Source organism: Psychrobacter vallis, from assembly GCF_904846715.1.
Lineage (GTDB): Bacteria > Pseudomonadota > Gammaproteobacteria > Pseudomonadales > Moraxellaceae > Psychrobacter > Psychrobacter vallis.
In genome coordinates, this window is sequence record NZ_CAJHBU010000018.1 from 1 (window position 1) to 57,671 (window position 57,671).

The following is a 57,671-nucleotide window of genomic DNA, read 5'->3' on the forward strand; positions in this document are numbered from 1 at the left end:
AAAATAATATAAAAGAGTAAGAATAAATAGAATAATAAGAAATATTAAATAATAAAAACTATAAAAATTATTAGACAAAAAAATAAATATAATGATTGTCAAATATGAATATAACTAAAAGAAGTAATATTTTCTATACATAATAATTATAAATAAAAAATAATCAGAAGAATTAACCCATTTACTAATAATTCATTAATAGAAGAAGATATATTATGAAAACGATCGCTTTTTTATTACACAATAACTTTGAACAAGCAGAATATGAAGACGTTAATAACCAGTTAAAAGAGAAAGGTTATAAGACTATTCTCATCACTACCAATAAAGAAAAAGAAGTTCAGGCAATGAAGCAAGATGTAGATAAAGGCGATACCTTTACTGCTGATATCTTTGCAACAGAGGCCAATGTTAATAGTTATGACGCGTTAGTATTACCGGGTGGCACTGTCAATGCTGATACAATTCGCGGTAATGAGCAGGCACATAATATTGTTAAGGCTATTTACGAAGCAGGCAAACCACTGGCTGCGATATGCCATGCGCCTTGGATACTTATCAATACGGGAATTGCCAAAGACAAAACATTGACTGCCTATAACTCTCTCCAAACTGATTTAGAAAACGCTGGGGCAAATTTTGTGGATAAGACTGTACAAGTTGATGGTAATTTAATTACTTCACGTAATCCAGACGATATCAAAAACTTCGTTGAAGCTATCGACAAAGCTTTATCGTAAATTTTTAATATTTTTCAACCAATAAATTAGCATATCAACGCAATTTATTTATAACTAAAACTAAGGACAATATCATGGCAAACTCTAATCCAAACGATACCAAAATTGAACAACAGCGTTCTGAGTCAGCAAAAGCTGCACTGAAGAGTCAAACTGAAAACAATCACACAGAAGATTCTGATGCAGCAGCAGATCGCCTTGCTGATAATCTAGAAAATGCAAAAAAAGATAAGTAACGTATTTTGTGAAAGAGTAGTTTTAACTCTTTATTAGTGTGGTTTTCTATCAAGGCCACACATTTATATTGGTTATATAAATAGTAGTAACCAATATGAGAATTAAATAAAAATAGGAATTACTATGAGCAATGTATCGAACAATAAAGACGAACAAGAACAAAAGATCGAGACACTTGTAGAAGATATCAATCCTAGTGAGGATGCCACTCCTGATAGTCTGGCTGAAGCAACGACAGCCCCTCTTGCTGACGATGCGCTTGGTGGTAATGCCAATGAAGATAATGTCAAAAAATAAATCATTATGTGTGGCATTGAAATTAAAATCTTTGATAAGCGCTGATGACATCTATAAAACTATTACGAAAAACTGCTGCTAGTTCAGCAGTTTTTTGTTATAATGCCGTCACCTTTAAATTGGATTTTAGATTAAGCGTTTTAGTTAATTTCATGGCATCAATCAGATGAGTTAATAGATATTTCGCGTGTCTCTGTCCTATTTTTAAGTAATTGTTTTTTAAATGATTGTTACAACAACTGATTAAGCTTGGCGTACACTAGGTCAACTCTAGTAATGCAGGGTTGTCCTGAATGACGTCTAAGTTACTCTATTTATTATTCTACTGTTTTTAAGGCTACTCATTTGGGTATCCCTTAGAGCTTTTAGCATTGCCGGAGATATTTATGCTAACTAATACCGATCGTGAACAAATCATTTCTCAATACCAGCGCGGCGAGAACGACACTGGTTCTCCAGAAGTTCAAGTGGCTCTATTGAGTGCTCGTATCAATGATTTGCAGAACCATTTTAAAGCGCACAAAGCGGATCATCATAGCCGTCGCGGTCTTATCCGTATGGTTAACACCCGTCGTAAATTGCTTGATTACCTAAAAGGTAAAGACCTTGGTCGTTATACCACTCTTATTAGCCAGTTAGGTCTACGTCGTTAATTTAGCGGCAATAGTGCGAGTGGTTGTTGAAACAAAAAATGCCATCATATGGCATTATCTCGGAGTTTTTGCTAGACCACTTGGAACTTGCTTGCTGATATTGAGAAAATAGATTTCTTCTAAAAACGGTGTGGAATAGTTTCACGCCGTTTTTTTATGCTTATTAATATTGACGCTGATTTCCCTAAAACCAAATGCTAGGGGTTGATATAGCAGTGATTGGTAATTCATTGGTCAACGCTTGCAAATCACTGTAAAATAATATCTCGTGATTTTTACAGCAAGGTCATTGTTTAGATAATGATTAACTATGAAGTGGTAGTGATAAATACCACTATTTTTAGACGTCAGAGACACCGTATATTTATGACTTTCCCCATCTGATAGATGTATAGTAAAGCCGATATTGAGCGATTAAGTACATACAATAGATAGTAAGATACTTTTTATAGAGAAAAAGCTACAGAGAAAAAGATAAATCATAAGATTGATCGTAATTGACATGATTTTTAGCAGAAAGCGTATCGATTCGCGATTATATACAAAGAATTTTAATGACAGATATCAGCTTTTTTTGATGCTGATATTACTTTTGTCAGTCAACATTAGGAATATTATATGACAATGTTTAATACCATCAAGCGTGAATTTCAATATGGCAATCAGCAGGTTGTTATCGAAACAGGCCGTATCGCTCGTCAAGCCAATTCTATTTTAGTACATATGGGCGGTGTAACGGTGCTAGTAGCGGCTGTTGTAAAATCAGACGCCAAAGAAGGCCAAAATTTTTTTCCGCTAACCGTAAACTATCAAGAAAAAATGTACGCTGCTGGTAAAATTCCAGGTGCCTATGGCAAACGTGAAGGCCGTGCGAGTGAGTTTGAAACTTTGACCTCACGCTTGATTGACCGTCCGATTCGTCCGCTGTTTCCTGAAGGCTATGTTAATGAAATCCAAATTACTGCGACAGTTGTGTCATCAGACAAGACTCAGTCTGCAGATATCGCGGCACTCATTGGTGCCTCAGCAGCATTGGCTATCTCTGATGCGCCATTCAATGGTCCAGTCGCAGCTGCCCGTGTTGGCTTCCTCAATGGCGAGTACGTCCTGAACCCAACGATTGAGCAGCTTAAAGAGAGTGACCTTGACTTGGTTGTGGCTGGTACTAAGTCTGCCGTACTAATGGTTGAATCTGAAGCGGCAGAGCTATCAGAAGATCAAATGCTAGGTGCCGTACTATATGGTCATCAGCAACAGCAAATCGTTATTGATAACATTGCTTCGATGGCAGCAGAAATCGGTACCGCTAAGCAGCAGTATAATGCCCCTGAGCGTGATCAAGCGCTTACCAGCAGCATGAAAGAGCAGTTCGGTGCGCAAGTGGCTGATGCTTATACTACTACCAATAAGCAAGAACGCTACACTAAGCTTGACGAGATTAAGCAATCAATTATCGATGCGCTTGCTGGTGATGCAGAGGCAGAAAATTATGCTGATACCGTATCTGAGCTTAAAGAAATCTATAACGACCTTAAATATCGTACCGTTCGTGACAATATCTTGTCAGGTAAGCCGCGTATTGATGGACGTGATCTTGAGACCGTTCGTGCCCTTGATGTACAAGTTGGTGTATTGCCATATACGCATGGTTCAGCATTGTTCACACGCGGTGAGACGCAAGCATTGGTTACGACCACGCTTGGTAACAGCCGCGACGTCAACATGATTGACTCACTAGGTGGCACTATCCGTGACCATTTCATGCTGCATTATAACTTCCCGCATTTCTCAGTTGGCGAAACAGGTCGTGAAGGTATTCCAAAACGTCGTGAAATCGGCCATGGTCGTCTAGCACGCCGCGGTGTACAAGCGATGCTACCGGATAGCGAACGCTTCCCGTATGTCATCCGTGTGGTATCAGAGATTACTGAATCAAATGGTTCATCTTCTATGGCGTCTGTTTGTGGTGCAAGCTTGGCATTGATGGATGCTGGTGTACCATTAAAAGCACCAGTTGCTGGTATCGCGATGGGTCTGGTTAAAGAAGGCGAGCGTTTTGCGGTATTGTCAGATATCTTGGGTGATGAAGATCATCTTGGCGATATGGACTTTAAAGTTGCTGGTTCTAAAGACGGTATTACTGCGCTGCAGATGGACATCAAAATCGAAGGCATTACGCCTGATATCATGGAGCAAGCGCTTAAGCAAGCCCATGCTGGCCGTATCCATATCTTAGATGCGATGAACAAAGTATTGCCATCAAGCCGTACTGAAATTAATGCCCATGCTCCTAACTATGCCGTTATCGAAATCAATCCGGACAAAATCCGTGACGTAATCGGTAAAGGCGGTGCAATGATTCGCCAGCTAACAGAAGAAACTGGTGCGGTTATCGATATCGATGATGGTGGCACGATTCGTATCTTTGGTGAAAACAAAGCGGCGACTAAAGCGGCTATTGGCAGAATCGAAGCATTAACGGCGGAAGTTGAAGTCGGCAAAACTTATGAAGGTACCGTCGCTCGTATCGTAGACTTCGGCGCTTTTGTTAACGTTTTACCGAACACTGATGGCCTAGTACATATTTCACAAATCGCAGAAGAGCGCGTAGAAAATGTATCAGACTATCTAAAAGAAGGTCAGATCGTGAAAGTATTCGTTCAAGACGTCGACAACCGTGGTCGCATTAAGTTGACTATGAAAGGTATCGAGCAAAACTAATTTTTATCTATTAGTTTGGTCTAGATATGAAAAAACCGCTTTGAGACGCTCATTATGAGTGCTCAAGGCGGTTTTTTTATGCACTAAAAAAAGTCGAAATAAGCGCTTGGTTTATATAGTTAGGTCAATATAAAACAGAGTCAGCGAAACTGGGATAAATTTTGCTTGCTTGCTGTGCCTACGTAGCTCGATGCTACAAATTTATCCCAGTCTCACATTATAATGTCGTGTATCTATTTTATTTAGTATCGACTATATATTGATGTCTTTAGGAAGGTGAATATCGATATGAAGCTTGGGTACGTCTTGTAGCTGCTGTGTCAACAAAGGTAAGACGTCAACATACCAATCTAAAGGAACCAATTTTGCTGTTGTATTGGCAGTATCGTTGGCATTGTTTTGCGCATTATGCAAAATAAGTGGGCGCGCGAGTAGGGCGGCTCTGCGGATACCTTGATAGCGAATGAGTGGGACAAGTTGTTGTTGCAAATCCATTAAAGCGCTACTAAGCCCGCGTAATCGTACTGGATGATAAGGATGATCTGAGACAACAAGATTGGCAATATAAATTGGTTGGTTGCCATTACCACTGATACCAAGGCCTGCTCGTTCAAGCGCGCGTTTATGCAATAAACAACTGCCCACGTTTAGACTGCCATCACGACAAGCGCGATAATAACGTTGATAATTATCAGGAAATAAAGTCTTAGCGCGTATCAGCACAGCATCTAGAACCACGCCTGCGGTATTAACTGGTAGGATAAGCAGCTGTGCGCTACTATTTAATATAGGGGTGTGTGTTAGTTGCAGAGTTGCCATCACTAGCCCCTTTATAAAAAATGATACGTTTATTCTACGGAAGTCTCGTCAGTATTATTCGTTTCTAGTTGTGCAATTTGTTTTTCGAGTAAGGCAATTTGTTCGGCCTTCATATTAGTCAATTCTTTATTCATAGCCAATTGTTCAGCCGCCAATTTTTCTTGTTCGGCCAAGCGCTTACGCTCATCTTCTAAGCGATCAATTTCTTCTTTAGCTAGGCTGTCTGTTTCTGGCAAAGGAGCATTTAGGATGGCCTTAGGATCTAGTGTCTGAGTGCTTGAAGCAGTCAAAGGATCTGTGCCCTCGTTTAATGCATTTTCATTTAACGCGCTTTGATTGAATGCCGCATCATTTGTCTCATTATTTAATGGCACCGAAGCAGATGGTTCGGCAGTGATTGGTTCTGTTATCGTTGCTGGGTTTTCGGTAGCACGAGTCTCCGTGTCAGGGGAGATACTTCTCCAAACCAAGTAACCAATCAATATCGCTGCCAAAATAACAGCTAACCACCATTTTTGGTGGAATTTCGCAGACTGCTTTTTTGATGATTTGGTGGATAAAGGACGCATTTTTTTACGATTCATACGAGGGTCAATTTATGTCAGAAATATAAGTAGACATACTATAACAAACTCAAAATAAAAAGCCTATCTATTGATAGATAGGCTTTCTTTTGGATAAGTGACATTACTGCATTTTAGGGTTTGAATTTTACGGTACCACTGGTGCCAGTAATCATCGCGTCACGAATCAGTTCATCCTCAAGATGGTTTTTTGCACTGATTGCATCAGGGTCAGGGCGATGCTCTGTATGTCCACACTGGGTACATTTTATATATTCATCAGGCGCTGGCGTGGCAATATTCACTTGCACTACTGCATCCATCGTTTGACATTTGGGGCAGCGAACCCCTGCTAAGAATTGCCGCTTGGGACGTGACGACTGATAACGCATTTAAATCACCTCATGCGTCGTTTGCGCATTTGCTGCATCGATCTTTTTAGTATTAGCAAAACCACTGTGGCGCAATAGGGCATCGATACTGGCACTACGACCACGGAAGTTCTCAAAGTTGGTTTTGGCTGGGAAGCTACCACCAACTGAGAGAATAGTGTCACGGAACGCTTTACCCGTTACTGGATTAAAAATACCGTCTTCTTCAAACTTACTAAAGGCGTCTGCCGAGAGCAGCTCTGCCCATTTATAAGAGTAATAACCTGCGGCATAACCACCGGCAAAGATATGGCTAAAACCATTGGCAAAGCGGTTATAGTCGGGCGTCTGCATAATGGCGATGTCGCTACGTACTGTGTTTAAGGTCGCTAAAATACCTTCGTAATCAAGTGCTGGCGTATGCGCGTGAATTAATAAATCAAACAATGCGAGCTCGATTTGACGCAGCGTTTGCATGCCACTTTGGAAATTTTTCACTGCCAATAGTGCATCGAGCTTGTCTTTAGGCAATGCCTCACCAGTTTCGACATGACTGCTGATAAGCGCAATACCTTCGGCATCCCACGCCCAGTTTTCCATAAATTGACTCGGTAACTCGACCGCATCCCACTCAACACCATTGACACCAGCGACATCACCGACGGTCACTTGCGTCAGTAAATGATGCAGACCGTGACCAAATTCATGGAACAAGGTCAGCACTTCATCATGGGTTAATAAGCTGGGTTTGCCATCCAGTGCTGGCGTAAAGTTGCCAACCATAAAGCAAACAGGCAGTTGCTGATGCGCTTGTTCGTCATAACTATAACGCGACTGAAAGCCATTCATCCATGCGCCGCCCCGTTTACCACTACGGGCAAATAAATCAAAGTAAAAACCACCGAGCAGGTTGTCGTCAGCATCAAATAATTGATAAAAGCGTACGTCGTCATGCCAGCGCGATAGCTCTCTATCATCGTTGGTTTGTTCTTTCACCTTGATATCGTATAGACGCTCTACAATCGCAAACAAGCCATTAATGACTGTTGGCAAGGGAAAGTAAGGACGGATTTCTTCTTGCGACAAGTTAAATTTACTTTGCTTTACTTTTTCAGCGATATAAGCGCTATCCCACGGTTGTAATTCATCGATGCCGTAAGCATCCGCATACTGTTTCAGTTGCGCCAAATCTTGCTCAGCTGTGGGCGTTGCTTGCGCTGCTAAATCACGCAAAAAGGTTTCAACCTCTGCCACGCTATCTGCCATTTTTTTCGAGAGTGATACGGCTGCATAAGCAGTAAAACCTAATAGCTTGGCTTTTTGCTCACGCAATTGCAGGATTTTGCTCATGATATTGGCGTTGTTTAATGACTCACCTTTGGCATTGGTATGCGTATCGAACTCAGAAGCACGGGTGACATAGGCTCGGTACAGTGTCTCACGCAGATTGCGATCGTCTGCATAGGTCATGATAGCCAAATAAACAGGGATATTTAAACTGGCGACATAATAAGGAGTCGATAATGCATCAATGTCTTCTTGCGTGAGTGTGCCGCTGGCAAGCATGCGCGCTTTGTATTGTGCGCCTGCATCTGCTAAGAGCGCCAGACCACTTTCTGTCAAACCTGCCAGTTGTTCATCTTTCAGCGGTAACGCATAGGCTTGGGTGGCATCCAAAATATGATCAGAAAAAGTCGCTGATAAGGTAGACAGCTCGCTTTGAATCGCTGCAAATTTTTCTTGTTCAGTTTTGGCTAATGCCACGCCCGACAGCTCAAAGCTTCGTAGCGCAAGCTCAATAGCACGTGCCCGCGCAGGTTCGAGTGCGGCAAAAAATGCCTCATCATTTACGACAGCTTGGTACCGACTAAAAAGCGGCTGATATTGTCCCACTCGCGTGCCATAAGCGGAGAGCTTAGGCAGCAGTTCATGATGGACATGACGAATCTCATCGTTGCTCGTTACGCTATTTAAATGCGACAAAACACCCCAGCTACGATCCAGTGCCAAGTTCATATGGTCAAACGCCATGACATCTGCCAAGGCTTGTTCGGCGCTCATGTCAACAGAATGATCATCCTTGTTTGTCGTTCTGGTCATGTCATCCAAAAATGCATTGGCAGTATTGATAGCGTTCAGAACTTCGTTCTGTAAGGTGCTTGGCGATGCACTGGCAAAGTCAATAAGGTGTAAGTCTGGAGAAATAGAGGTCATAAAGATATCCAATTTGAATGAATGATGGGTGGGCAAGTGAGGCGATCTACAGAGCACTAGCGTGCCGCTGAAACAGACGATTTAGGGTAATGTTAATGTTTTAAGTATTTTATGGTTTATATGGGATATCTAAAAGATGGGTTCATTTGGTAAAAATGCAACCTGATTTATGACTATCTGGTGATAGAGTGATTGTTCTAGTAAACTCAGAAAAGATAAAACGACTTTTTAGCAATATAAAGTGTTTTACTTACAAAGCGCTATCATTTGCTTGCAAATTAACCCTACAGCAGGTTAGGTTCAACTGATAGCATCATTGTAATGGAATAGAGAAATTTTTCTGTAAATCGACAGTTTCTCTAGTATTAAATCCATAATTAACTTGCTGATGCTAAAAATAAAAAAGATAACAGGGGTTAGTTTTTTTAATAAACCAATTAATTAGCAAATGCCAAATTAATAGTGAATGATAATAAAACAAGGAGCAATCTATGAAAGCGACTCTCAAAAGTTTACGCCAAACCAAAGCCAATCCTGCGGTCAGTATTTTTGTTAAAACACATCGTGCGCATCCCGCTAACGATCAAGATCCCATTGCCCTAAAAAACCAATTAAAAGTAGCCGAAGAACGCTTAACCAATGAATATGATAAGCGTACCGCGACCACTATTTTGGACAATATTCACGCCAAGACCAATGAGCTTAATCATAATTATAATCTTGATACCTTAGCGATATTTGCTAGTACTGACGACGTACAGATCATTCGTATGCCAATTGATACGACCGAACGTGTGGTTATCTCAACAAGCTTTGCGACTCGTGATTTGGTTCGTGATATGGCAAGTGCGGTGCATTATTATACGGTAGTGCTTACCCGTGAGAACGCTCGTTTGATCGAAGCTTCTAATGATCGTGTCATCAAAGAATTCGATAAAGATGATGATGGCCAAAACAATATGGACAATATTCCTTTCCCTATCGAAAATAACGGTCTGTATATGACTGGTGATGGTGGTTCGGATCGTTCATCGAACAATGAAAGCAGTTATCTAAACGAGTTCTTTAACCAAGTAGACAAAAGTGTCCAAGAGCTGTGGGGTGAGCATAAAATGCCTCTGGTTATCGTGGGTGATGCTAAAAATATTGGCTACTACAAAGAAGTCTGTGATCGTCCAGATAACATCATTGCGACAGTCTCAAATGCGACCAATCTAGAAGATGGTAGTGCCCAGCATATTATTGATAGTGTTCAAGAGGCGGTAGAAGAGTATCGCACGTCGCTACATAAAGCAGCCATGGGTGAGATTGATAAAGCGCGCGGTGCCAATATGTTGCAGACCGATTTACAAGAAGTCTATCGCAGTGCCTTCCAAGGTGCAGGTGAAACGCTTTATGTCCGCCGTGGATATATCCAATCTGCCAAGATTGATGAAAAAGCGCAGACATTGAGTCTTGCGGATGATGCTGCCGTAGAAGGAGTCACCGATGACGCCATTGGCGAAATCATTGAGCATGTGATTCATAATGGCGGTGAAGCGGTATTTATGCCACAAGACATCATGGGCGAAGATCAGCCGATTGCTTTGGTGACTCGCTACTGATTGATGAATGCTGTCTGTTGATCATAGTCATTTACAGACGAGGCATTAATAGAAAATAGTGAGACATACTGTAAAAGCATTGATTCGATAAGAATCAATGCTTTTTTTTGGTTATTCATATTTGGTTATAAAAATATGATGCACAGTTAGCAATATTGAGTGGTTTAGAATAGGGCAGTATTTATCATTGTGGTGCATGGTGTTCTACGATAGTGCGCGTGCCAATTCGATTAATCGCCACTTCAGAAGTTACTTGTATGGCTGTGACATGCCCTAGCGGTAGTCGGTGTTAAGAGAGATACTGGTTTTATTGAAAGTCACTACAGCCTATGCCTATCGGTAGATGTAGTGAATGATGCAATTATCTTTTATAAAGAACTAAACGACTACTATCATTGCCACTTTTACGGGCAGATTTTATTTTTAGCGAAGCGTAGGCCATAAATTGATCGTAATAATTTTTGGCTGGCATAAGGCTTGCACAATGATTAGTACACGGTTAACTACCGTCATATTACTAATCTAAGAGCTAAAAAATGCCGTCTAGGGTTCCGATATAGTAAGGGAATAATACTTTCCAACACTATATGACTGGTCCGAGAGATGGCGGTTCGAAAGAACTACACGGAGGGATAAAAGCCCGGGAGACTCTAAGTGACACTGCTCACTTAAGCTCATAACTGTGGAGTTTTTTTATGTCATCATTTCCAATCACTACATCAGACAGCTCGTCTTCAGCCCATTTCAGCATACCTTTATCCGGTGGTCACCATTGGTGCGGTCGAATCAACAAACATCATGTGCTAACCCTCAAGTCACTCGCCGCCAATGCCAATGCTAGTCTATATGTGGTCAATGCTGATGAGAAGCTTGAACGCTTCAACATGCCAGACAGCCTAAAAGCGCAACACACATTATACCTGTCCAAAGGTCACGTGCTCTATTCCGATATGGGCCGAGTATTGGCTTCTATCATCAGTGATGACCATGGCTGGAATGATGCCATTTGTGGCCCTAGTAATGCTGCTATGATCAGCAGTCAGTACGGCAAAAAAACCTTTCAAGATGCTCGCAATGATCGCTATCAAAACGGTCTTGATGGGTTACTCACCGAAATGTCGAAGTTTGCTCTAAATACGAGTGATCTGACCGCAACCCTGAATCTATTCTCTAAAGTCACCCCTGATGTCCAAGGACAGCTGTCTTATGTGACTGCCGACAATACCGACCAATCTGTTTCCTTACGCTTTGAGATGAATTGCTTAGTGTTCATTTGCAATGCGCCGCATCCGCTTGACCCATCAGACGTTTATGATCCGGCTGACATTGAGCTAACCGTTCAGGCTGCAGCGCCGATGGTGCCAAAGACTGAGTTTGATGTCTGCCGCGATTCTTGTGAGCAAAACCAGCGCGGCTTTGAGAACAATGCTCGCTATTTTGGTGACTACGCAAACGTATAAATAACGTTTGATCGTCGCAGATGCTTATCAAGAGATGCCTCATTTTAATCAAGGGAACCAGATCATGACTATTAATAACGAAATTCAAAAAAAAGATAACTATGTAGATAATGTAGAGAGTGTAGAGAGTGTAGATGCAATCGATTCTAAGAATATTCAGCTGCGCGAGATATGTGCCGCTGGAGAGGGATGGATGGCAGAGGTCAAAAAAGGTCAGACGTTACGCATTATAGATAGTGAAGGCAATCAGGCAGTCGACACCTTGTTTATAAGCTGTGCTGACATTGCCGAACGTTATAGCGCCACCGATACATTGGCGCAGAATCAGAAGTTATTTTTGGAAATGGGCAGCCAGCTTTTTACGAATAAAGGCCGCGTCATCGCTACTATCACAGAAGATACTTGTGGTCGCCATGACACGTTGGGCGGTGCGTGCTCATGCGAGAGCAATACCGTACGTTACGCTCACGATACCTATCCCATGCACAGCTGTCGAAACAACTTTATGCATACCCTAGCGACCCATCCGATTGCTCAAAAGCATGGTCTGACGCTACGCAATATCGGACCAAATATCAATTTCTTTATGAATGTGCCCATCACCCCTGATGGCAGCTTGGCCTTCGACGATGGTATCTCAGCCCCTGGTAAATATGTCGATATCACCGCTCAAATGGACATGATTGTGCTCATTTCAAACTGTCCTCAGCTCAATAATCCCTGCAATGGCTACAACCCAACGCCAATTGAGCTTGTGATCTATGAGTGAGTGCGACGTTTGCAGATAAGACGACACGATCTATTAATAAGAAAGCTGAGGAAATTGTGATGTTCAAAAAAGTATTGATTGCCAATCGTGGTGCTATTGCTTGTCGAATTATACGTACCTTAAAACAAATGGGTGTGGCTTCAGTTGCCGTTTATACCGATGTGGATCGCGGATCCTTGCACGTCAGTGAGGCTGATGAAGCCATAAAAATAGGCACTGGTCCTGCCAGTGACAGCTATCTGAATATGGACAAAGTGCTGCAAGCAGCTATTGATTCAGGTGCTGAGGCGATTCATCCGGGTTATGGGTTTTTGTCAGAAAACGCAGCATTCTGTGATCGCTGTGCGGCAGCTGGTATTGCCTTTATTGGACCAACCTCAGAGCAGTTGCTCAGCTTTGGACTCAAACACACAGCTCGTAAACTGGCCATTGAAAGCCAAGTGCCATTATTACCCGGTAGCGATCTACTACAGGACGTTGATGAGGCATTAGGTGAGGCTGAGCGTATTGGCTACCCTGTCATGCTAAAAAGTACGGCGGGCGGCGGCGGTATTGGTATGCGTCTCGTCTGGAACGAAGGTGAGCTTAAAGACGCTTACGAATCCGTGCATCATTTGGCACAAAGTAACTTTAGCGACGCAGGTCTTTATCTTGAGAAATTTGTAGAGCATGCCCGCCATATCGAAGTTCAAGTCTTCGGTGATGGTATGGGTAATATCATTACCTTAGGGGAGCGCGATTGCTCTATCCAGCGGCGCAATCAGAAGGTGATCGAAGAGACGCCAGCACCGCTACTATCAGATGCTCAACGACAGAATCTGCAACAGGTGGCTACTCAGTTGATGCAACAGGTTAACTATCGCTCTGCGGGTACGGTTGAGTTTGTGATGGATGTCTCGACACAGGCGTTTTATTTCTTGGAGGTCAATACGCGCTTACAAGTGGAGCATGGCGTCACCGAAGAGATTTACCAAGTAGATTTGGTGCGCTGGATGATTGAGCTGGCCGCAGGGGAGTTTGTATTACCAGCGTTGCCACTACAGGCATCAGGTCATTCGATTCAGGTTCGTTTATATGCTGAAGATCCGGTCAAAAGCTTCCAGCCAAGTACTGGCATTTTAACGGATGCCTATTTTGATAAAGAAGCGCGCATTGAGACTTGGATAGAAACAGGCAGCGAGATATCTGCTTTTTATGATCCGATGCTGGCGAAAATTATCGTCACTGCCCCTGACCGTACTCAAGCATTGGCAAAGATGAGCAAAAGCTTGGCAGTGTCTCGCATGGCAGGTCTGGAAACCAACCTCGAATATTTACAGCAAATAGTGGCCTCAGATACGTTTCATAAAGGCGCGCAGACCACAAGGTTTTTGAATACCTTCACGTGGCTCAGTCAAAAGATTGAAGTGATACAGTCAGGTGTGCAGACTGCGGTACAAGATGTACTCGGTCGACAAGGCTATTGGGATGTGGGGGTGCCGCCATCGGGTGCGATAGATGGTTTGAGTCTCAATACCGCCAATCAGCTGTTGGGCAATCCATTCAACACAGCAGGTCTTGAGTGTGTGGTCACTGGACCGACGTTACTGTTTCATTGTGACAGTCAGATTGCCATCACTGGCGGCACAATGAGTTGCCTGTTGGATGGTGAAGCGCAACCAATGTGGCAAACCATCACCGTACGTAAAGGTCAGACACTTGCGTGTGGCAATATCACATCGGGCTGTCGCAGCTATATTGCCATCAAAGGTGGAATAGATGTGCCTGAGTATTTAGGCAGTCAAGCAACCTTTAGCTTAGGGCAGTTTGGTGGTCACGCTGGTCGTAATTTGCTAATCGGGGACATGCTACCGATTGAGCGATGTGATACACCTAGCGCGACCAAAACCTTACCCGTGGCACAGCGTCCAGAGTTTAGCGGGTTATGGCAAATAGCCGTCATGTATGGACCACATGGTGCGCCAGATTTCTTCACGGACAATGACGTATCGCAGTTCTTTGGGCACGAGTGGGACGTTCATCATAATTCTAGCCGTACTGGCATCCGCCTGGTTGGCCCCAAGCCTGAATGGGCGCGTGAAGATGGCGGCGAAGCAGGTCTACATCCTTCAAACATCCATGACAATGCTTATGCCGTTGGCGCGATCGATTTCACTGGTGACATGCCAATTATTTTGGGGCCAGATGGACCAAGCTTAGGCGGCTTTGTTTGCTTGAGTGTCATCGTCGCAGGTGAGCGTTGGAAAATGGGACAGCTCAAAGCGGGTGATCGAGTTCAGTTCGTACCTGTCAGCTACGAGCAAGCCGCGCAATTACATCAGCGCTACGATGACATGCTGCGAGCTGATGACTGTCGTTTGATTGATTACCGCTTACCAGTCACTACCGATAAGGCTACTTTGCAGAGCGCCATACTAGAGTCACTACCTATCAATGATATCCGTCCAAAAGTGGTATATCGCCCCGCAGGAGATAGCTATATATTGATTGAATACGGCGAGCAGGTGCTGGATTTGCAACTGCGCTTTCGTGTTCAGGCATTGATGGAGTGGCTACAAACGCAGCAGATCGATGCCATTATCGATTTGACACCCGGTATTCGCTCGTTATTAGTCCACTATCATTCATTAAAGCTATCACAGCCAACCCTGCTAGCGATGCTCAAGCAAGCGGAAAGCGCCTTGCCTGATATTAAAAACATGCAAGTACCTTCTAGAATTGTCCATCTACCAATGGCATGGGCGGATTCGCAAACCAAGCTCGCGACAGAAAAGTATCAGCAGTTGGTACGCCCCGATGCGCCGTGGTGTCCTGATAATATCGAATTTATCAGACGTATCAATGGTTTGGCTTCGGCTCAAGCGGTCAAAGACATTGTCTATGATGCCAGTTATTTGGTCATGGGACTGGGTGATGTGTATTTGGGCGCGCCCGTTGCCACGCCACTCGATCCCAGACATCGTCTCGTCACCACCAAATACAATCCTGCCAGAACATGGACACCAGAGAATGCCGTGGGCATCGGCGGCGCTTACATGTGCATCTATGGTATGGAAGGCCCAGGCGGTTATCAATTCGTGGGCAGAACGCTACAAATATGGAACCGCTATCGCTCGCATCCAAGCTTTGAAGCTGAAAAACCATGGCTGCTACGATTCTTTGATCAAATTCGTTTTTATGAAGTCAGTGAAGAAGAACTGTTATTGATGCGAACCGCCTTTAAAGCGGGTGAGCTATCGATTGAGGTTGAAGATAGTGTGTTAAACCTCGCTGAGTATTACGACATGCTAAGTGAGAACAAAGACAGTATTCAGACGTTCAAAGATCAGCAACAAGCCAGTTTTGAGGCTGAACGTCAGCGTTGGAAGCAGCAAGGGATTGATCAATACGTTGGTGAAAATATTGAGGCGGTAGAGGTTTCATCAGACGTCACTGTACCTGAGGGCGGCATAGTCGTCAAAGCTCATATGATGGGTAGTGTCTGGAAAATCGCTTGTGCCGTAGGCGATGTGGTCGATGAAGGACAGACGCTAGCGATTATAGAAGCAATGAAAATTGAAATACCCATTATGTCGCCAGTGGCGATGCAGGTGGTGAGTATTGAGATTGAAACTGGCATGACAGTGAAATCTGAGCAGCCTTTATTCGTACTGGCACCGATCACCGTTAGCGAATCAACGACGACAATAAAGTAAAAAATCAATATCACAACATCAGGTCATTAGACGCTTTTATTAGCGCATGACTTTTATTAGCGCATGATTTTATTTTAAAAATGGTGATAAAAACGATAGGGAGAGCGATTATGCAGATGAATTGGACGATCAAAGATTGGCAACGTACTTACGCTGAGGGAGATATTCAGCTCAATGATCTACTGGATTACGTTGCGGGTATCAGCAATGACAACAATGCTTGGATTGAGATTGCTACTTCTGAACAAGTAACCCAACAACTCGAAATCATCAACGCCCAAAACCCCGAAGACTTACCTTTATATGGCATACCGTTTGCGGTGAAAGACAATATCGATGTGGCAGGCTTCCATACCACAGCGGCTTGTTCAGCCCCTTTATATTTGGCTGAAACAGACGCGCATGTGATTGCCAAGCTCAAGTCAGCTGGGGCTGTGGTCATTGGTAAAACCAATCTCGACCAATTTGCGACAGGACTGGTGGGAACGCGATCGCCTTATGGCGCGGTGACCAATAGTTTCAATCCCGATTATATCAGTGGCGGCTCAAGCTCAGGCTCTGCGGTCAGTGTTGCCAATGGCACGGTGCCGTTTGCGCTTGGGACAGATACAGCAGGATCTGGGCGAGTGCCTGCTTCACATAACAATATAGTGGGTTTGAAGCCGACGAAAGGGTGGCTATCCACCACGGGTCTCATTCCTGCTTGCCGTCTGCATGACGTGATTTCTATTTTTGCGCTTGGTGTTGATGAGGCGTGGCAAGTGGCTCAGGTAATGAAAGGCTATGATGCAAAAGATGATTACAGTCGCGCTCATCCGAACACCGCACCAGTTGCCTTTAGTCTTGGCAAAATCGCTATCCCTGATACCTTGGAATTTTATGGTGATACCCAATCAGAACGGGCTTTTGAGGTGGCACTTACACAACTTGAGGCTATGGGCTATGACGTCACACCGATAGATTTTACAGTTTTTAACGAGTTAGCCGATGCGCTCTATAACGACAGCTGGGTCAGTGAGCGTGCTTTTGCGATTGACCAGTTTGTCAGTCGTGATGAGCTTTTGTCCATTACCCGCCAAATTATTAGCCAAGCTGACAATTATAGTGCCGTCGATGCGATGAGCGCGGAGTATACACGCGCCGCATTCAGCCGTCATATTCAACAAGTGCTATCTGAGTTTGATGCGTTGATGGTACCAACAGCACCGACCATTTACACCATTGACGCTGTCAATGCCGACCCATTGACCAAAAACAGTCACATGGGCGCGTATACCAATTTTGTGAATTTAGCAGATTTGTCCGCATTGGCCTTACCAAATGTAATCGCTGATGATGGCTTACCGCGCGGCGTGACCTTTATTGCCATGACTTGGCACGATGAAGCCTTGGCCAATTTTGGTCATCAATGGCAAGCCGCTTTGAAAACACCAATGGGAACGTCACAGCATCATTATCAATCTGACAAATCACAATCACTGATTCCTCTTAGTACCAAATTTGATAATGATAGTAGCGTTGAGCTGGCTGTGGTTGGTGCGCATTTAAGTGGTATGCCGCTCAATTATCAGCTGACGGATCGAGGTGGCGTATTGTCTGAAAAAACTCAAACGGCCGCGACCTATCAGCTCTTTGCATTGGCAGGATCAACACCAGCCAAACCCGGGCTTAAACGCCAGAGTGGCGGGCGCGCTATTGCGGTAGAAGTCTGGCGTATTCCTAAAGCAAGATTTGGTGAAATCGTTAATGAGGTGCCGTCCCCATTAGGCATTGGCAATGTTGAATTGGCAGATGGGCGCTGGGTTAAGAGCTTTATTTGCGAAGAGTATGGGTTTGCAGACAGTACAGATGTCACACATTTTGGTGGCTGGAAAGCGTACATAGACTCGCAATCAGCGCCAGTCACTGCTGCCACATAAATTGACTCACTACTTAAAACAGTAATACAAGCAACGCCATTTTATCTCATCGCACTACATCACCCTCATCAGCAGGCATTTCCATAGGGGAACTGTCTTTATTCAAGGAGTAAGACTCATGAATCGACGCTTATTTACTTTTGCGATTTTTTCAAGCTTTATGCTGTTTGGCTGTGACAATACCGCCACAGTCCCGATGCCTGAAGGGGAGGCGACAACAGACAAAGCCGCGGCTGCAAACGATGAGCCAATCTCTATCGGTTACAGTGATTGGCCGGGCTGGGTGGCTTGGCAGATTGCGATTGACAAAGGCTGGTTTGAGGAAGCAGGTGTGAATGTCGAGTTTAAGTGGTTTGACTATTCTGCGTCCTTATCTGCTTTTGCTTCCAATCAATTAGATGCCATTTCTGTGACGAATGGCGACAATTTGGTCAACGCTGCGGGCGGTAGTGAAGGCATCATTATTTTGGTCAATGATTATTCTGCAGGAAACGATCAAATCATTGCCAAGCCCGGTATGACTAGTGTCGCGGATTTAAAAGGCAAGTCGATTGGGGTCGAAAAAGGACTGGTCGATCATCTTTTGCTCAATAGTGCGCTGGCTGATAACGGCTTGAGCGAAGCGGATGTGACCTTGGTAAATGCCACCACCAATGAGCTGCCGCAAGTGTTTACCAATGATAGCATTGACGCCGTTGCTATTTGGCAACCCAATGCCAACCAAGCTTTAAAAAATGTGCCCAGTGCAAAAGCCATTTATACCTCAGCGGACAAACCCGGTCTGATTTATGACACGTTAGCTGTCAGTCCTGCCAGCCTATCTGCTCACAAGGCCGAGTATGCCAAAATCATTCAAGTTTGGGGCAAAGTCGTCAACTACATCAATGATCCTGCGACTCGAGACGATGCCATTAGCATCATGTCCAATAAGGTAAACGTCCCCGCAGATCAATACAGTACTTTTTTGAATGGCACCAAATTGATGAGTTTAGAAGACAACAAAAAGGTCTTTGCCAAATCTGATGAGCTGAGCTCTATTTATGGGTCGAGCTACCATGTCAATCGGTTCAATATCGACAATCAAATTTATACGCAAACAATTGATATCGATAAATTAATCTACCCTGATTTGATTACTCAGAACGATTAATAGCGACTGTGTTCATTGCAAAGACAAAGGTTGTAGCGTCTTTATCACCATTTTATAGAGAAGCCTATGAGTCATATCAATCAGTATTTAACCAAAAAGACCACCATTGGGTTAAATGTACTTTCATTTTTGATTCCGATCTTAATATGGTGTGCGGTGAGCTATCTGCCTTTTATTTGGCATCCACAAGTTGAGATTACCGATGCAGGAAGCAGTACGTATCTACAAGAAGGCAGTCGCATTGAAAAGGCGGTATTTTACCAAGAAGCACAGGATGCTATGGCATCAAATGCTGTACCGCCGCAAGGAAAACTGGTCAATCCAATCTACTTGCCAGCGCCTGATGAGGTGGCGACAGCGATGGTCACCGCTTTTGTCACACCGCCTGCGCAAGCTGATGGCCCATGGTTGCACGAGAGTCTGTGGCAAAGCGTTCGCACGGTATTTATTGCTTTCTTTATCTCATCGATTATCGGTATACCGCTAGGATTATTATGCGGATTTTCTCAAAAAATCGCGCAAATTACGCAGCCGTTTGTGGAGTTTTTTCGTTACTTACCCGCGCCAGCCTTTGGCCCTTTGGTTGTGGCGGTACTGGGTATTTATGATGGGCCAAAAATTGCCATTATCGTGATTGGTACTTTGTTTCAACAAATTCTAATCATTGCCAATACCACGCGCACGATGGATTTAGGACTTATTGAGGCAGGATATACTTTAGGCACTAATAAGCTCAAAAGCTTCTTTTATGTGTTGTTGCCTGCTGTCTTGCCCGATGTCTATCGAGATTTGCGGGTTTTATTGGGCTGGGCATGGACATATTTGATTGTTGCTGAACTCATCGGCACCACCTCAGGCATCACTTGGTTTATTGTGCAACAAGCCCGTTACCAGCATTTTGATAATGTCTACGCTGGGATTCTTCTCATTGGGTTTATCGGGTTGGGGACAGATATCTTACTGTACCAGCTGGGTAAAAAACTCTTTAAATGGAAAGCGAGTATTTAAATGATGACTCATGATATTGCCTCTTCAGTCGCTGTAAACAGTGCTCATACCAACCATCAGCAAGTCATTGATGATTACTTCAAAGCACTGTATCAACGAAATGTGGTGCTAAAAGTGGATAATTTGACACAATCGTTTGACCAAGGCGGTAGCCGAAAAGTCATACTAAAAGAGGTCAGCCTACAAATTCATGAACGCGAGTTTGTCTGTGTGATCGGGCCGTCTGGTTGCGGAAAATCGACATTGGGACGTATTATTGCTGGTTTAGATGCTTATCCGAGCGGTGAGGTCATCGTTGATAACGAACGAGTGAAAGGCCCAAGTGCCAGTCGCGGCATGGTTTTTCAGGGCTATACTTTGTTTCCTTGGAAAACCGTCAAAGAAAACGTCATGTTTGGTCCCATCATGGAAGGTCGTAGTAAGTCGAATGCTGAGCGTAGCGCCCGTGAGTGGCTCGATATCGTCGGTCTTACCAAATACGAAAACCATTATCCGCATCAGCTGTCAGGTGGCATGAAGCAGCGGGTAGCCATTGCAAGAGCACTGATTAATGAACCCAAAGTATTGATTATGGATGAACCCTTTGGCGCGCTTGATCCTTATACCCGTCAAAAAATGCAAAAGCATTTGCTGGATTTGTGGCGCAATATTGACATCACTATTGTGTTTATTACGCACGATATGGATGAGGCGGTACTGCTCTCAGACCGCATCGTCGTTCTCAAAGCCAATCCTGGTGAGGTTCAAGATATTATTGAAGTGCCACTTGCACGGCCTCGTCATCCTGACATCGTGACGGACAGTCAGTTTTTGCAATTAAAAGCGCGCATCAATAGTATCGTTCACAACCCACAACCTGAGATTGATCCTGCCTTGGTTGAGATGCCAGACATTCCACGTATGACACCTTTAGACACCTATAAATAAATATCTAATCATCAATAAAAGAGAGTCAGTAAGACTGGTACAAATTTTTCGTAGCTTGTTTTCCGTAACTTCTTTTTCGTAGCCGCTAGTAGTAACGGCACAGCAAGCACCGAAAATTTTTACCAGTCCCACGCCTCATAACGTGTCAATCTTCTGCCCTTCATATCACACCCATTACCGATTAAATGCTGCTGATAAATACGACTGCTGTTATACTCAATAGCGTATTCCTCTGTATACCGATCTTTTTATGACTAATAAAATTATGACCACCTCTTCTTTTGTTCTGACCAGCTATAACATTCATAAAGGTATGTCGCCTTTAAATCGCCAAGTAAAAATGCAGGGTATTGCCCAAGCACTCGATATCATTGGCTCAGACGTGCTGTGTCTGCAAGAAGTACAAGGTCAAAATCTCAAGCGCAATTTGCAGTATAACGAATACCCCGACCAATCACAGCATGAGTGGTTTGGCGAATATCTACAGCTGCAAAACAGTTATGGCAAAAACTCAGAATATGAAAATGGGCATCATGGCAATGCGGTACTTAGCCGATTTCCACTGGATCCAAAACACAATGTGAATATTACGGTCAATAAACTTGAGCAGCGCGGCGTGTTGCACTGCGAAGTACAGCCAGCAGGTTGGGAGATGCCCGTTGTCGTGTTATGCGCCCATCTGAACTTGTTTGAGCGCGATCGTATCAAACAATACGAAGCGATCGCTAATTATGTTCGCAATGAAATTGCCTCCGATCAACCATTGATTTTGGCGGGTGATTTTAATGATTGGAAAAAAATGTCTTGTGACAAGCTTGCTACCAGTTTAGGTATGATTGAGGCCTTTAAGCACTTCCACGGCAAGCTGATGCCAACGTTCCCAGCCAAAATGCCTGTGCTCAGTTTAGATCGTATTTATGTACGTAATTTAAAGATTAAAGACGCTTGGGTACATACGGGCAAACCATGGTCAACATTATCAGATCATTTGCCCATCAGTGCAGAGCTGATGTTGCCGTGATATATTGACCACTACAAGTGAGTAATCAACCAAATATAAGGATATTCTACTATGGTGATGTCATCTACTACTGCTCAGACTGAGCAAGCCACTGCCCAACTGCCAACTGCCCAACATGCTGTCCTCATACGCGAATTTGGCGAACCTGAAGTAATGAAATATCAGGATGGGGTCGATATGCCCAAGTTACAGGACGATCAGGTATTGGTAAAAGTTGCCTACGCTGGCATCAATCCTGTCGATTACAAAACCCGTCAGGGCAAAGGCTGGGGCGCAGAAAATATTCGTAAAGAAAAATTCGACAACGACCAACCAGCAATTTTGGGGTTTGACGTATCCGGTGAAGTGGTCGCCAGTCATAGCGATCAATTTGCTATTGGTGATAATGTCGCGGCTTTGACTTTTAATGGCGGCTGCTATGCAGAGTACGTGGTGGTCGATGCCAAACTGCTGGCGAAAGTGCCAGCGGCTGTTACTTTAGAGCAGGCAGGGGCGTTGCCTTGTATCGGACAAACCGCGATCCAGTTTGCGGAGTTTGCCGATATTAAAGAGGGCGAGCATGTGGTCATCAATGCGCCAGCGGGCGGTGTCGGTCACTTATTGATTCAGCTATTAATGAAGAAAGTAACAGCAAATAATATCAAGGTAACGGTTATTTGTTCGCCAGAAAAATATGCCAAGCTCGATGAGCTGATAGATATCAGTAAACTGGCTGGTTGGATTGATTATACCAAAGATGAGGATTTTACTGAGCTGCAAGCCGATGTGTTGCTTGATTTGGTTGGAGATGAAGCGGGCGTACGCGCGCTGAGTGTACTCAAATCTGGTGGGCGAGTAAATGTGCTACCCACTATTTGGGTTGATAAACTAAAAGAAGCAGGCGAGCAAAAAAGCTTGGAAGTAGCCGGTTATAAAGCGCAGCGTAGTGGTGAAGACATGGCGCGAGTTTTACAGCTCGTGGCTGATGGCGAGCTGACTTTACGTATTCAGCAGACATACCCATTAGCAGAAGTGGTTGCTGCGCATCATGAGCTACAAAAAGGCGATGCTTTTGGTAAGATTGTTTTAAAAGTAAGCTAACAGGCGTTAATTGGCTGGCATGTGCCGAAACGTTAGGCTAATGCGCCCATCTGAGATGGTTTTCGTCTTAGTGATGGTATGTTTCCAAAAGGTTTGTGTGTCGCCATGCATGACAACAAGCTGACCTGACTCAAGATAAAGCGCGACTTTATCTTGAGTTTTTTTGTGTTTGAAGACAAACTTTCGTGTGGCACCGAGCGAGAGGGAGGCGATGATTGGCTGATGCCCAAGCTCTTTTTCATCGTCAGCGTGATAGCCCATACCGTCAGCGCCAGACGGATAGTAATTGAGCAAGCAAGTATTGAAATCAACGATGATGCCGATACTTTTCAACGCTAGCTCGACAGATTGTTTCACGTGAAACACCGCATCTGACCATGGAATAGCCTGACGCGTCTGTCCTGAATAGTGGTAGGGAGTATTGTTTTCACCCATCCAGACGATCTGGCGAGTAGTGATGTGAGTTTGTCCAAACAGCGTCACGATATCAGACTGCCAAGGTAGCTCTGCGAAAAGGGTTTCGTACTGTTCATTAGGGTTATCAATAATGATACCCAAGTCATTCACCTTACCATCGTAAGGCAATAAATTATCTGTAGGCGCTGGGGCGAAGAGATCGGTCATGGTTGCGCCTATTTATTTAACTGTCTTCACCCAAGAATCCACCACTTTGACGATGCCACAATCTTGCATAGACGCCATGTAGTGCCAGTAGTTCGTCATGGCTGCCTTGTTCGATAATCTGACCTCGATCCATGACCACCAAGCGATCTAGTGCTGCAATGGTAGAGAGGCGATGCGCAATTGCGATGACGGTTTTGCCTGTCATGATGTCATTCAAGCTTTCTGTAATGGCAAACTCAATCTCTGAGTCAAGCGCACTGGTTGCTTCGTCTAATAGCAAAATGGGCGCATTTTTTAGCATGACACGTGAGATAGCGATACGCTGACGTTGCCCGCCAGAGAGCTTGACGCCGCGCTCACCCACTTGCGTGTCAAGACCTTTATTGCCTTTATCATCATACAAGTCTTTGATAAAGTCCCACGCTTGCGCTTGCTTCGCCGCCGTCATAATCTCTTCATCGGTAGCATTTGGGCGACCGTATGCGATATTCTCACGTACCGTACGATGTAATAAAGAAGTGTCTTGGGTCACCATACCGATCTGTTGGCGTAAAGACTCTTGCGTAACGTCGTCAATGGCTTGTCCATCAATCAAGATTTTGCCGCTATCCACATCAAAAAAGCGTAATAACAAGTTCACTAAGGTTGATTTACCTGCACCTGAGCGCCCAACCAAGCCTATTTTTTCGCCCGGCTTGATATCTAAATAGAAGTCATCGAGCAGTTTGATGGTAGAAGGTGCTGGCGCGTTTATTTCGTCTATATTTTTACCTTCAATATCGTCGTTATCATTTTCATAGCTAAAATCAACATGATCGAATATGATACGTCCTTCGGTAACTTTTAAGGCAGGGGCATTTGGTTTATCAATGATCTTTTGCGGCGCTGATAACGTGCGCATACCGTCTTGTACCGTACCGATACTTTCAAATAGACTGGCAGTTTGCCACATAATCCAGTGAGTCAGACCATTTAAACGCAGTGCCATCGCGGTTGCAGCAGCAATTGCACCAACACCAACGGCGCCTTGTTGCCATAAATACAAACCTATACCAGCCGTGCTACTGACTAAAATAATACTAATAAGATGAGTCGATACTTCTAAATAGCTGACCCAGCGCATTTGCGCGTGTACTGTACCCAAAAATTGACCCATGGCGTTTTTGGCATAGCTCAGCTCACGGCGCGAATGGCTGAACAGCTTGACGGTCATGATATTGGCGTAAGCGTCTGTAATGCGGCCCGTCATGAGCGCCCGTGCATCCGCTTGTACAACGGCCGTTAGTTTGAGTTTGGGAATAAAGTACCAAATGGCCAGTGTAACCAAGACCAGCCAAATAACAAATGGAATCAGCAATAGGCTGTCTAGGTTAAATAGAATAATACCTGAGGTTATAAAATAAACGGCGACATACATAAACATGTCGGTGACGGTCATGACGGTATCACGCACTGCCAGCGCAGTTTGCATCACCTTTGCAGAGACGCGTCCTGAAAACTCATCTTGATAAAACTGCATCGATTGCCCAAGCATGCGTTGATGAAAGCGCCAGCGCATTTGCATCGGAAACACGCCTTGCAACGTCTGAAAATGAACAAGCGATGACAGCGCAATCCATACGGGACTCACTATCATGACTGCCAGCATTAAGAGCAGCATGTCGCCCTTTTCTAACCATAAATTCTCTGGCGTATAAACGCCCAACCAATCGACGATATTGCCAATCCAAGCAAACAGCATGGCCTCGTAGATACCGATGCCTGCTGATAGAATCATAAACAGTAGCAACCAGCCGCGCAGACCATAGGTACACGCCCACATAAATTTAAGCATGCCATCACGTGGTGAGGGCAGCGGCATAGGCGTCTCAGGAAAAGCGGGTAGGCGAGTTTCGAAAAAGCGAAATAGAGCATTCATAGGCAGTCATAAAACATCAATAGCAGTACGCCAAAACCAACGATATCACTCGTTATTTTGAATCTTTACTGTTGTTATTAGGAGTGCGCACTATTTTAACAAACTTCACCATGAGAGCTGCATGCTAATTGTAATTTCACCGTCACAGGGGCTATTTGTTATATAGTCAATCTCAAATGAAACAGACCTATTATGTTGCAACGCGGAACTGGTATAAATTTTTCTGGCTTGCTGTGGCTTCGCAGTCTCGATGCGGCGAAACTTCTCGTTTAAAGATAAGCATTCCAGTCACGCTGGCTCTTTTTTATGCTGAACTCACTATATTATTGATCTATCATAAAGCCATTTAATTTCTTATTTTTGCTGTATAAATAACAGTCATATAAAAGTCGCAAGCTAAAAAGGTAAACGTGCATGATGTATTTAACGATCGCGGTGCTTTGTAGTGTCGCCGTTTCAGTATTGCTCAAGGTATTACGACAAAAAAATATAGACATTCGCCAAACCATCGTTGCTGGTTATCCCGTGGCATTTTTGCTGACTTGGGTTTTGCTAAAGCCAGAGATCAGTGAAGTGAGTACGCTCAATGACGAATGGGGAATCATTATCGCGCTTGGTGTGCTCTTACCAGCCGTATTTATCCTACTTGGGCGTGCCATTGAAGCGGTCGGTATGGTCGCCACCGATGCCGCGCAGCGTTTGTCATTAATCATTCCGATTGTCGCCGCTTTTTTATTATTCGGTGAAGTGCTAACGGGTATGCGCATATTCGGATTGGCATTGGGATTTTTGGCATTGGCGGCTTTAATTTATCGTCCACAGCACACTGACGTTAGCAAACAAACCCAGCTGACGCCTCTTTGGTTATTTGGTGTGTGGGTAGGTTATGGCATTATCGACATCTTATTTAAGCAAGTGGCCAAACATGGTACTGCCTTTCCACTCACGCTATTTGTCAGTTTTGGTTTGGCAGGATTGTTGTTATTTATCTATCTGCTGGTCACGCGAGTGCGCTGGCAGGGCAATGCGCTGATGGCAGGATTGTTATTGGGTGCGCTGAATATGGGAAATATCTATGCGTATGTGCGCGCGCATCAAGTGTTATCAGACTCGCCAAGTATTGTCTTTACGGGTATGAATGTCGGCGTCATCGCTGTTGCCACATTGATCGGGGTCGGTGTGTTCAAAGAGTCACTTAATCGCATGAATATATTGGGTTTATTATTAGCGATTGGTTGTGTGGCAGTGTTGTTTTTGACGTGAGTTTTTGACCAAAAGAGTGACGTGTAATGAGAATTTACAAAAGCTTTAACGTATTGTATATAGGCAGGTCAAGTCTCCTATGATAAGGTTATCCACGAGCAGCAACGCTTATATAGTAGATTCTAAATAAAACAGAACCATTATATTGCAACGCGGAACTGGTATAAATTTTTCTGGCTTGCTGTGCCTTCGCAGATCGATGCGGCGAAACTTCTCGTTTAAAGATCAGCATTCCAGTCCCGCTGATTCGTTTTATACTGAACGCACTATATAAACGAGTAAAAAGCGATTTACTTTGTGATATTTGACTTTAATAAATAAAAATAGGAAGCCCTTTCAATGGAATACAACAAGCAATTACAACGCATAAAAAACAGTTCAGGTTTCATTGCCGCATTGGATCAAAGTGGTGGTAGTACGCCAAAAGCATTAGAGAACTATGGCATTTATGCAGATGACTATGACAGTGATGAAGCCATGTTTGATTTGGTGCATGAGATGCGTGCGCGTATCATGACTTGTGAGGCTTTTGATAGTGAGCGGGTGCTGGGAGCGATTTTATTTGAAGACACAATGGAACGTGAGGTCAATGGAAAATCTACAGCCAACTATCTTTGGGAAGACAAAAATATTGTCCCATTTTTGAAAGTAGATAAGGGTTTGGCGGAGCAAATGAGCGGTGTGCAAGTCATGCGTCCCATTCCAGATTTAGATGTGTTATTAGATAAGGCAAAAAACTATCCCGTATTTGGCACCAAAATGCGCTCCGTTATTTATGAGCCAAACGTCGATGGTATCGAGTTGGTTGTACAGCAGCAGTTTGATGTAGCAAAACAAATACTCTCAAAAGGTTTGATGCCTATCGTCGAGCCAGAAGTGGATATCAATAGTGCTCAAAAGCATGAGTGTGAGCTGATACTCAAAACCAGTATTTTGCATAATTTGGATCGTTTAACTGACGATCAGCAAGTGATGCTAAAACTGACCTTGCCAGAAGAGGCAGGCTTTTATCAAGAACTGATTGATCATCCAAAAGTGCTAAAAGTAGTCGCATTATCCGGCGGTTATAGTCGTAACGAAGCGTGCGCTAAACTCAAACAAAACCCAGGTATGATTGCAAGCTTCTCACGCGCCTTTACCGAAGGCTTGAGTCGTCAGCAGAGCGATAAAGAATTTGCTGATATGATTGATACGTCAATCCAAGAGATTTATGAGGCGTCGAAGGTTTGAGGTTTAGAGTATTATAGGGTTAGTTTATGATCTCAGCGGGCTTGTTGCTTACTGAGATTTTTTAATGATATACATGAAATTTTTGCTGTTACTTGTCAAGGTGCACTATGCTCTCTATTAACTCTAAGCTCATTAAAGTAGCCTTAGTAACATCTCTATATATTCCTTGCACACTTAATGCTAGTGTCCATGAGCCAATATCCAATCCATTTACTAGAGAGCTTGCAAGTATTAACTTAGCGACAATTAATTATGAATTACTACAAGCTAACTTTATGTATTTTACCATTAATGCTTTTGTTAATAGCTGTGAAAAAAATGCTCCAGATTTGAGTCATGAAATAGCTGCCACTGGAGAAGAAATTTTCGAAAATAACCCTAAATTAACTGAAAGTTTAGAGATAACGAAAGAACTTTGGAGGGAGGTTAGCTTAAGTGATGATGCAGGTCACTTGAACGCTCAACAAATAGATACTTTGAATATGATTAGTGGAGCAAATATGATATTACGCGGTGACAATAGTCAAATACCTGCAAAAGAATGCTTAGGATTTTTGAAGAATATTCAAAATGTACCCAATCGGGAACAATTCTGGGATAACTACCTACGTCAAGCAATCCCTGTAATTATAGAGTCTTCGTAATTCTAATAGAAAATCAACTTAAAAAAGCCTAGCAACTATTAATAGCACTAGGCTTTTTTATGAGAATAATCAGGCAGTTTTTAAACCTCTTTACTCTCCAAGCCCTTGGCATACTCACGCACATTTTGCGTAATTTTCATTGAACAAAATTTTGGCCCACACATGGAGCAAAAGTGGGCGGACTTGTGCGCGTCTTTTGGCAGCGTTTCGTCATGAAATTCACGTGCTGTATCAGGATCAAGCGCCAGATTGAATTGATCGTCCCAGCGGAATTCAAAACGCGCTTTGGATAAGGCATTATCACGTGCCTGCGCACCGGGATGTCCTTTGGCAAGGTCGGCGGCGTGGGCGGCAATTTTATAAGTGATGATACCGTCTTTGACGTCTTTTTTATTGGGCAAACCCAAATGTTCTTTTGGCGTGACATAACAGAGCATCGCTGTACCAAACCAGCCAATCATCGCCGCACCAATCGCACTGGTAATGTGGTCATAACCGGGAGCGATATCGGTCGTCAAAGGCCCCAACGTATAAAATGGCGCGTCCGCACATAGCTCAAGCTGTAAGTCCATGTTTTCTTTAATGCGGTTCATCGCCACGTGTCCAGGTCCTTCAATCATCACCTGCACATCGTGTTGCCAAGCCACTTGCGTCAACTCACCAAGTGTACGTAGCTCCCCAAATTGCGCTTCATCATTGGCATCTTGCAAGCAACCGGGACGCAAACCGTCGCCTAAGCTAAACGCCACATCATACTGCTTCATAATCTCACAGATGTCTTCGAAATGTGTGTATAAAAAGCTTTCTTTATGATGCGCAAGACACCACTGCGCCATGATAGAGCCACCACGGGACACGATGCCCGTCAAACGCTTCGCAGTCAGTGGTACATAGCGCAGCAATACACCGGCGTGAATGGTGAAGTAATCCACACCTTGTTCGGCTTGCTCAATCAAGGTGTCGCGGAAGATCTCCCACGTTAGATCTTCTGCGACGCCATCGACTTTTTCTAGTGCTTGATAAATCGGTACGGTACCGATCGGCACAGGCGAGTTACGAATCAACCATTCGCGTGTTTCGTGGATATGATTGCCCGTTGATAAATCCATGATGGTATCACCGCCCCAACGTGTGGCCCACGTCATCTTGGATACTTCTTCATCAATAGAAGAGCCTAATGCTGAGTTTCCGATATTGGCATTGATTTTTACCAAAAAGTTACGACCGATAATCATCGGTTCGGACTCAGGGTGATTGATGTTGTTAGGAATGATGGCGCGTCCAGCAGCAACTTCACTGCGCACAAATTCAGGCGTGATGATTATTGGTGTATTAGCGCCAAAATTTTCACCTTCATGTTGGCGTATATCTGTCAGCTCATGCTGCTTTTGTGTTTCACGAATGGCGATATATTCCATCTCAGGGGTGATGATACCGCGACGCGCATAATGCATTTGCGTGACATTTCCTGAGAAACCATTGCCCGACTTAGCGCGACGTGGCTTATCGATATGAGCAAATCTGAGATTGGCAGTACTGATATCGCGGGCGCGCGCTTGTCCGTATGAGCTGGACAGGCCGCTTAGTTGCTCGGTATCACCACGCTCAGCGATCCAGTTTTCACGCAATTTTGGCAGTCCGCGTGTGAGGTCGATATCGACATTGGGGTCGGTATAAACGCCTGAAGTGTCATAAACATAAAATGGCGGATTTTGTTCCCAGTCTGCTTCATCGACCCCTTGAATAGGCGTGTTTGCTAAACTGATTTCGCGCATCGGTACTTGAATATCAGCGCGCGAGCCTTCGATATAGACTTTTTTGGAAGCGGGAAGGATACGATGTAGGTCACGAGCGTCTTCTTCAAAACGCGCGTCACCTGCTGCACGGTGGGCAGGGGTTTTTAGAGCCTCTGATTTTTTGTCCGCTTTACTGCTCGTTGTATCAGCAGATTTTGGAATAGCAGGCGTGTCATTATCTGGAGTATAGGTTTGGGTGGTTTGTACGTTTGAGATGGTCATATGCTGTCCTAGCGTGTTGGTTTTTGAATAAAATCAACACCGCCAGTAGCTGCGGGGGTGGCACTATGAGATACGAACAAATGCAATTATAAAGCAGACGAGCTATCGCTATTGAAAGTGATAAATCATCTTTAAATGATTGCTGGGCACAGCTAATTATTAAAGCAATATATCCGCAGACAAAAAGTCTGCAAGACGTTGGCAATTATAAAAAGGCATTTCTGCGCGCCCTTTGTAAATAAACATAGGCTCAAGACTTCCCTGCGTCGGTACTAACCGCATCAGGTTCGGCGGGTGATCTCTCAGCGAATGTATCAAAGCGACTACTTTAAAAAAGTAAGTCAATAATACACCGCACCCCGAGTCTGTCAGTGTTGTAAATCTTCTTTATACTAGCAAAATTCTACACTGACGGCTAACGATATTTCGGCATGAGTAGCACGTTTTAAAGATGATGGTTGTATGCACTCCGCTTTTTTTCAAAATAATTCGTTAGCAGTCGTTGAAAACGAAAGATTAAGAGTGCTGTCATTAAACTGTCATAAAAACTTGTCAATATAGCTCGCATGTCACAAACAATGTTTTTTGTATCGTTGTTAAACTTCAGGAGTCTTACATGCGTTATTCGTTATTAGCAGTGGCCGTCAGCTGTACCTTAGTACTTACGGCGTGTAATAAATCGACCGACACGGCAGAGCCAGCTGCGGATAGCAGTAGCGCTGTCACAACTACTGAAACAGCCGGTAATGCTACTACCAGTACCACCCCTGCTGCTGGCACAGGTTTTACCTCTGCTGAAAATATCGCCATGAACATCACTGGTGCCGGCTCTTCATTTGCACAGCCTATCTATGCTAAGTGGTCTGCTGATTACAATGCTGACACTGGTGGTCAAGTCAACTACCAATCAATCGGTTCTTCTGGTGGTATCAAACAGATTCAGTCAAAAACTGTAGACTTTGGTGCGTCTGATGCGCCTTTGACACCTGAAGAGCTTGAAGAATCTGGTCTTATTCAGTTTCCGACTATCATCGGCGGCGTCGTACCTATTGTCAACATTGACGGTATCGAGCCAGGTGCGTTGAAATTGGATGGTGAAACCTTAGCCAACATTTATTTAGGTAAAATCAACAACTGGAACGATCCTGCTATCAAAGCAATGAATCCAGACTTGACTCTACCTGATGCCCAAATCACCACCGTATTCCGCTCAGACGGTTCAGGTACTACTTTTAACTTCACAGATTATCTAGCTAAAGTGTCAACTGACTGGAAAGATACAGTTGGTGTTGATAAAACCGTTAAATGGCCAACGTCTGCCACTGGTGCAGGTGGTAAAGGTAATGAAGGCGTTTCAAGCTACGTTAACCGTATGAAAAACTCTATCGGCTATGTTGAATACGCTTACGCTAAACAGAACGAAATGTCGCATACCGCACTTAAGAACGCGGCTGGTAACTTCGTACAGCCTTCTGCAGAGACATTTGCCGCGGCAGGTGACATCGACTGGTCACAGCAAGAAGGTTTTTACAAAGTTATTACTGACTCTGAGACTGAGCAAGCATGGCCAATCGCTGCTACTACCTTCGTTTTAATACATAAGCAGCCAGAGAATCCTCAGCAAGTGGCTGGCGTATTGAACTTCTTTGACTGGGCTTATAGCCAAGGTGATGAAGATGCGATGGCACTAGACTACGTCCCTTTCTCTGATAAAGCAGTGGCATTATTCAAAGAAAAATGGAAGGAAGTAAAAGGTAGCGATGGACAACCTGTTTATAAGCCTGCGCAGTAATTGGTTTATTTCAGCCACTGATTAGTCGTTTTCCAATTACCCTCTCAAATCACTATTCTCCGGTAGTGGTTTGAGAGGTTTTATCACAACAAATTTAAAGGTCATTTTAAGTTTGTTGTGATGAAACCGCATTCACGCTTCTAATATTTTGACTTGATTCTATTCAACGCTGAGACACTTATGAATGATTTAAGGTCCCAACTGGCTAAACAAAAACGTTACGACATGCTGTTTGTTAATGCAACCAAGGCTTTTGCCATCCTTGTGCTTCTGTCCTTGGGCGGTATTTTGGTTTCTTTAACCATCGGGGCTTGGCCAAGCATCCAAGAATTTGGTTGGAGCTTTTATACCAGTAATAACTGGGATACAGTAGGCAATGAATACGGTGCGCTAGCGCCTATCTACGGCACGCTAGTGACATCGTTTATTGCCATTATGATTGCCGTACCAATCAGTTTTGGTATCGCGATATTTTTGACTGAGATGTGTCCAAAGTTTTTAAAGAAGCCACTTGGCATCGCCATCGAATTGTTGGCGGGCATTCCCTCTATCATTTATGGTATGTGGGGATTGTTTGTGTTTGCGCCTTTTTTTGGTGATCACATTCAGCCATGGTTTATTGAGCATGTGGGCCCTTTACCTATTATCGGTAAACTGTTTACGGGTGCGCCAATGGGGCTGGGTATGTTTACAGCCTCGCTGGTACTTGCCATCATGATTATCCCTTTCATCGCTGCTACCATGCGAGATGTTTTTTCCGTTGTGCCAGATTTGCTGAAAGAATCGGCTTACGGTATGGGCGCTACGACATGGGAAGTCATGTTTAAGATCATCTTGCCTTATACCAAAGCGGGTGTCGTCGGTGGTGTCATCTTGGGGTTAGGTCGCGCACTGGGTGAGACGATGGCGGTTACTTTCTTAATCGGTAACGCCTTTAATATTAGTCCAAGTCTATTTACGTCTGGCGTTACGATTACCTCGGCCTTAGCCAATGAATTTGCAGAAGCTTCTAATGAGCTACATCTGTCTTCTTTATTACATTTAGGCTTAATCCTATTTGTCATTACTTTCATTGTGTTATCTCTGGCTAAGCTGATGCTGATGCGTATGGATCAAAAAGCAGGCAATCGATAGCTGTTCGGTTACCTCGGTAAATTTTGATGGTTATGGGTACTGATAAAAATACGGGAAACAAGTTTTATGCCTTCTAACAATGCTACCAACGCAATCAATGCGCCGTTACCAGCGAAGACGAACTTTGAAGGTCGTTATAACCAAAGCCTATATAACAAGCGCCGCTGGGCCAATAAGCTTGGCCTAGGGTTTGCGATGTCAGCGATGGTTTTTGGTTTGTTTTGGTTGTTTTGGATTTTGTTTACACTGTTTATCGAAGGCTTCCAAGGCATCGTGCAACTGCCTGTATTTACGGCCGATACACCACCGCCTATGAGCGTAGGTGGTTTGCGAAATGCGATTGTCGGTTCGGTGATGTTGGCATTTTCAGGATTATTTATCGGAGCGCCCATCGGTCTGATGACGGGTATTTACTTGTCTGAGTTCTCTCAGGGTAGTATGCTTGGTAAAGTAACACGTTTTTTGAATGACATTTTGCTGTCTGCACCATCGATTGTTATTGGTCTATTTATTTATGCGCTGATGGTAAAAGGTGAAAGCTTCTCTGGTTGGGCGGGCGCGTTGGCTTTGGCATTAATTGTTATTCCTGTGGTTGTGCGTACGACAGAAAATATGCTCAATCTGGTTCCCAATAGTATTCGCGAAGCCGCCTACGCATTAGGTACGCCTAAGTGGAAAATGGTGACGCAAGTAACTATTAAGGCGGCAAAAGCGGGGCTTACGACAGGGGTGTTATTGGCATTTGCTAGAATCACAGGTGAGACGGCACCGTTGCTATTTACGGCGCTGAACAATCAGTACTTCAGTACCGATATGAGTCAACCAATTGCTAACTTACCCAATACCATCTATCAGTTTGCGATGAGCCCTTATGATAACTGGCATGCCCTGGCATGGGCCGCGGCACTTCTTATCACTAGCTCTGTTCTGGTATTGAATATTTTGGCCAGATTCATTGGCGGTAGAGGTCAGCCCAAATAAGGGCTGACGTCAAAGCACATCACATCACATCAAGCGTTTACTTAAACGCACATGAATTTTAATTAAGCTAGGTTGGATAACACTATGAATGACGTTATAAGCAAAGTCCGCAAGAAAAAGACTGTTGATAACTTCAAAGAGACCACAGATAGTCTATTGAATAGACCTATGTCTACTAGCACGCAGATGGGACAACCAGATACTGCTACTCTGACCAAGCAAACGCGCGATGATATTCCTAAAAACATGCCAGCGGCAAAAATGGAAATTCGCGACCTAAGTTTTTATTATGGTGATTTTCAGGCGTTGAAGAATATCAATATTGATATCCCTGATAAAAAAGTCACCGCTTTTATCGGTCCTTCAGGGTGCGGAAAATCTACACTACTGCGTACGTTTAATCGTATGTACGATCTGTATCCCGGTATGCGTGCAGAAGGCAATATCAACCTCGATGGCAAAAACATCTTGGGCAAAGACATCGATGTCAATTTGCTCCGCGCCCAAGTCGGTATGGTATTCCAAAAACCCACGCCGTTTCCGATGTCGATTTATGACAATGTCGCTTTTGGTGTACGTTTGTATGAAAAAATGTCCAAAGCAGAGCTTGATAACCGTGTGGAATGGGCGCTAAAAAAAGCGGCGTTGTGGCCAGAAGTGAAAGACAAGTTAAAAGCATCTGGATTGTCGTTGTCAGGTGGACAGCAGCAGCGTCTTTGTATCGCGCGTAGTGTCGCAACCAAGCCTGAAGTACTGCTACTTGATGAGCCAACCTCAGCACTTGATCCTATCTCAACGGGCGCTATCGAAGATTTGATTGAAGATTTAAAAAACGACTATACCATTGCGATTGTCACGCATAACATGCAGCAAGCAGCACGAGTATCAGACTATACCGTTTATATGTATTTGGGCGATATGATTGAGATGGGCGAGACGGATCAGATATTTACCAAGCCTTTGCAAACCGCGACGGAAGACTATATTACGGGTCGTTATGGTTAACGCAACATTTGAGCAGGCACGGAATGCTCGATACGTTTCATAATATATCATGAGCTGATTCGTTCGGCTCACACAGCACACCGCGCTACCAAAATATGGATTTTAGGGAATTACTCTTATGCCAAGCGATAAGCATATCTCCAAAAGTTTCGATCAAGATCTTGACGAAGCCATCCGCCTATTTTTACACATGGGTGATAGTGCCGCCAATCAAGTTGCCAAAGCCATCCATGCGCTTATTGATAAAAATGAAGAACTGGCGCAAGAGGTCATTGATCTGGACTTCGAAATCAATCGAATGGAAGTAGAGCTGGACGAGCATATTTTATTGTTGGTTGCCAAACGCCAGCCAACGGCCAATGATTTACGTCTGGTCATGTCCATTAGTAAAGGCGTGGTTGATTTAGAGCGTATCGGAGATGAAGCCGTCAAAATTGCTCAGATGGCCAATAAAATTGCGGCACAAGGCAAGTTGTCTTATGGCTATGCAGAAGTTCAGCATCTAAGCAATCAGGTGCGTCTGATGTTACATAATGCGCTAGAAGCTTTTAGTCAATCGAACGCTGAGCAAGCGTTTGAAGTCATACGCAATGATAGCGTGGTTAATGATGAATACCAATCGGCCATTCGTGCTTTGATGACCTATATTATGGAAGATTCACGGCACGTGTCAAAAGTGATTAATATCATGTGGGTATTGCGAGCACTTGAGCGTATTGGCGATCATGCCCAAAACGTGGCCGAGCTAGTGATTAACTATATCAGTGGTCAAGACGTTCGCCATTCAGACTATACGTTGGTTGAAAAAGCAGTACAAAAAGCCAATGACCGTATGGCAGCTCGTCAGGTTAGCACTATGTCAGTCACTGATTTTGAATCATCCGACAGCGGTGAAGGTTGATAAAAACCAAAAACCGATTATCAATAAAAACGCGCTATATTGACATAGCGCGTTTTTATTAAGTGTTAGACAAAGAAAAATGACGACTAGGCTTCGGGCGTCCAGCCTTGTGCACGCTCATAGTCTTCGTTATCCAAAAACTTATCACGCTGCTCGGTTAAGAACTTTTTGGCGGCAGGATCCATCATGCTCAAGTGGTTTTCATTAATGAGCATGGTTTGTTGTTCAATCCACTCTTTCCACGCTTTATCAGAGACCGTTTCTTGCAGCTCTTGACCTTTTTTGTTCGGGAAAGGCGGATGCGGCATTTTTGGCAATTCTTGCTGATATTTACGGCAAAACACCGTATTGGCTTGCGGGTTAAATGTCTCAGTCATAAAGCGTTCCTCATTTATTATATTAAGGTGTCAAATCGAATGGTTGTATTCACCTATGATAACGGTCTTGGCAGATTTAGCAAAGGGTATCTGGTATAACCTGTGATAGCGTGACTGCCAATAAAAAAACATCCGCTACTGAAACGGATGTTTTTTATACAAAGATAGAGCAGACTGCATGATCAATATTTTAAGCAAACGCTTTTAAGCGCGTGCGACCATTAGCCACCGCTTGCTTGACTTGGTTGGGGGCAGTGCCGCCTAAATGGTCACGTGCTGCCAATGAGCCTTCGAGGGTTAGATAATCAAAGACATCATCACCAATGGCATCGCTGAACTGTTTTAGCTGTGCCAAAGACAAATCGCTTAAATCAACGCCCTCGGCGATACCTAGCGCGACAGCGTTGCCTACCACTTCATGTGCATCACGGAAAGCAACGCCTTGGCGCACCAGATAATCTGCTAAGTCGGTCGCAGTGGCATAGCCTTTCATCGTGGCGGCACGCATGTTTTCTTTATTAGGCGTGATATTCGGTAGCATATCAGCGAAGGCAAGTAGCGAGCCTGTCAAGGTATCGACGCAATCAAATAGTGGCTCTTTGTCTTCTTGGTTGTCTTTGTTATACGCCAGTGGCTGGCTTTTCATCAGGCTGAGCAAGGTCATGAGTTGACCAAATACACGTGCCGCTTTACCGCGTACCAGTTCAGGCACATCAGGGTTTTTCTTTTGCGGCATTATCGATGAGCCAGTACAGAAGCGATCGGGTATCTGCACAAAGTTAAACTGTGCTGACATCCAAAGAATAATCTCTTCGCTCATGCGTGACATGTGCATCATAAGAATAGAGGCGGCTGAGGTAAACTCAATGGCAAAGTCACGGTCTGAGACCGCGTCGAGTGAGTTTTGGCAAATACCTTCAAAACCCAGTAGCTCAGCGGTGATGGTGCGATCGATTGGGAACGTCGTGCCAGCCAGTGCTGCGCTACCAAGCGGCATCTGATTGATACGGCGACGTGCGTCAACCAGACGTTCGGTATCACGATACAGCATCTCAAACCACGCCATCACATGATGACCAAAACTGACAGGTTGCGCGGTTTGCAAATGGGTAAATCCTGGCATGATAGTATCAGTATGTTGGTCAGCCAGATCAAGTAAGCCGCTTTGTAAACGTACCAATAGTGCGATGATATTATCTGTCTCTTCACGTAGCCATAGACGAATATCAGTCGCTACCTGATCGTTACGACTACGACCGGTATGAAGCTTTTTACCAACCGCACCTATGATATCAGTCAGGCGGGATTCGACGTTCATATGCACGTCTTCAAGCGCGATTGACCAATTGAATTCGCCTGCTTCAATTTCGAGCAACACTTGCTGAAGACCATCGACGATAGTGGCAACTTCATCAGCAGTTAAAATGTCACACTTTTCAAGCATGGTCGCATGAGCAATCGAGCCTTGAATGTCATGACGGGCAAAACGTTGATCGAAACCAACTGATGCAGTAAAAGCAGCAACGAAACTATCGGTTGCTTCACTAAATCGTCCACCCCACATCTGCTGACCCTGACTACTTGTCGGGCTGTTTTGTGAAGCATGGTTTATCAAAGCATCTGTGCTAGAATCAGAGGCAGATGAATTCATATTTGATTCGGGATTACTAGGGTTTGAAAAATTGGCATTCATATCGGCACAAGACAAGTCAGGAGAATAAGAGCTCAAGTATAGCAAAGGATGAGGTTGCCTTACTAGCGGAGCGCTTAGAGTTTTTTATACCCAAGCTCATGGAAGTCCTGAAGCCTTGGCAGTGGATGTTGTACATTTTTTTTTGGTCGTTGTTTTTGACGGTGATGGAGCGCCACGGCTTAGCAACTTGGCCAGAATTTCTGATTCGGTTCTTAAGCAGCTTTGTCCAAAACACGCTTATCGTTATCCCCTCATTGTATCTGGTCGATTATCTACGCCCTATTTTTAAAAACGCCAGCATCCCAAGTGTAAGCGTGCATATCGTACTGCTGATGATGTTTGCTTCGATTATCTCTTTGACTCTGGTGATGCTTATCATGGTCAATTTTGGCTGGATTGAGTACGACCATCACGCGTTTGTGGCAGACTTACTGTTTGATACGTTGATGACTGCTGGTTTTACGCTGGTATTTTTACTGTATTTTTTGCGTCATCATCGCGAGCTCAATGCCCTTAAATCATCGTTTGAGTATAAGTTAACGGCAGAAAACGATATGATCAAGGCGCGTATGGCTCCGCATTTTTTCTTTAATACTCTGAATACGCTTGTCTCACTTATTGAGTCCAATCCGCCAAAAGCCGCCTCTTTATTGCAGCACATTTCCGCGCTATTTCGTGCCAGTTTTAATGGTGCGCATGAAATTAGTTTTGAAGAAGAGATTGCGCTTTGTGAGCATTACTTGGCAATTGAGACCAGTCGTCTAGCAGACAAGCTTGAGGTGAGTTGGCAGCTCCCTGACGAAGATATCATGTATGACATGGTGATTACTGCTTTCACTTTACAAAGCGTGTTGGAGAGGATGCTACTGAATGTGGTTGAGATGACCACTGAAACGATCCATGTCACTATCAAAGTGACTTGGCAACAGCATTGGGTAGCGATTACCCTTACTATTGAGCTTCCTAAAAATACTTTGATAATCAATCATGATTTGCGTCAGCATATGGATTTCCATGTTCAAGCGGAGCGTTTACGAGCCTATTTTGGGCAAAGCGCTGATATTAAAAGTAAAGTGACCCGTACTCAGGCTGTGACTATCATTCATTACTCACTTTATGATGCGGGTTTATGACGGCTTTTTTGTCATCGTAAGCTTTTCCTATTTATCGTATTATTTCTGCTCACTTTTTTAAATACAGAAGCATGGCATACTTATTGCATTCTACTAAAAATATATCAAGTCTGTCCTAACATGGGAGTTCGCATGCGTATTGTAGTTTGTGATGATGAGCCACTCGCACGCGAGCGTTTGGTCAGAATTGTACAAGAATCAGGTCATCAAGTAGTGGCGCAAGCGACAACAGGCGCAGAAGCCATTGTCGCTGTACAAATGCAGCAGCCAGATATTATTTTGTTAGACATTCGGATGCCTGAGATGGATGGGGTACGCTGTGCCCAAGAGCTTGCCAAACTTGAGCATCCACCAGCGATTATATTTGTTACCGCTTATGACCACTATGCGATAGCAGCGCTAAAGGCCAACGCGATTGGCTATTTATTGAAGCCTGCCAATAAAGATGAGTTATTGGAAGCACTAGATAAAGCGAAAAACCTAAACGCCGCGCAGTTAAATGAGATCCGTAAGCTTGAAGATCCGACCGCTCGGCCAGTACGCGAACACATCGCTGCTCGTACACACCGGGGTGTCGAGCTGATTAAACTCAAAGACATCTATTATTTTACGGCAGATCAAAAGTATGTCAAAGTACGTCACAAAGATGGCATTGTACTTATCGATGACACACTAAAAGAGCTGGAGCAAGAGTTTGGCGATCGTCTCTTTCGTGTGCATCGTAATGCCATCATCAACCTCAGTTTTCTAGACTTTTTAGAGACGCTAGATGCTGGACAGTATCAGGTACGTTTTAAAGGTATCAATGAGATATTGGCAGTTAGCCGTCGTCACTTGCCAGCATTACGTGATAAGATTCAAAGTATGTAACCTGCTGTGTCGTGCCAAACGCAAAATAATCACGCCATATCATCAAACCCTTATTTATGCTTAAATAGGGGTATTTTTTTGCGTCAGCATGGACTATATGTCATTTGTATCGACCATTTCTTATGGTAAATCCACTATGAAACAAAGACAGTGCTGCGAGGATAAATTTTCGTAGCATCGAGACGGCGCAGGCACAGCACGCAAGAAACTATTATCCTAGCAGTACGTTATTATGGTTGTACCGCTTTTATTTAGGATCAACTATATCAAACACAGTATTGAACTTATCGAGGCCTTTTATGAGCAATCTGCAGCAACCTGCTTTGACTACTTTAACCATCGCCACGCGTCAGAGTCCTTTGGCGCTATGGCAAGCTGAACATATTCGTGCTCGCCTACTGGATCTCTATCCTGAATTGACGATTCACTTACTAAAAATTGTCACTAAAGGTGACAAGATTTTGGACACACCTTTGGCAAAAATCGGTGGTAAAGGGTTGTTTGTTAAAGAACTTGAGCAGGCGCTGTATGACAAACAAGCAGACATTGCGGTACATTCATTGAAAGATGTACCGATGCAATTGCCGGAAGGTTTGACGCTTGGCGTTTATTGCAAACGCGCTGCACCGACGGATGCTTTTGTCTCTAATACGTATCATAGTATGGATGAGTTGCCTCAAGGCGCGGTCGTTGGAACCTCAAGTCTACGCCGTCAGTGCCAAATCAAAGCGTATCGCCCAGATCTACAAATCAAAACCTTGCGCGGCAACGTTGGCACTCGTTTGGGTAAGCTGGATGCGGATGAGTATGATGCCATTATTTTGGCGACCAGTGGGCTACAGCGTATTGAGCTGGATGCGCGCATACGCGGTGAGCTGGATATTAATGCTTGTTTACCAGCGGTTGGCCAAGGCGCATTGGCGATCGAATGCCGTGAAGGCGATGATGAGGTATTAAAGTTATTGGCACCGCTCAATGATGATAAAGCGCGTATTCGTCTCATCGCTGAGCGTGCCCTAAACCGTCACTTAGACGGTGGTTGCCAAGTGCCTATCGCTGCCTATGCCGTTTTGCAAATGGCGGATGAAACAGAAACCAATAATGACAACAACGGCGACCATGGCAATAACGATAATGGCAACGTCTTATGGCTACGTGGCCGAGTGGGTCAAGCCGATGGTAGCAAGCTGTTAAAAGCAGAAAAACGGGTGACGTTGCTTGGCACACAAGATGAAAAAGAAGCACAGGCCAATCAGCTTGGTATTGATGTTGCAAAAATGCTGTTAGCCAATGGTGCGGGTGCTATTTTAGCTGCGATTTATCATCCTGAATAATGCAAGAGCGGTAAAATTATTTGGGTAATAAAGCAATAGCTACCCATATTCATCTATCACTCAGCCAGCTTATAAGCCTTTTGCCATGGTAATACTATGTCATCATCGATAGATTTTAACGCGACTGATAAAAATCAACCTGAGGGCAATGGTGCCTCACTACCGCAAATCGTCATCAATACTCGGCCAGTAGAGCGCGCCGCGCCGCTAACGCAGCATCTACAAGCAGCAGGTCTGACAGTAGTTGAGATGCCAATGTTGTCACTACAATCACGGCAAGTGACTGACGCTGACAGGGTATTGATGCGGCAATGGCTAGCAGGTGATTATAAGGCGCTGGTAATCGTTAGCCCAACCGCTGCCGCTTCAGGCTTGGCAGTCTGGCAAGCGCTTGCGCGTAAGCATGAAGCACAGGACAGTAATAATGAGCAAACAGAAACAGTATTTGAGATTTTGGCGGCACCAAGCCCGCTTATTGCGGTTGGTGAAGCGACCGCAGCGGTATTGAATAATGCAAAGACAGCAGCAGCCTGCTATCAAGTATGTCAGCCCAAAACGGCCAATAATGAAGGTATGCTAGCAATGCCTGAAATTGAGCGTTTGCAAGCAGGTGATAAGTTACTGATCTGGCGCGGCCTTGGTGGGCGACGATTGTTGGTCGACACGTTACAAGCGCGCGGTGTGCATATCGACAGTATTGCTTGGTACGAGCGCACAATGCCCAGCGATGCACTGGCGCAGTATCAGCAATGGCTAAAAGGTTTTTTAGCACAAAATACCACTTGGAACAAAACAGCTTCAAAGCCGTCAAAACCCATTGTTGTGATCAGTAGCGGCGCGGCTTTTGAGCATTGGACGAATATCGTCAAAGAAGTATCAAAGCAAACCTCAACGCTCTCAATGCCAATGAAAACGAAAATGGCAGATAGTTTGACAGCGAGCAAGATAAACCATCCCATAACGCTTATGTTGTCAGATTTTGCCTATGTCGTATTGGGTGAACGCTTAACCAATATGGTGGCAGAGCAGCAGCTAAACTACTGGCGTGTGGATGACTTGGCACCCGAAACCATTCTTGCTGCTATTGGCTCGAAAAATTAATATAGCTAGGTCAATATAAACAAGAGTCAGCGAGATGGTACAAATTTTTCTTACTTACTATGTTCAAACCTACCAATAATGGTAATGTCTTATGTCAATAAATTCTGAATCATTATCTGAAGGCCCTTCTACTATTCAGCAGCGCCGACAAGCAACAGTGTTTTTGTTGCGGCTGCAGTGGCTGGTGATTTTTTTGCTTATCGCCGCATTATTATGGCTGTATGTCAGTCAGCAGCGGTTTCAGCATCACGTTAACGAGCGTTTGCAAAGCCATGAGCAAGTCGTTAGCCGACTGGATGAGATGGACGATCGCTTATTTGCGCTGAGTCAACAAACGCTACCAGAGTCTAGCGCTGCCGCCAGTAGCCAAAGCCAAGCCCAAAACCAGCTGGATTTATTGCGTATTCAAATGCAAGCGGCTGACAGGTTGTTGGCAGACAATAATGATAGCGCAGCCATTGATTTGTTACGAGGTCTACATTGGCAGCTGTCACAAAGCAGCAATGAGATTGCCCCAGCACTTACTCTCGTGATTAAGCAAAGCTTGGTGAAAGACATTGAACGCTTGCAGGCAAGAAGCGCTCAGCCCAGTCCTTGGCAGCTACAAAACTTGGCCATTCAAAACATTCAAGATTTTTTGCACAGCCATGAGCAGGCCATGAATGCTAGCGAACAGAGCAACAATACCAGTTTAACGCGTAGACAACTTGCGATTCACGAAGTCATCATGACATTGAATCTAGCGAGCCAAGCCAGCAACATGCGTGAGCAAGAGCAATTGATTGGTTATTTGAGACAAGCACGAAAACAGCTGCAAACCCTTACACCTCAAACATTGTCACCGCAGACATTGGCACCACAAGAGTCAGCATCACCAGCTGCCACAGCACAAACGTCTAACGACAATAATGTACAAACCAAATCCTCTCCTACAAACATACCAGAAGTCATAGACCGGCTAGATCGATTGATTACCAATGCACCAAAACCCACGCCACTGTTAACCACTCAGGTTTTAGATAGTTCTCAACGTTAATGACCGTTGTTTGAAAGATTTATTGATCCAAAAAATAAGAGAAATGAAGTTATGGATAGTTCGAGTCAACCATCAAATTTAACACCTGCTATCTCAGATACCATGCACCCTGACGCATTGGCTAGCTATCCCATTATTCATCATCAGCCGATTCATTGGGGTGAGATGGATGCCTTCAATCACTTAAACAATGTGGTTTATTATCGTTATGCTGAGTCAGCGCGAATTGGCTATTTGCAGGCATTAGGAATGTTTGATGGCAGTATGGTCACGGTATTGGCGCAATCAAGCTGCCAATACTTACGTCCAGTGACTTATCCTGACACCCTGTTATTAGGCGTGCGTTGCCAGCGTTTGGGTAATACTAGTATCGTTATGGAGTACAGCTATTATAGCACCGCACAAAAAGCCATTGTCGCGGCGGCCGAAGCAGTGGTGGTACGTTTAGCCAGTAATGGCAAAGAAAAACTGCCGTGGACAGAGGAAGAACGTGAACGCCTGTTGGCATTAGAAGCAAAAGTGGCTCACGTGCCTAAATGGTGAGCATGACGGACGTTTCTTTAGTCAAGGTTAGCTATAATTTGTGTTAAAAAAGAGGCACGCTAACATGATGTTGGCGTGCCTCTTTTATGATGTGCTTATGACGGTTTCTTTGAAGCCGTTGCGCAAACAGATATCAGTCTTGCGTTGGCGCATGAACAAAATCGACAACATTTAGCTCAAAACCTGATAACGCATAAAATTTCATCGGTGATGACAATAAGTGCATATCTCGCACGCCTAGATGACGTAGTATCTGAGCGCCCACACCGATGCTGCGGTATGGCTGCTGGGTAATGGTCGATAGCGACTGATTGTCGGAGGCTTTATCCAGCGCATCGCCCAAATCTACTGGCTGATGACTGCCAATCCAGACCAAGACCCCACGATCTGCGGCGCTAATCTCTTTTAATGCTGATTGCACGCTCCAGCCGCCACGCCCAGTGGTGTCATTTTTGGCAGCAAATAAATCGCGCAAGGGATGGAAGCCATGGACACGTACGGTACTGACACCTTCGCTCACATCACCTTTTACCAACGCCAAATGCGTTTCCTCAGCGCCAAACTCACGGAAACGATGCAGGGTAAAAGTCCCGTATTCTGTCTCAAAAGGACGCGTTTCAATCTCTTCTACCGTTTGCTCATTGGCAATACGATAGTTAATAAGATCAGCAATCGTACCCATTTTGATACCATGTTCTTTTGCAAATATCTCAAGATCATCACGGCGCGCCATTGTGCCATCAGCATTGATGATTTCTACGATAACTGCTGCTGGCTCAAGGCCTGCCAGTCGTGCCAAATCGCAACCAGCTTCGGTGTGACCGGCACGGTGAAGGACACCGCCATTTTGTGCCATGATAGGAAAAATATGCCCCGGCTGCACAATGTCTTCTGGTTTTGCTGAAGCAGAAACCGCTGCTTGAATGGTACGAGCACGATCGGCGGCAGAGATACCCGTAGTAACACCTTCAGCAGCTTCGATAGATACCGTAAAGTTAGTACTGAATTTTGCTTCATTGCGATCTGACATCAGCGGCAGTGCCAGTTGTTGGCAACGCGCCTGTGACAAAGTTAGGCATACTAAACCGCGAGCGTGGGTAATCATAAAATTAATATCATCAGGGCGGACATGGGTCGCTGCCATGATGATATCGCCTTCATTTTCGCGGTCTTCATCATCCATCAAGATGACCATTTTGCCAGCACGAATGTCTTCTATAATCTCAGGAATGGTGTTTAAACTCATAGTAAGTCTCAATATTTTATTATTTATAGATAAGTGTCATTTGGAATATAACGCATTATTTACCTATTGTAGCAGCAGATGGTACGAAGCGTTGTTGTGGTTAAGCAAAATGTACTCTGATCAAAGCAAGCAACTGCAATAACCAGCGTTATAAATTATTCGCTTATTGCTCGTATATATCATGATGGGGATATTTTAACGCTTTTCACTCAACTATGCTGCCTCATCTCTACACTATAGAGATTAGTCTTTCAAAAACAGGCATAAGTTTTATCAATGATCCGTGCGGCTGTCTTTGGTTGAATAGCAACTTCTTCCCGCACTATCGTTTTTATACTAAATGCGCTATCTGTTTGAACAACGGGTTTCATGATTTAGTCATTACTTGCCGCTTGGTTTTTTAGCCAATCCATAAACTGCTTACTGTGTTGTTCCCGCTGATTGTCTGCAAACTCGTAAAAGCTTGTGCCTGATAAGGTATCAGGTAAGTAACTTTGCGGGTAATAATGATTGGGATAATCGTGTGGATAATTATAGTCTTGACCGTAGCCTTGTGTGCGCATCAATTTGGTCACACCATTGCGCAGATGTAGTGGTACGGGGGACGCGTCTTTTTCTGCCAGCGCCATCGCTGCATTAATGGCTTTATAAGTGCTATTGCTTTTGGCACTGGTGGCAAGATAAACCACTACTTGCCCCAAAATAATACGCGCTTCTGGCATGCCAATTGCTTGTACGCTACGTAATGCAGCATCGGCAAGCAGCAGAGCATTGGGATTGGCATTACCGATATCTTCACTGGCCAAAATAACCAAGCGCCGCGCGATAAAATCAGCAGGCTCACCGCCCACCAGCATTCGCGCCATCCAATATAGCGCGGCATCAGGGTCTGAGCCGCGTACGGACTTTATCATGGCCGAGACGATATCATAGTGCTGCTCCCCGTCTTTGTCGTAACGTATCAAGGCTGTCTGCGCGACACGACCAATCAGCTCATCATCAATGACAATGGGTGATTGCTTGGCGTCGGCAGTTTGAATGGCAAGCTCCAACAAATTCAGTGCTTTTCTTGCATCACCATGCGCCAATTGACTGATGGTTGCTTGCGCTTGTAAGTCGATGGTTAGTTTTTTGAGCACCTTGTCTTCTAAGATGGCTCGCTGTAGTACTGTATTGATTTGTTCAGGCGTTAGCGGTTCTAAGCGATACACTTGGCAACGGGACAACAGCGCATTATTGACACTAAAGGACGGATTTTCGGTCGTGGCACCAATCAAGGTAATATCACCAGACTCTACCGCGCCCAATAACGCATCCTGCTGGGCCTTATTAAAGCGATGTATTTCATCGATGAACACTACAGGTGACTCAAAGCTGAGTGAATCTTTATTATCTAATACCTCGCGTAACTGCTTGACGCCAGTATTTAGCGCCGACAGCGCATGGAAAGGTCGCCCAACTGCTTCAGCCAATAACATGGCAATGGTCGTTTTGCCGATCCCTGCTTCACCATGCAAAATAATTGAGGACAGATGTCCTTGTTCCACCAAACGTCGTAATGGTGCGCCAGTGGCTAACAGATGCTCTTGACCAATAATGGCGGCAAGTGTGGTAGGGCGCATACGCTGTGCAAGCGGGGTATCGGCATGAAAATTGGGCGGCATAGGACTCTCTATTATAAAATGAAATTGCTATCAATCTGTGATGGCAGTCGTGCTTGAAAAAAGCGCCTGAGTAAAAGCAGAACCGCTCGATAATGAGCATTAGACATCAGTGGTAGAAGTACGCTAATTTATACAGATAAAACCCACTCGCTATTATACAGGCTAGGCTAACGCAAATTGGCGTTAATAAAAGTCAACGAAATGTACAACTTATGTCTTAATGACTTTGGTTTTTGAGTTTTTATCCCTATTAATGGCTCATCGCCACTAACAACCATCATTCATCAAGTGCCTTTTATCGAGTGCTGTAGTGAGTGATGACAAACCGTTATTCAGCATAAGGTAAGACGTAAATAATGTCTCAATCGATTTTTAAGCAGTTAGCGAATCGCTATCAACCTATTAATAGTACAAAGCCGCAATCACGCTTTCTTACAGCTGGTGAGGTAGCATTCGCACGGTCAGTGTTTGGTGACAGTATCCGTCTTGATGAGGCTCAATTAAAAACAGCGTGGTGGGTGCTCAAAAACTACGCGGTTAGTCCCAATGGCAATATTTATTTCCATCCAGCAGATTGGCTCACGGATTTTAGCCACGCGTCACTGAGCAAACAAAGCTGGCTGATACATGAGTTAACGCACGTATGGCAGTTGCAGCAAGGTTTGAAAGTGGTGCGCGGCGCACTTATTGATCGCCGTTATGATTACGTGTTAGAGACAGGAAAATCATTTTTTAAGTACGGTATTGAGCAGCAAGCGCGTATGGTACAAGATTATTTTATCCGTCGTCAGCGTGGACAAGACTGTCAGGATTTAGAAGCTTGTATTCCTTTTTCAATCACACAGCCTATCGACAACACAAAGTAATAAATTAGCGATAATTTTAGCTTTTTATGTTTTGTCTTAACAAGGATATGTACTCTCATGTTTAAATTTTTGCCAGCAAATTCTGCTATTGACGCAAGCTATAAAGCGGATACAGATATGGCTCATAATAGCTTTCTACGCCAATCACCCACCTTGCTTGCCGCCACAATCATGGGCGTACTATTTTTAACAGGCTGTCAGCAGCAATCAGAAACACAGCCTGCGACAGAGGACAGTCAAACCCTTGAGCAAACAGATTCTGAAGACAGCAAACCGATGCCACAAAGTGATTCGGCGGCGGCTCTTATAAAGCAGCTTGAACCTATTTATGTCGTGCAAATGCAAGGACTACAACGCCGTTTGCAAGCAGAGTATGAATCCTTGCAAGCTGCTGACGCTTCAGAAAGTGAAGACTCCTTATTATTAAACTATGCCGCTGCTACTGACACAAGTAGTGAGACTACGCCTGAACCTAATACTGATACAGAAGGTGATATTGAGGCTGATATCAATACCAGTACGGAAGTCGGCGAGCGTGATTTAACCGTATTAAAGCGCATTAGCCTTGATCCGCGTAAACCGATTATCCTAACGGAAGATCAAATGATTGACCGCTATCAGCAAGCCATGGATGCGCTCTATCAGCCAGTGACGACACCCCTTAGTGCAGAAGATATTGATACGTTGATTAATATCGCGACTTTAGTGCCGGAGTTGTTTGAACATGCAGAGATTGCTGGACGCGTAAGTGCAAAAAGCCCTGCGCTGGCACGACTGATTATTCAACATCAAGTCTGGGAGCAAATACAAGCTCAGCAAGTGAGTGACATGCAACAGATGAAACTGAATCAGCAAAAAGAATTTGAAACGCTTATGAGCAAATTTAACGAAACCATCGAAGGTTATGATGAGCAAATTGCCAAGTATGAGCAGACGTTAAGAGAGTTTCAATAGCGAATAAAAATCCCGCACGATGGCGGGATTTTTGTTGCGCGGCTAATATGTTTACTTGTTTACCACATTTGCTTATTTGCGGTCTTCAGCTTTGACAAAATCACGACGCGTTTCACCAGTGTATAACTGACGTGGGCGACCGATCTTAAACGGTGCACTGTGCATCTCTAACCAATGGCTGATCCAACCAGAAGTACGAGCCAGTGAGAAGATAACGGTAAACATTGACGTTGGGATACCAATGGCTTTTAGGATGATACCAGAGTAAAAATCAACGTTTGGATACAGATTACGCTCGATGAAGAACGGATCTTCTAAGGCGATTTTTTCTAGTGCCATAGCAAGCTCAAGCTTAGGATCGTCGATACCAAGTGCTTCTAACACCTCGTCACAAGTCTCTTTCATTACTTGTGCACGTGGGTCAAAGTTTTTATAAACACGGTGACCAAAGCCCATTAACTTCACTTCACGGCTTTTTACTTTTTCCATGAATTCAGGCACATTTTCAACTGAGCCGATTTCATCTAACATCTCAAGAACCGCTTCGTTCGCGCCACCATGTGATGGGCCCCAAAGGGCTGCGATACCAGCAGCGATACACGCATAAGGGTTTGCGCCAGTAGAACCAGCCAGACGTACAGTTGACGTAGATGCGTTTTGCTCGTGATCGGCATGCAAGGTAAAGATTTTGTCCATTGCACGAGTGATGACGTCATTGGTTTTATAGTCAACATCAGCCGGCGTTGCAAACATCATGTACAAGAAGTTTTCAGCATAGTTAAAGTCATTGCGTGGATACATGAACGGTTCGCCACGCGAGTATTTATAACTCATTGCAGCAAGCGTTGGCATTTTAGCAATCAGACGAATAGCTGTGATTTCACGATGTTCTTCATTGCTCACATCTAAGTGCTCATGATAGAACGCTGACAAGGCACCAACGACACCAACCATAATTGCCATTGGATGCGCGTCACGGCGGAAACCTTCAAAGAATTTGCGTAATTGGTCATGTACGCCTGTGTGCTTACGGATTTTTTCAAAGAAATCTGCTTTTTGCTCGCTGTTAGGTAGGTCGCCATGAATCAGCGCATAAGCAACTTCTAGATATTCTGCATTGTTTGCTAACTGGTCGATAGGGTAGCCGCGATGCAATAGCTCGCCTTTACCGCCATCAATGAAGGTAATTTTTGATTCGACAGGCGCTGTTGCCATAAAACCTGGATCATAAGTCCAGTAGCCAGCTTGTTGGAAAGCAGCAACCTCGATTACTGACGGCCCTAAAGTGCCTTCAGTAATAGGAAGTTGGTAATCCTTACCATCTACGGTCAATGTGGCTTGATTGTCAGCCATAATTTAATCTCCATTGTTTTAGCTTGTTAGAATAAAATTGCTACAGACGCATACCCTCGCGTCATGGTTAGTCAAATGGATTAAATGAATTTAACTCATTTGATACGCAGGGTATCTTAGCAGCAATTCTTTATGATTTGAAAAGACTTTTATCAACCAAGCCGCCAATTGGCACGTCTTAGTTGTGTTTATTCACTGTAATTTTTGTATCAAAATATGTCAGATTGGTTATTTTGCTTAAAAATCTACTTTTTTTGAGAATATAGAGAAGGCTAATATCAACAGGATTTTCAGATGATTTTTATAGAATAATGAAATAGGTTTTATCAATATTTGCACTAAAAACAGATAGAGTGTGCGTAACGGACTGATAGAAAGACACCCAAATCCTGATATAGGTGGGCGGTTGAGAAACATGAGCATGACTTGGCACTGTTTATTTGTTAATCAAATGTTCCTCTTTTATTACTTAGGGGATAAATTTGTAATTATCGCCCAGTCATTTTATAATTAGAGGAACGTAACTGACATTATTAGCTTTGTGCGAATTGATAAGTGATCATGATATAGTATCATCTGGAGCCTTATCTACTGATACATGGTTACGACTCATCAGTGTCTTGATAGACAAGAACTGCAATATATGGTTCGACTGTTCTTGTTAACTGTTCTATTTTTAAGTATTTACCATAAGGTCTGTCTCAATAATAAATAGCCGTATAGCGTTATTTATTATTGAGACAGACCAGTAAAAATAGACTAGTTAATCGATCTTACGTATGTTTATTTTCTATGTTGTATAATAGATGGGTCGCTCTATAGACCAGATGGTTTGACGAGCAATCTTAAACAGTTTATCAATACCTTGTACCATATGATCGTCTCTTCTTATTTAGCGCAAACTAAACGAAGTCAGCTAGCTCTTCCTTACTTTATTCGTCTCGTGTGTTGCTCAACGCCTAATCGACACAGTTTATGTCAAGCGTTGATAGCAGATACAGGAGTATAACCGCAAAAAGGATGCCCGCTGTGAAAAGCAACCGACCTATAGATCTGCCTTTAAGCCAAGTGATTAGCGTTAATCGCTCACCGATTGCGATAGCCTCAATTTTGCATCGTATCTCTGGCATTATTTTATTTTTATTGATTCCTGTCATGTTGTGGTTACTACAGAACTCTTTGGCGTCGCCTGAGAGTTTTGCCACCGTATTTGACAACGTACTCGTGCGCTTTTTGGCATGGATTTTTGTTGCAGCGATTGCCTATCACTTTGTGATGGGTATCAAGCACTTATTTGCTGATATGGGCATGAACGAAGAGCTAAAATCTGGCCGAACTGCTTCTATGGTCAGTTTTGTGATTGCAGCGATTCTAATTGTCGCGTCATTTGTATGGGTGATGTTCTAATGATCAAAAATAATTCAGGAATCAAAAGTGCGACTGGTCTAACAGGCTCAGGTTCACGCGATTGGATTGTCCAGCGCATCAGTGCTGTCGTTTTAGCTGTTTATAGTGTGGTGTTACTGGGATTCTTTTTGATTCATGGTGATGTTACTTATCTTGAATGGTCATCTTTTATGACCAGTTTGCCGATGCGCTTATTTAGCTTAGTGGCTGTACTGGCATTAGCTGGTCATGCTTGGGTTGGCATGTGGACGGTATTTACCGATTATATTACGTCTGGCAAGATGGGTGAAAGTGCGCCAAAATTGCGTTTGGTATTACAGACTTTAATGATTATCGCCATCTTGGTGTTTCTATTTTGGGGCATCATGATTTTTTGGGGTACAGGTTTCGCTGTGGTTGCTGTTTAACAGTCTGGCAACCCTAATCGTAATACCTTTATCTTTTTAATGACCGACTGTTAAGTCAGCTTTATTTATGGCTTGTGCCTTTAAATGCAGTTGGTCAGCAGTCATATAAGATTCATCCGATGATGCTCATTGAATGTCAGAGTGAACACAACATCATGGTGAATATGCAAATTTTAGTAAGTGGTTGCAGATTGTCTCAATAATGACAGTCGAGATGCTTGGGTGATTGTCAATATATGGCGTCACACGAGCAGGATGATTGATTCAGGCAATTCTTGTATTTACTTCACAGGCATTAGGAAAACCGTAATGGCAACAAGACAAGATAATACCATTAGCAATATTAAAACCCTCAACTACGATGCAGTCATCGTTGGTGGCGGCGGGTCAGGTATGCGTGCTTCATTGCATTTAGCGGAAGCGGGCATGAAAGTTGCAGTTCTGACCAAGGTATTCCCAACACGTTCGCATACGGTTGCCGCTCAGGGTGGTATCGGTGCAAGTTTGGGTAACATGAGTAATGACAACTGGCATTTCCACTTTTATGACACCGTTAAAGGGTCAGATTGGTTAGGCGACCAAGACGCCATCGAATATATGTGCCGTGAAGCGCCAAAAGTGGTCTATGAGCTTGAGCACATGGGCATGCCGTTTGACCGCAATGAAGATGGTACGATTTATCAGCGTCCATTTGGTGGTCATACCTCAAACTATGGCGAAAAAGCCGTACAACGTGCTTGTGCTGCTGCTGACCGTACAGGTCACGCATTGCTACACACGCTATATCAGAAAAACTTGGAGCAAGGCACTGAGTTCTTTATCGAGTGGATCGCGCTTGATTTGATTAAAGACGAAGCTGGTAACATCAACGGTGTTATCGCACTTGAGCAAGAGACTGGTACCGTTGCAGTATTCCAATCACCGATTACTGTTTTAGCGACTGGTGGTGCGGGTCGTATCTTTGCAGCTTCCACCAATGCTTATATCAATACTGGTGACGGTATTGGCATGGCGGTTCGTGCTGGCATTCCATTGCAAGACATGGAATTTTGGCAGTTCCATCCAACAGGTGTACATGGTGCAGGCGTACTATTGACCGAAGGTTGCCGTGGTGAAGGCGCTATCTTACGTAACAAAGATGGCGAAGCATTCATGGAGCGTTATGCGCCAACCGTTAAAGACTTGGCACCACGTGATCTAGTGTCACGTTCTATGGACCAAGAAATTAAAGAAGGCCGTGGTTGTGGCCCCAACGCTGATCATATCGTCATGGATATGACGCATTTGGGTGTAGAGACCATCATGAAGCGTCTACCGTCAGTATTTGAGATCGGTAAAAATTTCGCTAACGTTGATATCACCAAAGAGCCTATCCCAGTTATCCCAACCATTCACTACATGATGGGCGGTATTCCGACGACGATTCATGGTCAAGTAATCAAGCCTGACCTAGAAGCTGGTACGGATGAAGATGGTCTATATGCTAAAGGCAATGTTGTTAAAGGTCTTTATGCAATCGGTGAGTGTGCTTGCGTGAGTGTCCATGGTGCCAACCGTCTAGGTACCAACTCACTACTTGATCTATTAGTATTTGGTCGTGCAGCGGGTAAGCATATCGTTGACGAATTCCATCATGCTGATCACAACTATAAGCCGCTTGATCCTCGCGTACTTGATTTCACGGTTCGTCGTCTAGACAAACTGCAACAGTCAACTGAAGGCTATAACGCGCAAGATGTTGCGGATGAGATCCGTGCCACTATGCAGACACATGCGAGCGTATTCCGTACGCAAGCAATGATGGACGAAGGCGTTGCGAAGATTTTAGCGCTAGGCGATAAGATCGAGAAAATCCATTTGGGTGATAAATCACAAGTGTTTAATACAGCACGTATTGAAGCGTTCGAAGTTGCTAATTTATATGAAGTAGCCAAAGCGACAATGATATCAGCTGCTATGCGTCACGAAAGTCGCGGCGCGCACAGTGTGTCAGATTATGATCGTCCAGAAGATGATGACTATGCGCCAAACGGCCGTAATGATCATGATTGGATGAAACATACCTTATGGTATTCTGAAGGCAACCGCATCATTTATAAGCCTGTTCGCAAAGTGCCATTAACCGTTGATTATATTGAACCAAAAGTTCGTGTTTATTAATCTTCTGTTAGGCAGCTGATATATAACAGCAGTATTAATGTTTTATCCTTTATTAATTTCTTAAAAAGGTGACCGCCAGCTACATGCACATAGCAGCGCTATGGCACTATGAATCAGCCTTTGATATTGCTTATCATCACTGATTCATAGTGAGCGCAAATATGTTGCAATCTTTGTATGCCCGCCATCACCTACGTGTGGAGTTTAGCATTATGAGCCGAGGTACTCGCACCATCGAAATCTATCGCTACGATCCTGATCTGGACGCAGCGCCACGCATGCAAACGTATACGATTGAGCTACTTGATTCAGACCGTATGTTGCTTGACGTGTTATTACGCCTAAAAAAGGAAGATGAAACACTTACCTTCCGTCGCTCTTGCCGTGAGGGCATCTGTGGCTCTGATGGTATGAACATCAATGGCAAAAATGGTCTGGCGTGTCTAATCAACATGAATACTTTGCCAGAAAAAGTCACCGTTCGTCCATTACCGGGTTTGCCAGTGGTTCGTGATTTGGTTGTCGATATGAACCAATTTTATGAACAGTATGAAAAAGTACACCCGTACTTGATCAATGATCAACCAGCACCGCCAACAGAGCGTTTGCAATCTCCTGAGCAGCGTGACAAGTTAAATGGTCTGTACGAATGTATTCTATGTGCGTGCTGTTCAACCAGCTGCCCATCGTTTTGGTGGAACCCTGATAAGTTCTTAGGGCCATCAGCACTATTACATGCCTATCGCTTCGTTGCTGATAGCCGTGATGGTGACACGCAAGCTCGTTTGGCTCGTTTAGATGATCCGTTTAGTCTATTCCGTTGCCGCGGTATCATGAACTGTGTATCAGTTTGTCCAAAAGGCTTGAATCCAACCAAAGCAATTGGTCATTTGCGCAGTATGTTACTGGATCAAGCAGGTTAGTGGTCTATAGTTGCGTTTTTTAAAATGAACTGGCCATAGTAAAAAAACACCACCTAATCAGGTGGTGTTTTTTTTTGATAAAATTCTGAGACTATTTTTCAGCTTGAGACAGGATGGACGTAATATAAATAATCAAATGTGCATCTGTACTAACGATACGTTGGTCATATGTAAGAATGCATGATATATAAACAATCAATCTATATAATTGGTCTAGAAAAATGCATTCATTAAGAGATATTGAACACGTTAAATGTTAGAATATAGCACAGTTGTATACGTCGAATATTTTGATTGGCCAATATCAGTTATTGATGCTCAGATTTGATTACAACCATGTGTCATAGCAGCCTATAAACGATGACAATACGCTTAATGATTGTAGTTATTCATTACGTAAATACCTAGTATTGAACAAACAAACTATGTCATAAAAAGTAGGCATGCTATGCTATATAGCAATGTATGCTTGACCAAAAGTGAATCGTATTTTAGAAATAACAAAACATTCATGGTCAATTTTTCATGAACGAATTGGTTATGATTAATAGCAGTATATATAAATTAATTTTGTGAAACGAGTCAGATCAGAAAACTGAACGTTCACAAATAAGTATTTTTTGATAAAAGTATTGCAATGACACTTACTGCTACTATTTAGCATCAATCGTTGTGATAAGTAAGATACTCATTTGCTCATAACGGTAGTGAGTTTTGCTAAGTAGTTAATGGTATAGAACGAAGTGTCAAAATGGTCAACATACAACACATTTCACAATAATAAGCACAATTCCATTCATTTATCTATCAAATAGACGATTATTATGAATAGTATAACGAAAGAAGCAGCGAGCCTAGGACATACAGAGTTGGCTGCGGATAACGCCAGCTATATAGAAGCTCTTTATGAGCAATACCTAATTGATCCTAATAGCGTTGATACAGATTGGCAAACGTATTTTAAGCAATACCAATCGCCAAACGATGCACAGCATAATGCTATTAAAGACCAGTTTTTGTTGCTTGCTCGCAATCAGACTGCAAACAAAGGTAGTATTCAAGCTACTGACTCAAATATTAACAGTTCATCAGCAAACTGTGCTGACCCTAAACAAATGGGTGTACAGCAACTGATTTCTGCCTATCGTCGCCGTGGCCATCGCCGCGCCAAGCTTGATCCTTTAGAGCTACATCCTCGCGCTGAAGTTGAAGACTTAACGCTTTCTTATCATGGTCTATCAGAAGCTGACCTAAATACTGTATATCCCACTAGTGATTTAAGTATTGGTAAAGCAGAAGCGCCACTCCGTGAGATTATTGAAATCATGGAGCGTATTTATTGCCGCTATATTGGCGTGGAATATATGCATGTGACCACCAGTGTTGAAAAACGCTGGATGGAGCAATATCTTGAGAGCAACTTAGGTTATATCAAATTTGATGAAGAAAAGCGTTTATCGATTCTTGAGCGCCTAACAGCCGCAGAAGGGTTAGAAAAGTATCTAGCTCGTAAATATACGGGTGTGAAACGTTTTGGTTTAGAAGGTGGCGAGAGCTTTATTCCTGCGCTTAATGAAATCATTCAACGTGCTGGTGGCTATGGTACCAAAGAGATGGTCATTGGTATGGCGCACCGTGGGCGCTTGAACCTACTGGTCAACGTTCTAGGTAAAAATCCGGCAGATTTGTTTGATGAATTCGATGGCAAAGTACAGCCAGAAAAAGGCTCGGGTGACGTTAAATACCATAATGGGTATTCATCTAACGTCATGACACCAGGTGGCGAAGCGCATTTAGCATTGGCTTTTAACCCGTCGCATTTAGAAATTGTTTCGCCAGTATTAGA

48 protein-coding genes and 2 riboswitches (1 of these 50 running past the window's edge) are annotated in these 57,671 nt (G+C 43.9%); of the genes, 36 read left to right on the forward strand and 12 right to left on the reverse strand.

The window, feature by feature from the left end; translation table 11 throughout:
• Positions 1-215: 215 nt before the first annotated feature.
• From JMY02_RS10830 to pnp, 5 genes are all read left to right on the forward strand, one after another.
• On the forward strand, positions 216-740 hold the full coding sequence (locus JMY02_RS10830; protein WP_201598100.1) for a type 1 glutamine amidotransferase domain-containing protein: 525 nt from the start codon (positions 216-218) through the stop codon (positions 738-740).
• A gap of 74 nt (positions 741-814) precedes the next feature.
• On the forward strand, positions 815-976 hold the full coding sequence (locus JMY02_RS10835) for a hypothetical protein (RefSeq protein ID WP_201598101.1): 162 nt from the start codon (positions 815-817) through the stop codon (positions 974-976).
• 124 nt (positions 977-1,100) lie between these two features.
• Positions 1,101-1,274 carry a hypothetical protein gene (locus JMY02_RS10840; protein ID WP_201598102.1) on the forward strand — a complete coding sequence of 58 codons (174 nt, stop codon included), beginning with the start codon at positions 1,101-1,103 and terminating at the stop codon, positions 1,272-1,274.
• Positions 1,275-1,660: 386 nt separating this feature from the next.
• Entirely contained in the window at positions 1,661-1,927 is a 267-nt protein-coding gene (gene rpsO / locus JMY02_RS10845; RefSeq protein ID WP_025652581.1) for a 30S ribosomal protein S15, read from the forward strand.
• 618 nt (positions 1,928-2,545) lie between these two features.
• Complete coding sequence (pnp, locus tag JMY02_RS10850; RefSeq protein ID WP_201598103.1) at positions 2,546-4,648, forward strand: polyribonucleotide nucleotidyltransferase; 2,103 nt, start codon at positions 2,546-2,548, stop codon at positions 4,646-4,648.
• Positions 4,649-4,900: 252 nt separating this feature from the next.
• Here pnp and JMY02_RS10855 read toward each other — a convergent pair whose 3' ends face one another.
• The 4 genes from JMY02_RS10855 to JMY02_RS10870 form a co-directional block, all read right to left on the reverse strand.
• On the reverse strand, positions 4,901-5,467 hold the full coding sequence (locus tag JMY02_RS10855; RefSeq protein ID WP_201598105.1) for a macro domain-containing protein: 567 nt from the start codon (positions 5,465-5,467) through the stop codon (positions 4,901-4,903).
• Between the two features lie 29 nt (positions 5,468-5,496).
• Complete coding sequence (locus JMY02_RS10860) at positions 5,497-6,051, reverse strand: hypothetical protein (protein ID WP_201598107.1); 555 nt, start codon at positions 6,049-6,051, stop codon at positions 5,497-5,499.
• 113 nt (positions 6,052-6,164) lie between these two features.
• Positions 6,165-6,422: a YheV family putative metal-binding protein gene (locus JMY02_RS10865; protein WP_201598111.1), complete on the reverse strand. Its 258-nt coding sequence runs from the start codon at positions 6,420-6,422 to the stop codon at positions 6,165-6,167.
• The gene (locus tag JMY02_RS10870; RefSeq protein WP_201598114.1) at positions 6,423-8,615 is read right to left on the reverse strand and encodes a M3 family metallopeptidase; all 2,193 of its coding nucleotides are present in this window, start codon (positions 8,613-8,615) and stop codon (positions 6,423-6,425) included.
• Positions 8,616-9,106: 491 nt separating this feature from the next.
• Between JMY02_RS10870 and JMY02_RS10875 the strand changes: the two genes are divergently transcribed.
• The 10 genes from JMY02_RS10875 (at position 9,107) to JMY02_RS10920 (ending at position 23,248) form a co-directional block, all read left to right on the forward strand.
• Positions 9,107-10,219 carry an AOC03_06830 family ribosome hibernation factor gene (locus tag JMY02_RS10875; RefSeq protein ID WP_201598117.1) on the forward strand — a complete coding sequence of 371 codons (1,113 nt, stop codon included), beginning with the start codon at positions 9,107-9,109 and terminating at the stop codon, positions 10,217-10,219.
• 532 nt (positions 10,220-10,751) lie between these two features.
• Positions 10,752-10,868, forward strand: a riboswitch (guanidine-I (ykkC/yxkD leader).
• A gap of 46 nt (positions 10,869-10,914) precedes the next feature.
• Complete coding sequence (locus JMY02_RS10880) at positions 10,915-11,679, forward strand: urea amidolyase associated protein UAAP1 (protein WP_201598119.1); 765 nt, start codon at positions 10,915-10,917, stop codon at positions 11,677-11,679.
• Positions 11,680-11,743: 64 nt separating this feature from the next.
• The gene (locus JMY02_RS10885; protein ID WP_201598122.1) at positions 11,744-12,448 is read left to right on the forward strand and encodes an urea amidolyase associated protein UAAP2; all 705 of its coding nucleotides are present in this window, start codon (positions 11,744-11,746) and stop codon (positions 12,446-12,448) included.
• 59 nt (positions 12,449-12,507) lie between these two features.
• Positions 12,508-16,143 (forward strand): urea carboxylase, encoded by a 3,636-nt coding sequence (uca, locus tag JMY02_RS10890; RefSeq protein WP_201598125.1) that lies wholly within the window; start codon positions 12,508-12,510, stop codon positions 16,141-16,143.
• A 110-nt stretch (positions 16,144-16,253) separates the two neighbouring features.
• Positions 16,254-18,062 carry an allophanate hydrolase gene (atzF, locus tag JMY02_RS10895; protein ID WP_201598131.1) on the forward strand — a complete coding sequence of 603 codons (1,809 nt, stop codon included), beginning with the start codon at positions 16,254-16,256 and terminating at the stop codon, positions 18,060-18,062.
• Positions 18,063-18,180: 118 nt separating this feature from the next.
• Positions 18,181-19,212 carry an ABC transporter substrate-binding protein gene (locus tag JMY02_RS10900; RefSeq protein ID WP_201598134.1) on the forward strand — a complete coding sequence of 344 codons (1,032 nt, stop codon included), beginning with the start codon at positions 18,181-18,183 and terminating at the stop codon, positions 19,210-19,212.
• A 66-nt stretch (positions 19,213-19,278) separates the two neighbouring features.
• Positions 19,279-20,220 carry an ABC transporter permease gene (locus tag JMY02_RS10905; RefSeq protein ID WP_201598137.1) on the forward strand — a complete coding sequence of 314 codons (942 nt, stop codon included), beginning with the start codon at positions 19,279-19,281 and terminating at the stop codon, positions 20,218-20,220.
• The gene (locus JMY02_RS10910; protein WP_227678483.1) at positions 20,221-21,147 is read left to right on the forward strand and encodes an ABC transporter ATP-binding protein; all 927 of its coding nucleotides are present in this window, start codon (positions 20,221-20,223) and stop codon (positions 21,145-21,147) included.
• A gap of 265 nt (positions 21,148-21,412) precedes the next feature.
• Positions 21,413-22,168, forward strand: coding sequence for an endonuclease/exonuclease/phosphatase family protein (locus JMY02_RS10915; RefSeq protein ID WP_201598151.1), 756 nt, complete (start codon positions 21,413-21,415; stop codon positions 22,166-22,168).
• Positions 22,169-22,219: 51 nt separating this feature from the next.
• Positions 22,220-23,248 carry an NADP-dependent oxidoreductase gene (locus JMY02_RS10920; protein ID WP_227678484.1) on the forward strand — a complete coding sequence of 343 codons (1,029 nt, stop codon included), beginning with the start codon at positions 22,220-22,222 and terminating at the stop codon, positions 23,246-23,248.
• Between the two features lie 6 nt (positions 23,249-23,254).
• Here JMY02_RS10920 and JMY02_RS10925 read toward each other — a convergent pair whose 3' ends face one another.
• On the reverse strand, positions 23,255-23,872 hold the full coding sequence (locus JMY02_RS10925) for an alpha-ketoglutarate-dependent dioxygenase AlkB family protein (RefSeq protein ID WP_021814110.1): 618 nt from the start codon (positions 23,870-23,872) through the stop codon (positions 23,255-23,257).
• 16 nt (positions 23,873-23,888) lie between these two features.
• Positions 23,889-25,790: an ABC transporter ATP-binding protein gene (locus tag JMY02_RS10930; protein ID WP_201598154.1), complete on the reverse strand. Its 1,902-nt coding sequence runs from the start codon at positions 25,788-25,790 to the stop codon at positions 23,889-23,891.
• A gap of 414 nt (positions 25,791-26,204) precedes the next feature.
• On the opposite strand from JMY02_RS10930, the gene JMY02_RS10935 reads away from it, so the two are divergent.
• The 3 genes from JMY02_RS10935 (at position 26,205) to JMY02_RS10945 (ending at position 28,927) form a co-directional block, all read left to right on the forward strand.
• Positions 26,205-27,053 carry an EamA/RhaT family transporter gene (locus tag JMY02_RS10935; RefSeq protein WP_201598157.1) on the forward strand — a complete coding sequence of 283 codons (849 nt, stop codon included), beginning with the start codon at positions 26,205-26,207 and terminating at the stop codon, positions 27,051-27,053.
• A 339-nt stretch (positions 27,054-27,392) separates the two neighbouring features.
• Positions 27,393-28,283 carry a fructose bisphosphate aldolase gene (locus JMY02_RS10940; RefSeq protein ID WP_201598160.1) on the forward strand — a complete coding sequence of 297 codons (891 nt, stop codon included), beginning with the start codon at positions 27,393-27,395 and terminating at the stop codon, positions 28,281-28,283.
• Between the two features lie 107 nt (positions 28,284-28,390).
• Complete coding sequence (locus tag JMY02_RS10945) at positions 28,391-28,927, forward strand: hypothetical protein (RefSeq protein WP_201598163.1); 537 nt, start codon at positions 28,391-28,393, stop codon at positions 28,925-28,927.
• Positions 28,928-29,007: 80 nt separating this feature from the next.
• On the opposite strand, the gene thiC is transcribed toward JMY02_RS10945, so the two are convergent.
• Positions 29,008-30,945 carry a phosphomethylpyrimidine synthase ThiC gene (thiC, locus tag JMY02_RS10950; RefSeq protein WP_227678485.1) on the reverse strand — a complete coding sequence of 646 codons (1,938 nt, stop codon included), beginning with the start codon at positions 30,943-30,945 and terminating at the stop codon, positions 29,008-29,010.
• 241 nt (positions 30,946-31,186) lie between these two features.
• Positions 31,187-31,317, reverse strand: a riboswitch (TPP riboswitch).
• Positions 31,318-31,561: 244 nt separating this feature from the next.
• Between thiC and pstS the strand changes: the two genes are divergently transcribed.
• From pstS to phoU, 5 genes are all read left to right on the forward strand, one after another.
• On the forward strand, positions 31,562-32,737 hold the full coding sequence (gene pstS / locus JMY02_RS10955; protein ID WP_201598166.1) for a phosphate ABC transporter substrate-binding protein PstS: 1,176 nt from the start codon (positions 31,562-31,564) through the stop codon (positions 32,735-32,737).
• Between the two features lie 180 nt (positions 32,738-32,917).
• Positions 32,918-33,871, forward strand: coding sequence for a phosphate ABC transporter permease subunit PstC (gene pstC / locus JMY02_RS10960; RefSeq protein WP_201598168.1), 954 nt, complete (start codon positions 32,918-32,920; stop codon positions 33,869-33,871).
• Positions 33,872-33,937: 66 nt separating this feature from the next.
• Positions 33,938-34,852, forward strand: coding sequence for a phosphate ABC transporter permease PstA (gene pstA, locus JMY02_RS10965; RefSeq protein WP_021814102.1), 915 nt, complete (start codon positions 33,938-33,940; stop codon positions 34,850-34,852).
• Positions 34,853-34,936: 84 nt separating this feature from the next.
• Positions 34,937-35,857 (forward strand): phosphate ABC transporter ATP-binding protein PstB, encoded by a 921-nt coding sequence (gene pstB, locus JMY02_RS10970; protein WP_201598169.1) that lies wholly within the window; start codon positions 34,937-34,939, stop codon positions 35,855-35,857.
• A 118-nt stretch (positions 35,858-35,975) separates the two neighbouring features.
• A complete protein-coding gene (gene phoU / locus JMY02_RS10975) occupies positions 35,976-36,758 on the forward strand; it encodes a phosphate signaling complex protein PhoU (protein ID WP_201598170.1) in 783 nt (260 codons plus the stop codon).
• A gap of 86 nt (positions 36,759-36,844) precedes the next feature.
• Here phoU and JMY02_RS10980 read toward each other — a convergent pair whose 3' ends face one another.
• Together JMY02_RS10980 and argH are read right to left on the reverse strand one after the other, a co-directional pair.
• Positions 36,845-37,135, reverse strand: coding sequence for an oxidative damage protection protein (locus JMY02_RS10980; RefSeq protein WP_201598171.1), 291 nt, complete (start codon positions 37,133-37,135; stop codon positions 36,845-36,847).
• 190 nt (positions 37,136-37,325) lie between these two features.
• Positions 37,326-38,699: an argininosuccinate lyase gene (argH, locus tag JMY02_RS10985; protein WP_201598223.1), complete on the reverse strand. Its 1,374-nt coding sequence runs from the start codon at positions 38,697-38,699 to the stop codon at positions 37,326-37,328.
• A 254-nt stretch (positions 38,700-38,953) separates the two neighbouring features.
• Between argH and JMY02_RS10990 the strand changes: the two genes are divergently transcribed.
• The 6 genes from JMY02_RS10990 to JMY02_RS11015 all read left to right on the forward strand — a co-directional run bounded on the left by JMY02_RS10990 (position 38,954) and on the right by JMY02_RS11015 (position 44,845).
• Entirely contained in the window at positions 38,954-39,961 is a 1,008-nt protein-coding gene (locus JMY02_RS10990; protein WP_227678486.1) for a histidine kinase, read from the forward strand.
• A 132-nt stretch (positions 39,962-40,093) separates the two neighbouring features.
• Positions 40,094-40,831 (forward strand): LytR/AlgR family response regulator transcription factor, encoded by a 738-nt coding sequence (locus JMY02_RS10995; RefSeq protein ID WP_201598173.1) that lies wholly within the window; start codon positions 40,094-40,096, stop codon positions 40,829-40,831.
• Positions 40,832-41,130: 299 nt separating this feature from the next.
• Entirely contained in the window at positions 41,131-42,165 is a 1,035-nt protein-coding gene (gene hemC, locus JMY02_RS11000) for a hydroxymethylbilane synthase (RefSeq protein ID WP_201598182.1), read from the forward strand.
• Positions 42,166-42,261: 96 nt separating this feature from the next.
• Positions 42,262-43,266, forward strand: coding sequence for a uroporphyrinogen-III synthase (locus JMY02_RS11005; RefSeq protein WP_201598185.1), 1,005 nt, complete (start codon positions 42,262-42,264; stop codon positions 43,264-43,266).
• Between the two features lie 91 nt (positions 43,267-43,357).
• Entirely contained in the window at positions 43,358-44,302 is a 945-nt protein-coding gene (locus JMY02_RS11010; protein WP_201598188.1) for a hypothetical protein, read from the forward strand.
• A 51-nt stretch (positions 44,303-44,353) separates the two neighbouring features.
• The gene (locus JMY02_RS11015; protein ID WP_406947758.1) at positions 44,354-44,845 is read left to right on the forward strand and encodes an acyl-CoA thioesterase; all 492 of its coding nucleotides are present in this window, start codon (positions 44,354-44,356) and stop codon (positions 44,843-44,845) included.
• Between the two features lie 133 nt (positions 44,846-44,978).
• Here the strand turns inward: JMY02_RS11015 and ribBA are convergent, their stop codons facing one another.
• Positions 44,979-46,091, reverse strand: a complete 1,113-nt coding sequence (gene ribBA, locus JMY02_RS11020) for a bifunctional 3,4-dihydroxy-2-butanone-4-phosphate synthase/GTP cyclohydrolase II (RefSeq protein ID WP_201598192.1) — start codon at positions 46,089-46,091, stop codon at positions 44,979-44,981.
• 374 nt (positions 46,092-46,465) lie between these two features.
• A complete protein-coding gene (locus tag JMY02_RS11025; protein ID WP_201598194.1) occupies positions 46,466-47,755 on the reverse strand; it encodes a replication-associated recombination protein A in 1,290 nt (429 codons plus the stop codon).
• A 356-nt stretch (positions 47,756-48,111) separates the two neighbouring features.
• On the opposite strand from JMY02_RS11025, the gene JMY02_RS11030 reads away from it, so the two are divergent.
• Both JMY02_RS11030 and JMY02_RS11035 read left to right on the forward strand, forming a co-directional pair.
• Positions 48,112-48,621 (forward strand): type IV secretion protein Rhs, encoded by a 510-nt coding sequence (locus tag JMY02_RS11030; protein WP_201598196.1) that lies wholly within the window; start codon positions 48,112-48,114, stop codon positions 48,619-48,621.
• Positions 48,622-48,678: 57 nt separating this feature from the next.
• Positions 48,679-49,575 carry a hypothetical protein gene (locus JMY02_RS11035; RefSeq protein ID WP_227678487.1) on the forward strand — a complete coding sequence of 299 codons (897 nt, stop codon included), beginning with the start codon at positions 48,679-48,681 and terminating at the stop codon, positions 49,573-49,575.
• 72 nt (positions 49,576-49,647) lie between these two features.
• Here JMY02_RS11035 and gltA read toward each other — a convergent pair whose 3' ends face one another.
• Complete coding sequence (gltA, locus tag JMY02_RS11040) at positions 49,648-50,928, reverse strand: citrate synthase (RefSeq protein ID WP_021814085.1); 1,281 nt, start codon at positions 50,926-50,928, stop codon at positions 49,648-49,650.
• 1,020 nt (positions 50,929-51,948) lie between these two features.
• Here gltA and sdhC point away from each other — a divergent pair.
• From sdhC to JMY02_RS11065, 5 genes are all read left to right on the forward strand, one after another.
• Positions 51,949-52,335, forward strand: a complete 387-nt coding sequence (gene sdhC / locus JMY02_RS11045; protein ID WP_201598198.1) for a succinate dehydrogenase, cytochrome b556 subunit — start codon at positions 51,949-51,951, stop codon at positions 52,333-52,335.
• A 2-nt stretch (positions 52,336-52,337) separates the two neighbouring features.
• Positions 52,338-52,742, forward strand: a complete 405-nt coding sequence (gene sdhD / locus JMY02_RS11050) for a succinate dehydrogenase, hydrophobic membrane anchor protein (RefSeq protein ID WP_040642264.1) — start codon at positions 52,338-52,340, stop codon at positions 52,740-52,742.
• 309 nt (positions 52,743-53,051) lie between these two features.
• Positions 53,052-54,902, forward strand: a complete 1,851-nt coding sequence (gene sdhA, locus JMY02_RS11055) for a succinate dehydrogenase flavoprotein subunit (RefSeq protein ID WP_201598201.1) — start codon at positions 53,052-53,054, stop codon at positions 54,900-54,902.
• Between the two features lie 212 nt (positions 54,903-55,114).
• Positions 55,115-55,825, forward strand: a complete 711-nt coding sequence (locus JMY02_RS11060; RefSeq protein ID WP_201598228.1) for a succinate dehydrogenase iron-sulfur subunit — start codon at positions 55,115-55,117, stop codon at positions 55,823-55,825.
• 824 nt (positions 55,826-56,649) lie between these two features.
• Positions 56,650-57,671, forward strand: the beginning of a protein-coding gene (locus JMY02_RS11065) for a 2-oxoglutarate dehydrogenase E1 component (RefSeq protein WP_201598203.1). 1,849 nt of this gene lie beyond the right edge of the window; only the first 1,022 of its 2,871 coding nucleotides appear in the window; the start codon lies at positions 56,650-56,652; the stop codon falls past the right edge of the window.

Coding starts and splice junctions, on each gene's coding strand:
- JMY02_RS10945 (WP_201598163.1), top strand. CDS start 28,391: ATGCTCTCTATTAACTCTAAGCTCATTAAAGTAGCCTTAGTAACATCT.
- pstC (WP_201598168.1), top strand. CDS start 32,918: ATGAATGATTTAAGGTCCCAACTGGCTAAACAAAAACGTTACGACATG.
- JMY02_RS10940 (WP_201598160.1), top strand. CDS start 27,393: ATGGAATACAACAAGCAATTACAACGCATAAAAAACAGTTCAGGTTTC.
- JMY02_RS10835 (WP_201598101.1), top strand. CDS start 815: ATGGCAAACTCTAATCCAAACGATACCAAAATTGAACAACAGCGTTCT.
- JMY02_RS10905 (WP_201598137.1), top strand. CDS start 19,279: ATGAGTCATATCAATCAGTATTTAACCAAAAAGACCACCATTGGGTTA.
- argH (WP_201598223.1), bottom strand. CDS start 38,699: ATGTGGGGTGGACGATTTAGTGAAGCAACCGATAGTTTCGTTGCTGCT.
- JMY02_RS10840 (WP_201598102.1), top strand. CDS start 1,101: ATGAGCAATGTATCGAACAATAAAGACGAACAAGAACAAAAGATCGAG.
- rpsO (WP_025652581.1), top strand. CDS start 1,661: ATGCTAACTAATACCGATCGTGAACAAATCATTTCTCAATACCAGCGC.
- hemC (WP_201598182.1), top strand. CDS start 41,131: ATGAGCAATCTGCAGCAACCTGCTTTGACTACTTTAACCATCGCCACG.
- JMY02_RS10930 (WP_201598154.1), bottom strand. CDS start 25,790: ATGAATGCTCTATTTCGCTTTTTCGAAACTCGCCTACCCGCTTTTCCT.
- JMY02_RS11025 (WP_201598194.1), bottom strand. CDS start 47,755: ATGCCGCCCAATTTTCATGCCGATACCCCGCTTGCACAGCGTATGCGC.
- pstB (WP_201598169.1), top strand. CDS start 34,937: ATGAATGACGTTATAAGCAAAGTCCGCAAGAAAAAGACTGTTGATAAC.
- sdhC (WP_201598198.1), top strand. CDS start 51,949: ATGCCCGCTGTGAAAAGCAACCGACCTATAGATCTGCCTTTAAGCCAA.
- JMY02_RS10925 (WP_021814110.1), bottom strand. CDS start 23,872: ATGACCGATCTCTTCGCCCCAGCGCCTACAGATAATTTATTGCCTTAC.
- JMY02_RS10860 (WP_201598107.1), bottom strand. CDS start 6,051: ATGAATCGTAAAAAAATGCGTCCTTTATCCACCAAATCATCAAAAAAG.
- JMY02_RS10880 (WP_201598119.1), top strand. CDS start 10,915: ATGTCATCATTTCCAATCACTACATCAGACAGCTCGTCTTCAGCCCAT.
- JMY02_RS10980 (WP_201598171.1), bottom strand. CDS start 37,135: ATGACTGAGACATTTAACCCGCAAGCCAATACGGTGTTTTGCCGTAAA.
- JMY02_RS11060 (WP_201598228.1), top strand. CDS start 55,115: ATGAGCCGAGGTACTCGCACCATCGAAATCTATCGCTACGATCCTGAT.
- JMY02_RS10900 (WP_201598134.1), top strand. CDS start 18,181: ATGAATCGACGCTTATTTACTTTTGCGATTTTTTCAAGCTTTATGCTG.
- JMY02_RS10875 (WP_201598117.1), top strand. CDS start 9,107: ATGAAAGCGACTCTCAAAAGTTTACGCCAAACCAAAGCCAATCCTGCG.
- pnp (WP_201598103.1), top strand. CDS start 2,546: ATGACAATGTTTAATACCATCAAGCGTGAATTTCAATATGGCAATCAG.
- uca (WP_201598125.1), top strand. CDS start 12,508: ATGTTCAAAAAAGTATTGATTGCCAATCGTGGTGCTATTGCTTGTCGA.
- JMY02_RS10830 (WP_201598100.1), top strand. CDS start 216: ATGAAAACGATCGCTTTTTTATTACACAATAACTTTGAACAAGCAGAA.
- JMY02_RS10870 (WP_201598114.1), bottom strand. CDS start 8,615: ATGACCTCTATTTCTCCAGACTTACACCTTATTGACTTTGCCAGTGCA.
- JMY02_RS10915 (WP_201598151.1), top strand. CDS start 21,413: ATGACCACCTCTTCTTTTGTTCTGACCAGCTATAACATTCATAAAGGT.
- JMY02_RS10990 (WP_227678486.1), top strand. CDS start 38,954: ATGTTGTACATTTTTTTTTGGTCGTTGTTTTTGACGGTGATGGAGCGC.
- JMY02_RS10855 (WP_201598105.1), bottom strand. CDS start 5,467: ATGGCAACTCTGCAACTAACACACACCCCTATATTAAATAGTAGCGCA.
- JMY02_RS10865 (WP_201598111.1), bottom strand. CDS start 6,422: ATGCGTTATCAGTCGTCACGTCCCAAGCGGCAATTCTTAGCAGGGGTT.
- ribBA (WP_201598192.1), bottom strand. CDS start 46,091: ATGAGTTTAAACACCATTCCTGAGATTATAGAAGACATTCGTGCTGGC.
- JMY02_RS10935 (WP_201598157.1), top strand. CDS start 26,205: ATGATGTATTTAACGATCGCGGTGCTTTGTAGTGTCGCCGTTTCAGTA.
- JMY02_RS11010 (WP_201598188.1), top strand. CDS start 43,358: ATGTCAATAAATTCTGAATCATTATCTGAAGGCCCTTCTACTATTCAG.
- gltA (WP_021814085.1), bottom strand. CDS start 50,928: ATGGCTGACAATCAAGCCACATTGACCGTAGATGGTAAGGATTACCAA.
- pstS (WP_201598166.1), top strand. CDS start 31,562: ATGCGTTATTCGTTATTAGCAGTGGCCGTCAGCTGTACCTTAGTACTT.
- phoU (WP_201598170.1), top strand. CDS start 35,976: ATGCCAAGCGATAAGCATATCTCCAAAAGTTTCGATCAAGATCTTGAC.
- atzF (WP_201598131.1), top strand. CDS start 16,254: ATGCAGATGAATTGGACGATCAAAGATTGGCAACGTACTTACGCTGAG.
- thiC (WP_227678485.1), bottom strand. CDS start 30,945: ATGACCATCTCAAACGTACAAACCACCCAAACCTATACTCCAGATAAT.
- JMY02_RS11005 (WP_201598185.1), top strand. CDS start 42,262: ATGTCATCATCGATAGATTTTAACGCGACTGATAAAAATCAACCTGAG.
- JMY02_RS10885 (WP_201598122.1), top strand. CDS start 11,744: ATGACTATTAATAACGAAATTCAAAAAAAAGATAACTATGTAGATAAT.
- JMY02_RS10995 (WP_201598173.1), top strand. CDS start 40,094: ATGCGTATTGTAGTTTGTGATGATGAGCCACTCGCACGCGAGCGTTTG.
- JMY02_RS10910 (WP_227678483.1), top strand. CDS start 20,221: ATGATGACTCATGATATTGCCTCTTCAGTCGCTGTAAACAGTGCTCAT.
- pstA (WP_021814102.1), top strand. CDS start 33,938: ATGCCTTCTAACAATGCTACCAACGCAATCAATGCGCCGTTACCAGCG.
- sdhA (WP_201598201.1), top strand. CDS start 53,052: ATGGCAACAAGACAAGATAATACCATTAGCAATATTAAAACCCTCAAC.
- JMY02_RS10920 (WP_227678484.1), top strand. CDS start 22,220: ATGGTGATGTCATCTACTACTGCTCAGACTGAGCAAGCCACTGCCCAA.
- JMY02_RS11030 (WP_201598196.1), top strand. CDS start 48,112: ATGTCTCAATCGATTTTTAAGCAGTTAGCGAATCGCTATCAACCTATT.
- JMY02_RS11035 (WP_227678487.1), top strand. CDS start 48,679: ATGTTTAAATTTTTGCCAGCAAATTCTGCTATTGACGCAAGCTATAAA.
- JMY02_RS11015 (WP_406947758.1), top strand. CDS start 44,354: ATGGATAGTTCGAGTCAACCATCAAATTTAACACCTGCTATCTCAGAT.